46 protein-coding genes and 1 pseudogene (2 of these 47 only partly in view) are annotated in these 57,671 nt (G+C 71.8%); 27 read left to right on the forward strand and 20 right to left on the reverse strand.

Features of this window, described 5'->3' with window-relative positions:
• The 5 genes from ABVB68_RS23705 to ABVB68_RS23725 form a co-directional block, all read left to right on the forward strand.
• Positions 1 to 173 carry the end of an IucA/IucC family protein gene (locus ABVB68_RS23705; protein ID WP_353603118.1) on the forward strand. 1,339 nt of this gene lie to the left of the window's left edge, so only the last 173 of its 1,512 coding nucleotides appear in the window; its start codon lies beyond the left edge, outside the window; it ends in the stop codon at positions 171 to 173.
• 106 nt (positions 174 to 279) lie between these two features.
• On the forward strand, positions 280 to 1,821 hold the full coding sequence (locus tag ABVB68_RS23710) for a hypothetical protein (protein ID WP_353603119.1): 1,542 nt from the start codon (positions 280 to 282) through the stop codon (positions 1,819 to 1,821).
• 41 nt (positions 1,822 to 1,862) lie between these two features.
• On the forward strand, positions 1,863 to 2,606 hold the full coding sequence (locus ABVB68_RS23715) for an NUDIX hydrolase (RefSeq protein ID WP_353603120.1): 744 nt from the start codon (positions 1,863 to 1,865) through the stop codon (positions 2,604 to 2,606).
• Positions 2,607 to 2,682: 76 nt separating this feature from the next.
• On the forward strand, positions 2,683 to 3,942 hold the full coding sequence (locus tag ABVB68_RS23720) for a VWA domain-containing protein (protein WP_353603121.1): 1,260 nt from the start codon (positions 2,683 to 2,685) through the stop codon (positions 3,940 to 3,942).
• Positions 3,942 to 4,754: a hypothetical protein gene (locus tag ABVB68_RS23725; RefSeq protein WP_353603122.1), complete on the forward strand. Its 813-nt coding sequence runs from the start codon at positions 3,942 to 3,944 to the stop codon at positions 4,752 to 4,754. The genes ABVB68_RS23720 and ABVB68_RS23725 overlap by 1 nt, the downstream gene beginning before the upstream one ends.
• Positions 4,755 to 5,038: 284 nt before the next feature.
• Here ABVB68_RS23725 and ABVB68_RS23730 read toward each other — a convergent pair whose 3' ends face one another.
• The gene (locus ABVB68_RS23730; RefSeq protein WP_353603123.1) at positions 5,039 to 5,665 is read right to left on the reverse strand and encodes a winged helix-turn-helix transcriptional regulator; all 627 of its coding nucleotides are present in this window, start codon (positions 5,663 to 5,665) and stop codon (positions 5,039 to 5,041) included.
• Positions 5,666 to 5,752: 87 nt separating this feature from the next.
• Between ABVB68_RS23730 and ABVB68_RS23735 the strand changes: the two genes are divergently transcribed.
• On the forward strand, positions 5,753 to 6,961 hold the full coding sequence (locus ABVB68_RS23735; RefSeq protein WP_353603124.1) for a pyridoxal phosphate-dependent aminotransferase: 1,209 nt from the start codon (positions 5,753 to 5,755) through the stop codon (positions 6,959 to 6,961).
• Positions 6,962 to 7,096: 135 nt separating this feature from the next.
• Here ABVB68_RS23735 and ABVB68_RS23740 read toward each other — a convergent pair whose 3' ends face one another.
• On the reverse strand, positions 7,097 to 8,170 hold the full coding sequence (locus ABVB68_RS23740) for a phage baseplate protein (RefSeq protein WP_353603125.1): 1,074 nt from the start codon (positions 8,168 to 8,170) through the stop codon (positions 7,097 to 7,099).
• 404 nt (positions 8,171 to 8,574) lie between these two features.
• Here ABVB68_RS23740 and ABVB68_RS23745 point away from each other — a divergent pair, with 404 nt between their 5' ends.
• From ABVB68_RS23745 to ABVB68_RS23765, 5 genes are all read left to right on the forward strand, one after another.
• Positions 8,575 to 14,961, forward strand: coding sequence for an RHS repeat domain-containing protein (locus ABVB68_RS23745; RefSeq protein WP_353603172.1), 6,387 nt, complete (start codon positions 8,575 to 8,577; stop codon positions 14,959 to 14,961).
• 25 nt (positions 14,962 to 14,986) lie between these two features.
• Positions 14,987 to 15,823: a DUF4253 domain-containing protein gene (locus tag ABVB68_RS23750; protein WP_353603126.1), complete on the forward strand. Its 837-nt coding sequence runs from the start codon at positions 14,987 to 14,989 to the stop codon at positions 15,821 to 15,823.
• 98 nt (positions 15,824 to 15,921) lie between these two features.
• The gene (locus ABVB68_RS23755) at positions 15,922 to 16,521 is read left to right on the forward strand and encodes a histidine phosphatase family protein (RefSeq protein WP_353603127.1); all 600 of its coding nucleotides are present in this window, start codon (positions 15,922 to 15,924) and stop codon (positions 16,519 to 16,521) included.
• A gap of 451 nt (positions 16,522 to 16,972) precedes the next feature.
• A complete protein-coding gene (locus tag ABVB68_RS23760; RefSeq protein WP_353603128.1) occupies positions 16,973 to 17,599 on the forward strand; it encodes a hypothetical protein in 627 nt (208 codons plus the stop codon).
• Positions 17,600 to 17,734: 135 nt separating this feature from the next.
• The gene (locus ABVB68_RS23765; protein ID WP_353603129.1) at positions 17,735 to 18,157 is read left to right on the forward strand and encodes an acyl-CoA thioesterase; all 423 of its coding nucleotides are present in this window, start codon (positions 17,735 to 17,737) and stop codon (positions 18,155 to 18,157) included.
• Between the two features lie 317 nt (positions 18,158 to 18,474).
• On the opposite strand, the gene ABVB68_RS23770 is transcribed toward ABVB68_RS23765, so the two are convergent.
• The 8 genes and pseudogenes from ABVB68_RS23770 to ABVB68_RS23805 form a co-directional block, all read right to left on the reverse strand.
• Positions 18,475 to 19,842 carry a nucleobase:cation symporter-2 family protein gene (locus ABVB68_RS23770; protein ID WP_353603130.1) on the reverse strand — a complete coding sequence of 456 codons (1,368 nt, stop codon included), beginning with the start codon at positions 19,840 to 19,842 and terminating at the stop codon, positions 18,475 to 18,477.
• Positions 19,843 to 20,111: 269 nt separating this feature from the next.
• Positions 20,112 to 21,497 (reverse strand): 8-oxoguanine deaminase, encoded by a 1,386-nt coding sequence (locus ABVB68_RS23775; RefSeq protein ID WP_353603131.1) that lies wholly within the window; start codon positions 21,495 to 21,497, stop codon positions 20,112 to 20,114.
• Between the two features lie 67 nt (positions 21,498 to 21,564).
• Positions 21,565 to 21,804, reverse strand: a pseudogene (locus ABVB68_RS23780) (purine permease); the annotation flags it as partial.
• An 89-nt stretch (positions 21,805 to 21,893) separates the two neighbouring features.
• The gene (gene pucL / locus ABVB68_RS23785; protein WP_353603132.1) at positions 21,894 to 22,841 is read right to left on the reverse strand and encodes a factor-independent urate hydroxylase; all 948 of its coding nucleotides are present in this window, start codon (positions 22,839 to 22,841) and stop codon (positions 21,894 to 21,896) included.
• A gap of 4 nt (positions 22,842 to 22,845) precedes the next feature.
• Complete coding sequence (gene uraH / locus ABVB68_RS23790) at positions 22,846 to 23,250, reverse strand: hydroxyisourate hydrolase (RefSeq protein WP_353603133.1); 405 nt, start codon at positions 23,248 to 23,250, stop codon at positions 22,846 to 22,848.
• A gap of 4 nt (positions 23,251 to 23,254) precedes the next feature.
• Positions 23,255 to 23,767, reverse strand: a complete 513-nt coding sequence (gene uraD, locus ABVB68_RS23795; RefSeq protein ID WP_353603134.1) for a 2-oxo-4-hydroxy-4-carboxy-5-ureidoimidazoline decarboxylase — start codon at positions 23,765 to 23,767, stop codon at positions 23,255 to 23,257.
• A 128-nt stretch (positions 23,768 to 23,895) separates the two neighbouring features.
• Positions 23,896 to 24,258, reverse strand: coding sequence for a helix-turn-helix domain-containing protein (locus ABVB68_RS23800; protein WP_353603135.1), 363 nt, complete (start codon positions 24,256 to 24,258; stop codon positions 23,896 to 23,898).
• Entirely contained in the window at positions 24,255 to 24,518 is a 264-nt protein-coding gene (locus ABVB68_RS23805) for a YkoF family thiamine-binding protein (RefSeq protein ID WP_353603136.1), read from the reverse strand. The genes ABVB68_RS23800 and ABVB68_RS23805 overlap by 4 nt, the downstream gene beginning before the upstream one ends.
• Positions 24,519 to 24,678: 160 nt before the next feature.
• On the opposite strand from ABVB68_RS23805, the gene ABVB68_RS23810 reads away from it, so the two are divergent.
• The 5 genes from ABVB68_RS23810 (at position 24,679) to ABVB68_RS23830 (ending at position 29,487) form a co-directional block, all read left to right on the forward strand.
• Positions 24,679 to 25,509, forward strand: a complete 831-nt coding sequence (locus tag ABVB68_RS23810) for a TIM barrel protein (protein ID WP_353603137.1) — start codon at positions 24,679 to 24,681, stop codon at positions 25,507 to 25,509.
• 41 nt (positions 25,510 to 25,550) lie between these two features.
• Positions 25,551 to 26,444, forward strand: a complete 894-nt coding sequence (locus tag ABVB68_RS23815) for a 2-hydroxy-3-oxopropionate reductase (protein WP_353603138.1) — start codon at positions 25,551 to 25,553, stop codon at positions 26,442 to 26,444.
• Positions 26,445 to 26,661: 217 nt separating this feature from the next.
• Entirely contained in the window at positions 26,662 to 28,125 is a 1,464-nt protein-coding gene (locus ABVB68_RS23820) for a catalase (protein ID WP_353603139.1), read from the forward strand.
• Between the two features lie 404 nt (positions 28,126 to 28,529).
• The gene (locus ABVB68_RS23825; protein ID WP_353603140.1) at positions 28,530 to 28,763 is read left to right on the forward strand and encodes a hypothetical protein; all 234 of its coding nucleotides are present in this window, start codon (positions 28,530 to 28,532) and stop codon (positions 28,761 to 28,763) included.
• Positions 28,764 to 28,863: 100 nt separating this feature from the next.
• The gene (locus ABVB68_RS23830) at positions 28,864 to 29,487 is read left to right on the forward strand and encodes a TIGR04222 domain-containing membrane protein (protein ID WP_353603173.1); all 624 of its coding nucleotides are present in this window, start codon (positions 28,864 to 28,866) and stop codon (positions 29,485 to 29,487) included.
• A 167-nt stretch (positions 29,488 to 29,654) separates the two neighbouring features.
• On the opposite strand, the gene gcl is transcribed toward ABVB68_RS23830, so the two are convergent.
• The gene (gene gcl, locus ABVB68_RS23835) at positions 29,655 to 31,442 is read right to left on the reverse strand and encodes a glyoxylate carboligase (protein WP_353603141.1); all 1,788 of its coding nucleotides are present in this window, start codon (positions 31,440 to 31,442) and stop codon (positions 29,655 to 29,657) included.
• 264 nt (positions 31,443 to 31,706) lie between these two features.
• Between gcl and ABVB68_RS23840 the strand changes: the two genes are divergently transcribed.
• Positions 31,707 to 32,597 (forward strand): hypothetical protein, encoded by an 891-nt coding sequence (locus ABVB68_RS23840; RefSeq protein ID WP_353603142.1) that lies wholly within the window; start codon positions 31,707 to 31,709, stop codon positions 32,595 to 32,597.
• Between the two features lie 116 nt (positions 32,598 to 32,713).
• Here the strand turns inward: ABVB68_RS23840 and ABVB68_RS23845 are convergent, their stop codons facing one another.
• Positions 32,714 to 34,360, reverse strand: coding sequence for an AMP-binding protein (locus ABVB68_RS23845; protein WP_353603143.1), 1,647 nt, complete (start codon positions 34,358 to 34,360; stop codon positions 32,714 to 32,716).
• The gene (locus ABVB68_RS23850) at positions 34,357 to 36,030 is read right to left on the reverse strand and encodes an AMP-binding protein (RefSeq protein WP_353603144.1); all 1,674 of its coding nucleotides are present in this window, start codon (positions 36,028 to 36,030) and stop codon (positions 34,357 to 34,359) included. The genes ABVB68_RS23845 and ABVB68_RS23850 overlap by 4 nt, the downstream gene beginning before the upstream one ends.
• A gap of 195 nt (positions 36,031 to 36,225) precedes the next feature.
• Here ABVB68_RS23850 and ABVB68_RS23855 point away from each other — a divergent pair, with 195 nt between their 5' ends.
• The 4 genes from ABVB68_RS23855 (at position 36,226) to ABVB68_RS23870 (ending at position 42,519) form a co-directional block, all read left to right on the forward strand.
• The gene (locus ABVB68_RS23855; protein WP_353603145.1) at positions 36,226 to 37,056 is read left to right on the forward strand and encodes a helix-turn-helix transcriptional regulator; all 831 of its coding nucleotides are present in this window, start codon (positions 36,226 to 36,228) and stop codon (positions 37,054 to 37,056) included.
• A gap of 162 nt (positions 37,057 to 37,218) precedes the next feature.
• Positions 37,219 to 40,077, forward strand: coding sequence for an ATP-binding protein (locus ABVB68_RS23860; protein ID WP_353603146.1), 2,859 nt, complete (start codon positions 37,219 to 37,221; stop codon positions 40,075 to 40,077).
• Positions 40,078 to 40,283: 206 nt separating this feature from the next.
• A complete protein-coding gene (locus ABVB68_RS23865; protein ID WP_353603147.1) occupies positions 40,284 to 41,075 on the forward strand; it encodes a S1 family peptidase in 792 nt (263 codons plus the stop codon).
• Positions 41,076 to 41,373: 298 nt separating this feature from the next.
• Entirely contained in the window at positions 41,374 to 42,519 is a 1,146-nt protein-coding gene (locus ABVB68_RS23870) for a magnesium and cobalt transport protein CorA (RefSeq protein WP_353603148.1), read from the forward strand.
• A gap of 52 nt (positions 42,520 to 42,571) precedes the next feature.
• On the opposite strand, the gene ABVB68_RS23875 is transcribed toward ABVB68_RS23870, so the two are convergent.
• On the reverse strand, positions 42,572 to 43,213 hold the full coding sequence (locus ABVB68_RS23875; protein WP_353603149.1) for a phosphoribosyltransferase: 642 nt from the start codon (positions 43,211 to 43,213) through the stop codon (positions 42,572 to 42,574).
• Positions 43,214 to 43,329: 116 nt separating this feature from the next.
• Here ABVB68_RS23875 and ABVB68_RS23880 point away from each other — a divergent pair, with 116 nt between their 5' ends.
• Together ABVB68_RS23880 and ABVB68_RS23885 are read left to right on the forward strand one after the other, a co-directional pair.
• Positions 43,330 to 44,142, forward strand: coding sequence for a polysaccharide deacetylase family protein (locus ABVB68_RS23880; RefSeq protein WP_353603150.1), 813 nt, complete (start codon positions 43,330 to 43,332; stop codon positions 44,140 to 44,142).
• 112 nt (positions 44,143 to 44,254) lie between these two features.
• Positions 44,255 to 44,695: an SRPBCC family protein gene (locus tag ABVB68_RS23885; protein WP_353603151.1), complete on the forward strand. Its 441-nt coding sequence runs from the start codon at positions 44,255 to 44,257 to the stop codon at positions 44,693 to 44,695.
• A gap of 173 nt (positions 44,696 to 44,868) precedes the next feature.
• Here the strand turns inward: ABVB68_RS23885 and ABVB68_RS23890 are convergent, their stop codons facing one another.
• The 5 genes from ABVB68_RS23890 to ABVB68_RS23910 form a co-directional block, all read right to left on the reverse strand.
• Entirely contained in the window at positions 44,869 to 46,020 is a 1,152-nt protein-coding gene (locus tag ABVB68_RS23890; RefSeq protein ID WP_353603152.1) for an XdhC family protein, read from the reverse strand.
• A 218-nt stretch (positions 46,021 to 46,238) separates the two neighbouring features.
• Positions 46,239 to 47,696, reverse strand: coding sequence for an NCS2 family permease (locus ABVB68_RS23895; RefSeq protein WP_353603153.1), 1,458 nt, complete (start codon positions 47,694 to 47,696; stop codon positions 46,239 to 46,241).
• Positions 47,697 to 47,905: 209 nt separating this feature from the next.
• Entirely contained in the window at positions 47,906 to 50,290 is a 2,385-nt protein-coding gene (locus ABVB68_RS23900) for a xanthine dehydrogenase family protein molybdopterin-binding subunit (protein ID WP_353603154.1), read from the reverse strand.
• A gap of 1 nt (position 50,291) precedes the next feature.
• Complete coding sequence (locus ABVB68_RS23905) at positions 50,292 to 50,876, reverse strand: (2Fe-2S)-binding protein (protein WP_353603155.1); 585 nt, start codon at positions 50,874 to 50,876, stop codon at positions 50,292 to 50,294.
• Positions 50,876 to 51,769, reverse strand: a complete 894-nt coding sequence (locus ABVB68_RS23910; RefSeq protein WP_353603156.1) for an FAD binding domain-containing protein — start codon at positions 51,767 to 51,769, stop codon at positions 50,876 to 50,878. The genes ABVB68_RS23905 and ABVB68_RS23910 overlap by 1 nt, the downstream gene beginning before the upstream one ends.
• A 344-nt stretch (positions 51,770 to 52,113) precedes the next feature.
• On the opposite strand from ABVB68_RS23910, the gene ABVB68_RS23915 reads away from it, so the two are divergent.
• Both ABVB68_RS23915 and ABVB68_RS23920 read left to right on the forward strand, forming a co-directional pair.
• Positions 52,114 to 53,775 (forward strand): PucR family transcriptional regulator, encoded by a 1,662-nt coding sequence (locus tag ABVB68_RS23915; RefSeq protein WP_353603157.1) that lies wholly within the window; start codon positions 52,114 to 52,116, stop codon positions 53,773 to 53,775.
• 150 nt (positions 53,776 to 53,925) lie between these two features.
• Complete coding sequence (locus ABVB68_RS23920) at positions 53,926 to 54,708, forward strand: hypothetical protein (protein WP_353603158.1); 783 nt, start codon at positions 53,926 to 53,928, stop codon at positions 54,706 to 54,708.
• A 223-nt stretch (positions 54,709 to 54,931) separates the two neighbouring features.
• Here ABVB68_RS23920 and ABVB68_RS23925 read toward each other — a convergent pair whose 3' ends face one another.
• Positions 54,932 to 55,744, reverse strand: coding sequence for a GntR family transcriptional regulator (locus ABVB68_RS23925; protein WP_353603159.1), 813 nt, complete (start codon positions 55,742 to 55,744; stop codon positions 54,932 to 54,934).
• Positions 55,745 to 55,908: 164 nt separating this feature from the next.
• On the opposite strand from ABVB68_RS23925, the gene ABVB68_RS23930 reads away from it, so the two are divergent.
• Positions 55,909 to 56,751, forward strand: a complete 843-nt coding sequence (locus ABVB68_RS23930; protein WP_353603160.1) for a (2Fe-2S)-binding protein — start codon at positions 55,909 to 55,911, stop codon at positions 56,749 to 56,751.
• Positions 56,752 to 57,068: 317 nt separating this feature from the next.
• Positions 57,069 to 57,671 carry the 5' portion of a DUF2637 domain-containing protein gene (locus ABVB68_RS23935; protein WP_353603161.1) on the forward strand. 438 nt of this gene lie beyond the right edge of the window, so only the first 603 of its 1,041 coding nucleotides appear in the window; it begins with the start codon at positions 57,069 to 57,071; the stop codon falls past the right edge of the window.

Here is a 57,671-nt window from a genome sequence, read left to right on the forward strand (position 1 = left end):
CGCTGCGGGCCGTCCTGCCCGATCTGCCGCACACCGCTGACCTGGCGCCGCTGCGCGAAGGCCCGCTGCCGGCGAAGGCGTTGACCCTGATGCGCCTCTCCCCCGGTCACGCCGGGGACCTCTGGACGGACCTACCGCATCCCCGTTCGGCCCCGCTCCCGGGACAGGGCTGATTTCGCGTCACATTGGGTGTCCGAAAAACGCGTTGTCCGCACCGTCGGCGCCCGACGGTGTACCCCTGAGAAGCCGGACCGGACACGAGACCTTCGAGAGCAGCCGATGAATGACGTCGACCGCAGTGACAGCCTGATGTCGCCGATCCAGCCCGAACAGCTGGAACCGGGGGCCGTGATCGCACAGTCGCTGGACAACCAGTGGGTCCCCGCACAGCTCACCAGGGACATGATCGAACGCGGTCGGTCCCTGGACGAAGTCGAACGGCAGCGCCTCCGGGAGGTGCGGGCCGAGTACTTCCGCAGCCTCATCAACGCCAGCCAGGTCGTGATCAACCGCGCCTACTTCTACAACAACGACGCGATCAACCGCGACCTCATGGAGGAGGGCGAGTCCCGCGCGGCCCACCGCAAGCTCCTCGCCTCGGGCGCGATCGTCCCCTTCCTCCTGCGTGAGCGGCACCCGGCCGAGGAGCCACCCGCCCATCTGCATCTGCGGCGCGAGGGATTCACCGCCTGGCAGGAGACGCTGGCCGGCATGTCCGCCGGTGACCGGGTGCGCTGTGTGCGGATGTCCTGGGACGACTCCCCGGACGACGGGGAGAACCGCGACCGCACCCGGTTACGGCTCTACCAGCCGTTCACCGAGAAGGTCCAGGGCCTCACGGCGAAGGACATCGACGTGCTCGCGGCCCAGGTCGGAGTGGCCCGCGAGGACACGGACCGGTTCGGTGAACGGCTCGGCGAGGTGGTCGGTTTCAGCAACGCCCTCAGCGTCCGCAGGAAGCCGGTCGTGCGCAACACCCTGTACGAGGAGTTCGTGTCCGTCCCGGGGACGAACGTGGCGGAGGGCAGATACGACCGCGACAAGCCCTTCGCGGCGGAGATAAAGCAGCTGCTGGACCTGATCTACAACGTCAACCTGGCCGACGCCCTCGGGCGTTACCCCCTCACCCCGGTCGGCAGCCTGCGGCGGGTGGTGCTGCAGGAGGCCCGCGAGGCCAGGGCCGCAACCGTCGGCGTCGTGCAGGACCCGGAGCAGCTGCTCACGTTCCTGCGGCGGCAGAGCTTCGCCGCCGTGCAGGACCATCTGACGCCCGAGGCGGTGAACGCCCTGAGCCTGCACGACATCTGGCGGCTGCGCCAGACCCCCGTCTGGAACGCCTACATCCACGCGTTCGGCTCGCTGACCGCCGCCCCGGAAGCCTTCCACGACGGCGTCGGGCAGGTCTTCGACTGTTACGTCCGGCTCAACTCGGAGATCCTCAAGCTGGCACGGGAGCGCCGGCAGGCACGGTCGGCCACCTGGCGTCCGGTGGTGGAGGTGGTCGTCACCGTGGGCGCGGCCGTGTTCACGGCGGTCAGCGGCAACAACATATGGGAGGTGGCCGGGTCGGTCCTGCCGCTCACGGTGAGCGGTTCGCTGACCGGTTCGGTGCAGTTGGTGCTGCGCAATCGCATGGCCGGACGGCAGGAACAGCGGTTCGCGCGCGAGATCGCCACCGTACGCCTGGCCAGTGAACGAGAATGGTCGCAGTTCCACGACCTGGTGCGGCGCCTGCCGGGCTACCGGGACACCGCGGGGCCTGCCCCCACGGGCACGGCCTCGGCGACCACCCAGGACAACGAGGACCTGCCCGAATACTGACGAGCCCGGAGTAGCCCCTTGCACAGTCTGCGAAGTTCCCGATGAACCGGTACGAGGCCCTGCGGCGCGACGTTCCGGAGTGGTTTCGCGACGATCCCGAGGGGGTCCGGATCCTGACCGATCCGGCGCGGATCCGCGACGCCAGGCGACGGGCGACCACGGCCCGGCCGAGCGGACGCGGCGGCTCGTTCGCCGCCTTGTGGGCGCGGTTGCGCGCCGCGCTGCGGCCGGTCCCGGCAGGTGTCGTGTCGGCGGACCGGTACCTGTGGTACCTGCGCGATCCGGTGCGCTTCCCCGACGGCCGTCTCGGTCTGTACGACCGGATCCTGCCGCCACCGGGCTCGTCCCCCGGCGTGGTGATCCTGCCGCTGGTCGGCCCCGGGGAGAAGGTGGTGCTGATCGAGCACCACCGGCACGCCACCCGGAGCCGGCACTGGGAGGTGGTACGCGGCTTCGGCGAACCGGGCGCCACGCCCGTCGAGAACGTCACCCGGGAGCTGCGGGAGGAGATCGCCGCGACGCCGACGGAGGTGATCCCCCTGGGCGAAGTGCACCCCGACACCGGGCTGCTGGCCCACAAGGTCGCCCTGTACGCGGCGCGCGTGGACGGCGTCGGCGAGGTCGAGAAGGGCGAGGCGATCCACCGGGCGATCACGGTGACACCGGCCGAGGCGGAGGAGATGGTGGCCGACGGACGGATCACCGACGGCTTCTCCATCGCCGCGCTGTACCGGGCCCGCCTGACCGGGGTGTTCGGGCCGGCGGCGCCGGACGGCGGCACCTGAGCCCCTGACGGCCGCCCAACGCGTACGGGTGCCCGGCGTTTTGGAGTCCGGACCATCTGATCAATAGGATCCGGCGATGATCAGAAGACAACGGTTGGTGGCAGGGGTCTGTGGCCTGCTCGCCGCCCTGACGGCCGGGATCGCGGTCCCCACCGGGGCGGTCGCCGACGAGACCGAGCAGGCCGCGCCCAAGGTCGAACTGGTGCTGGACGTCAGCGGTTCCATGCGGACCCGGGACATCGACGGCGGCACCCGGATGGCCGCGGCGAAGCAGGCGTTCAACGAGGTGCTCGACGCGACCCCGCAGGAGGTCCGGCTCGGCATCCGCACCCTCGGCGCCAACTACCGCGGCAACGACCGCAAGGAGGGCTGCAAGGACACGGCGCGGCTCTACCCGGTCGGCCCGCTGAACCGTACCGACGCGAAGACGGCCGTGGCCACCCTCGCGCCGACCGGCTGGACGCCGATCGGGCCCGCGCTGCTGAAAGCGGCGGACGACCTGAACGGCGGTGCCGGCACCCGCCGTATCGTGCTGATCAGCGACGGCGAGGACACCTGCCAGCCGCTGGATCCGTGCGAGGTGGCGCGGGAGATAGCCGCCAAGGGCATCGGGCTGACCATCGACACCCTCGGCCTGGTGCCGGACGCCAAGACCCGCGACCAGCTCAGCTGCATCGCGGACGCGACCGGCGGCACCTACACCTCCGTGCAGCACAAGGAGGAACTGAGCGACCGCGTCGGGCAGTTGGTCGACCGGGCGGCCGATCCGGTGGTCACGCCGGTGGCGGCCGAGGGCGCGGACCGGTGCGAGCAGGCGCCGTCGCTGAAGTCCGGGCTGTACACCGACCGTGCGGAGTTCGGGCGGCAGCGCTGGTACAAGGTCGCGGTCGAGCCGGGTCAGGAGCTGCGCGCCTCGGTGAGCGTGGCGGACGACCGGGCCGTCGCTCCCCACTACGGCCTGCTGCTGCGGGCGGTGACCGTGCACGGGCGGGAGATCGTACGCGGTGAGGCCGCGGGCACCGGCCGTACGGATGTGCTCTCCACCGGTCTGCGTTACCCGCGGCCGGAGAGCGACGACGACGCGCCCGCCGAGACGGTCTGTCTCCAGGTCACGCATTCGTTCGCGGCGGCCGCCGGGGTGAAGACCACGCCCGGTCTGCCGCTGGAGCTGACCGTGGACGTCGTGGACGGCCCCTCCGGCCATCACGACGTGGCCGCGTTCGGTCTCGGGCGCGGCTGGTGGCTGCTCGGCGCGCTGGTGCTGATCGGCTTCCTGGCCGGTCTGCTGTGGGGCTGGCTGTCACGCTGGCGGGTCGCCGTCTGGAGGACGAACTGATGCGGATCACACGAGTACTGGGCGCCGCGCTGCTGGCTCTGGGACTGGCCGCCGGGCCGGCCGCCGCCGACTCCTCGCCCTCCCCGAGCGGTACCGGCGACGGCTCCGGCGACGGCAAGGCACCCACCCAGGCGGGCACCTCCTTCCGTACGGCCACGGAGATCGAGCAGGGGCAGCAGGCCACCGCGTCCGGCTCCACCGGCGACTACCTCTACTGGTCGTTCCCGGCGGACACCGGACAGCGCCCCACCGTCAAGGCGACGGTGAAGCTTCCGGACACACACGGCTCGCAGACCTGGCAGCTCGACGTGTACGACGGGCTGCGGCGCCGCCAGGCCTGCCAGTACGGTGCCCAGACCCGCACCGCCGGTCAGGGCACCTCCTCGGTCGAACTGGCCTGTGTGATGCGCACCGTGCGCGGCTGGTCGGAGCCGTGGGCCGACGATCCGCTGCCGGGCACGTACTACGTCCGGCTGACCGTGGTGGCTCTCGGTGACGCCGACCTGGGTCTGCCGGTCGGCACCGAAGTACGCGTGGACTCCAAGGACATCGGCGGCGCGGCGGCGGTGGACGGCTCGCTGGGCAAGCCGCTCGTTCCGGGAATCGCGGTCGACTCCGGTGAGGAGAAGGGCGGTTCCAGGGCCGCGGTGCTCTCCAGCTTCGGTTCGGACGACGGCTGGTCATCCGGCTGGTGGTCCGACCGCTGGGTGTGGACGGCCATCGGCGGCATCCTGGCCGCGCTCGCCGGCATCGGCGGGTACGCGCTGACCCGGGGTCCGGGGCGGCCCTCCCGAGTCCCGCCGGCCGCCTGAGCGGACGGGACGAACTCACACGAAGGCCCGCCCGCGGACGGGACCCGGTCGAAGGCCCACCTGTGGAGGGGCTGCGGACGGGCCGTCCCTGGCGGGCCTTTCGCCTGCCGTCAGCCCGGCGACCTGCCTTCGCCTCGCCTGCCGTCAGACCTCCCGCAGCGCCTTCGCGAGTATGCCGTCACCGGTCACGGTGACCCGGCCGGTCCGGACGGCGTCGGACGGGCCGTCCCCGGCGGGCCTTTGGCCTGCCGTCGCCCGGCGACCTGCCTTCGCCTCGCCTGCCGTCAGACCTCCCGCAGCGCCTTCGCGAGTGTGCCGTCACCGGTCACGGTGACCCGGCCGGTCCGGACGGCGTCGGTCAGGGTCAGTTCGCCGCGGGAGATCGCCGCACAGGTCACGGTGTCCAGGTCGAGGCGCGCGTCGGCCTCGCCGGGCGCCGGCCCGTCGCCGTACACCGGACCCTCCTCGGCACCGACGCGCAGATGGAACTCGCCTTCCTCCAGCCCGACTTCGACCAGTCCCTCCCCTTCCAGGCCCCGCAGCAGCGGCAACGCGAACCAGTGTGCGCGTACCGCGTCGGTGGGCCGCCGTTCCCCCAGCTCGCTCTCGCCCCAGGTCCCGAGGGCCTGCAGCACGGGCAGCAACCCGCGCCCCCGGGGGGTGACTTCGTACACGTAGGCGGCGCCCGGCGGGGGGAGCCGGCGGCGGGTGGTGAGTCCGTCGCGTTCCATGTCCTTCAGTCGCGAGGCGAGGACGTCCGTGCTCACGCCGGGCAGATCCGCGTGCAGGTCGGTGTAGCGGCGGGGGCCGGCGAGCAGTTCGCGGACGATCAGCAGGGTCCAGCGGTCGCCGACCAGGTCGAGGGCGCGGGCGGCGGAGCAGTACTGGTCGTAGCTTCGGCGAGGTGGCATGCGACGCAGTCTAGACATGTTGTTGGACTTTCCAAGCTCCCACTTGGTAAAACCAAGTAACACCAGATACCGGAGGGGAAGCCGCGCATGGAGTTCCGGCAGTCGAACAAACTCAGCGAGGTCTGCTACGAGATCCGCGGCCCGGTGATCGAGCACGCCGACGCACTGGAGGAGGCGGGGCACAGCGTGCTGCGCCTGAACACCGGCAATCCCGCGGCCTTCGGCTTCGAGGCGCCGGCGGAGATCCTCCAGGACATGATCCGGATGCTGCCGCAGGCCCACGGCTACACGGACTCCCGCGGCGTCCTGTCCGCCCGCCGCGCGGTCGCCCAGCGGTACCAGAACCTGGGCCTCGACGTCGACGTCGACGACGTCTACCTGGGCAACGGCGTCTCGGAGCTGGTCTCCATGGCCGTACAGGCCCTGGTCGAGGACGGCGACGAAATCCTCGTCCCCGCACCGGACTTCCCCCTGTGGACGGCCGTGACGACCCTGGCGGGCGGCAAGGCGGTCCACTACCTGTGCGACGAACAGTCCGACTGGAACCCGGACCTGGCCGACATGGCGTCGAAGATCACGGACCGCACGAAGGCCCTGGTCATCATCAACCCCAACAACCCGACGGGCGCGGTGTATCCGAAGGAGGTCGTCGAGGGCATCCTGGACCTCGCCCGCCGGCACGGCCTGATGGTGTTCGCCGACGAGATCTACGACCAGATCCTGTACGACGACGCGGTCCACCACTCGGCCTCCGCGCTCGCGCCGGACCTGGTGGTGCTCACCTTCTGCGGCCTGTCGAAGACGTACCGGGTGGCGGGCTTCCGCTCCGGCTGGCTGGTCGTGACGGGCCCCAAGCAGCACGCGAAGGACTACCTGGAGGGCCTGAACATGCTGGCCTCCATGCGCCTGTGCGCCAACGCGCCCGCCCAGTACGCCATCCAGGCCGCGCTCGGCGGCCGCCAGTCCATCCGCGAACTCACGGTGCCCGGCGGCCGGTTGTACGAGCAGCGGAACACCGCCTGGGAGAAGCTGAACGAGATCCCCGGCGTGTCCTGCGTGAAGCCCAGGGGCGCGCTGTACGCCTTCCCGCGCATCGACCCCAAGGTCCACCCGATCCACGACGACGAGAAGTTCGTCCTCGACCTGCTGCTGCGCGAGAAGATCCAGGTGGTCCAGGGCACGGGGTTCAACTGGCCCTCGCCCGACCACTTCCGCATCCTCACCCTGCCGTACGCGGACGACCTGGAGGCCGCGATCGGGCGGATCGGACGGTTCCTCAGCGGATACCGGCAGTAGCCGGCGGTCTCGCGCACCCGCGCGGCACGACCTCGAAGGGGACGCGCCGGGCGGGGACCTTCATCGGTTCCGGGGACGTTCCCCGGTTCCGGCACGCCTCGATCCCGGCACCCGCCCGTCGGAGGTGCCGGTCAGTCAGACGAGGAGGTCCTTGTAGTAGAAGCTGGCCTTCTTGTCCGTCTGCGAGAGGCTCTCCTCGGAGCCGAAGCCGAGGTGGAGGCGGGCGACGGTCGGGGTGCTCATGTCGGGGATCTGGATGGCCAGGCCCTCCGGTTCGCGGTAGAAGAGGCTCTGCCCGGCGTTGCTCAGCCGCCGCTCGACGACGCTGCCGGTGTTCCAGTCGATCGAGGTGACGTAGGTGTTGCTGGTGCTGGTCTGCTTGCCGTCGGTGTCGTAGGTGTAGGCGGTGCCGTCAAGGGTGTACAGGTACCGGCCCATGCTGGTGTAGCCCTGGAAGGTCACTCCGTCGGTGACGGCGGCAGGCTGGGTGATGGTGGCCAGCGGGGTGAAGGTGCCGGCCTTGAAGGTTGCCAGGTCGTACAGGCTGAGCTTCCAGGTGGTGCCGTTGATCCGGTGGCGGTGGACGATCCGGCTGGTGACGGGGTCGACGGCGACGGTGTTGTGATCCGAGCCCGGGACCGGGGTGTACCGGGTGACCTGGAACGAATCAGGCCGCAGGACGGCACCGTTGGCGAACTTGAATCGGGCGATCTTCGTGCCGTAGCCGTTGTTCTGGCTGTCGGGCACCGAGTCGCTCTCGGTCCACAGGTAGGCGCTGTTACCGGAGGGCTCCACGCCGATGGACACCCCGTGCCCGAAGCCCTTGAGGTACATCCGGCCGATGACGTAGCCCTGCCAGTCCAGGCGGGTGATGCACAGGTCACCGTTCTTGGCCCGGTCGGTCCCGGTGTACGCCTGCGTCTCGCCGGGCAGGATCCGCCCGGCCTGCACCAACTGCGCCGTGTACAGGTGCTTGTTGGTGTTGTCGAACGCGAACGACTGCAGGATCCGGGTCTCGTTGAGCAGGATCTCACGGAACCACTCGTCGGAGCCGTCGGTGAGATCGAAGCGCTTCGAGGCGGCCACGGTCGCGGACGCCGTACCCGCCTGCGTGAGCGCCGCGGACCCGACCAGGGCTGCCGCCGTCAGCCCGCCGGCGCGCCGCAGAAACCGGCGCCGGCTCAGGTGGCCGGGCGTCTCGCGCTTCATATGTCTTCCGGGACCTTTCCTCGGCCTGTACTGCACGTGTGCGATGTGTGTGCGCCGCAGGATTGAATCACTTACCTTCCCCTTACGCCAGGGCTGTTTCCCAAGCTCACAGCCCCGATCCGCAACACGTTCACCGGCGTGACGCACATCACTCGCGTAAAGGTCATGTGAAGGCACGGTTCTTATGGATCAGTCCGATTTGAGGGACTGTCCGCGGAACGGGCGTTCCGCTTAGCGTGCGGTTTTGACCTGGCCTTTGCCCGGCTTTCACTTCACCGTGAGCCCGAAGCCCCGGTCGCTTTGCTTTTCACGTGTGCCGGGAGGGGTCCCGGCCTTCTTCGGGTTGGGGATGGTCCGTGCGACGTGCGCGCAGACAGGGGAGGAACGCCTCATGGGCGTTGACCGTGGCACTGGCGGCGTCGCTGCTGGCCGCGCCGGCCGCCGAGGCCGCCGGTACGGCCAAGGCCGTGGCTGCGGGGCGCGAGCACCCGGTGAACGTGCCCGCGCAGGCGGCGGGCGGTGTGCCGCGTGACCACGCGGAGCCCACACAGACCAAGCCCGTCCGCCCGGTGTGGCCCAGGGCGGCCCATGCCCGCCTCACTCTGTCCGGCCTGAAGCCGGGCAAGAAGCTGCCGGTCGCCCCGGCCGCGGATCCGGGCGAGGCCACCGTCCAGGTGGGACCGGCTCCCGCGTCGGCGCTTGCCCGGCAGCGGTCCGCCATCGCGGCGCCGGCCCCCAGCGACGTCGACGTCAAGGTCCTGGACCGCACGCAGTTGAAGCGGACCAACGGCATCGGCATGGGCGTGCAGGTCACCCGCCGCGACGGCCGGGGCACGCCCGGCCCGGTGGACGTCTCCTTCGACTACTCCACGTTCAAGTACGCCTACGGCGGCAACTTCGCCTCCCGCCTGCGGCTGGTCGCGCTGCCCGCCTGCGCCCTGACGACACCGAAGGCGAAGGGCTGCTCGACGGCCAGCCCCCGTCCCGTCCCGGTCACGAACAACGTGGCCCGGGGCACCCTCACCGCGACCGTCCAGGCCGACGGTGACCCCAAGACCGTGATCTCGGTCATCCAGCCCGGCCCGCAAGCCAAGTCCGCCTTCCAGTCACCCGCGACGACCGCCGCCGCGACGACCGGCGGGACCGTCTACGCCCTGGCCTCCACCTCCTCCTCGGACGCCGGCGACTACCGGGCGTCGTCGCTGAAGCCCTCCGGGTCGTGGAACGTCTCCGTGGGCTCGGGGGCCTTCTCCTACGACCTGCCCATCCAGGCGCCCAAGCCGCCGGCGGGTGGTGCGCCGTCGCTGTCCCTGTCGTACAACTCGCAGTCCGTCGACGCGCTCACCTCGGCCCAGAACACCCAGGCCAACTGGGCGGGTCTGGGCTGGGAGCTGGGCGGTATCGGCTTCATCGAGCGCCGCTACCGGAGCTGCCAGGACGACGGCACGGGCACCGGCTGGGTCGGTGACCTGTGCTGGGACTCGCCCAACTCCGACAAGGAGCCGGACGGCGCCGTCTACGTCATCAACTTCAACGGCATCAGCTCCACCCTCGTCCAGGACAACAACGGCACCGGCTCCTACCACGTCCAGGACGACCCCGGCTGGCGCGTGCAGCACCTGACCGGCGGCCACGGCTCGGACGACGAGTACTGGGTGATCTCCGCCCAGGACGGCATGCGCTACTACTTCGGCTGGGGCCGATCCGAGCGCACCAATGCCGCCACGGACTCGGTGCTGACGGTCCCCGTCTTCGGCAACAACCCCGGCGAGCCCGGTTACAACGGTGGCATCGGCGTCAGCACCCAGGCCTACCGCTGGGGCCTGGACAGGGTTGTGGACGCCGACGAGGTGGAGACCTCGTACTTCTACGACAAGGAGCAGAACCACTACCGCTCGGTGCTGCTGAGCGACCAGGCCCGCTCCTACGACGCGGCCGCCTACCCGGTGCGCATCGAGTACGGCTGGGCCTCACAGATATCCGGCGCGCAACTGCCCGCGAAGGTCGACCTGCGCTACGTCGGCCGTTGCGTGGAGCGGATGTCGGACAAGGATCCCCTGGCCAAGGAGCCCGATCCGTGCCCGTCGATCTCCGATCACCCGGACTCGTATCCGGATGTCCCCACGGACCTGATGTGCGACGGCACGTCCGCCGACGACGGCTGCAAGACGATCAAGGGTGAGACGTACTCCCCGACGTTCTTCGCCACGAAGATGCTGTGGGACGTCAAGACCTTCGTCCGGGACGACGACAGCTCGCCGTGGGACCCGGCGATGCAGTACCAGATGAAGTACGGGCTGCCCAACCCCGAAGGAACGATCGACAACACCCTGTGGCTGGACTACGTCCAGCGCCGGGGCTACGGCGACGGTACCGACATCACCCTGCCCACGATCAACATCAACGGTGAGTGGCGGGACAACCAGCTCGGCGGCGGCACCCTCAACTTCCGCCGGGTCACGCAGATCCACAACGACCTGGGCTCGTTCGTCAACGTCACCTACCGCAACTACGACGACCAGGACACCTGCGACATCGACCACCCGCCCTCGGAGTCGAACAACACCCAGGCCTGCTTCAAGCAGCGGTGGGTGCCCGAAGGGGCGACGGCCGAGAAGACGGGCTGGTTCAAGAAGTACGTCGTCTCCAAGGTCAGCGTCGACCCGGGCCCGGGTGCGGGTGCGAACAACGACGGCGACCCGGTGATGACCACCACCTACGACTACGTCGGCAAGCCCGCGTGGGCGTATCCCGACGACCCGCTGACCAAGGACAAGGACGAGTCCTGGACCGAGTGGCGCGGTTACCAGCAGGTCGAGGTCCATACCGGCACCAAGTCCAACGCGGCCTCCACCTACTACTGGCTGTACCGCGGCATGGACGGCGACCGCACGAGCAAGGACGACCCGTCCGCCACCCGTTCCGTGACCGTCGACGACGGGGACAGCGGCAGCGCGGCGGTGCCCGACTCCGCCTGGCTGGGCGGGAAGGTCCTGGAATCCAGCGAACGCGACGGCTCCGGCCAGTCGCACAAGCGGACCTGGCACAAGTACTGGGTCTACGACACCGCCCAGTACGAGGGCCTGCCCGACGCCCGGTTCGTCCGTGACTCCCAGACCACCACCGACGAGCTGACCTCCAGCGGCTGGCGCGAGCACACCGTCAAGGACGAGTACGACACCGCCGAGCCGGCCAGCACCAAGTACGGCCTGCCGATGCGCACCAACGACTGGGGCCTGTCGGCGACCGACGACAACCGGTGCACCACCTACGGCCGGGCGTACAACACGGACTACTTCACCGGCTCCCCGGTCCAGCGCTGGATGGTGCTGCCCGACGAGACCCGGCACTACGCCGCCGACTGTGCGGCCAGGTCCTCGGCCAACCAGGACTCGTACGAGGTCACCCTGTACGACCACGCCACCTCGGTCGACACCGACAAGCCGTCCGACGGCCACCCGACCACCGTGCGCAAGTACACGGACGCCACCGACTACCGTGAGGCGACCGCCGAGTTCGACCAGGCCGGGCGGCAGACCTCCGTGACCGACGGCAGGCAGCACACCACGACGACGGCGTACCAGCCCGCCACCTCGTGGCCTGTCGACGGCGTCAAGGTCACCACGCCGGACCCGGACGACAACGGGCCGGCCACCGCGCAGTCCACCACCACCAGGTACTCCCGTCTGTGGGGAAGCCCGGTCCAGGTACAGGACGCCAACAACCGGACGACCCGGATCGTCCTGGACGCCGTGGGCCGCGTCTCGCAGGTCTTCAAGCCGGGCCAGGCCTCCGGCTCCACCCCCACCATCGCCTTCACGTACGACGTCACCACGTCGGACAACAGCGAAGGCGTACCCGACCTGGTCTCCTCCGTCCCTCCGAAGATCACCACGACGACACTGCAGTCCGGGTCGACGAGCCTCGTCAACTACACCTACCTGGACGGCCTCGGCCGCACCCGCGAGACCCAGACCGCGTCCCCCGGAGGCAGCGGACGCACGGTGACCAGCACCCGGTACGACACCTCGGGCAACGTCACCGGAACCAGCTCCGCCTTCTACAACTCCGGGGATCCGAAGACGGGCGGCATGGTGCTGCCGACCGTGGACAGCCTGCCCTCCTACACCGACCTGGTCATCGACTACGCCGGCCGCACCACCGAGTCCCGGATCATGGTGAAGGGCGAGCCGCAGGTCCAGGGCCAGACACGCACCAACTACCACGGCGACTACACCACCACCCTGCCCGCCACCGGCGAGCGCACCAACACCTACACCGACGTGTTCGGGCAGGTGAGCAAGGTCGTCGAGTTCGGTCCTTCGACCTACACGACGTCCTACGACTACACCCGCAACGGACTGCTCTCACAGATCACGGACGCCAAGGGCAACGTCACCAGCTACACCTACAACTGGCTCGGCGAGCGCACCGGCGGCAAGGAGCCCGACTCCGACCCCAAGGGACTCTCCGCGGTCACCTATGATGCCAACGGCAATGTCGCGACGGCCAAGAACGGCAACGGCGTCACGCTCAGCTACACCTACGACAACCTCAACCGTCCGCTGACCGTGCAGAACGGCAGCACCGTGCTCACCCGGACGTCTTACGACACGGCGACGAACGGGAAGGGGCTGCCGGCGGCGACCACCTCGTACGCACGCGGCTACGCGTACACCACGCGGATCGACGGCTACGACGTCAACGGCCGTGTCTCCGGCTCCACCGTCACGATCCCGGCCGACGGCTCCGGGCTCGAGGGTACCTACCCGGCGACGATGGAGTACGACGCCGCCGGGCACCAGACCTCGGTCAGCTACCAGCCCACCGCCGGGCTGCCCGCGGAGAAGGTGACCACCACCTACGACGTGTACGGCCTCCCCGAGAAGGTCACCAGTGCGCTGGCCACCTACGTGGACGCCACCGACTACGACAGCCTCGGCCGGCTCAGCGGCCGCACCTACGGCACGACGGCGACCACGACCACCACGGCCCGGCGGACCTACGGCTACGAGGACGCCACCGGCACCGGCTGGCTGAAGAGCATCACCACGACCACCAGCACCAAGGGCACCGTCCAGAACGACGACTACCTGCGCGACGCCGGCGGCCGGATCACCGATCTGACCGACAAGCTCAGCGGCCAGCACCAGTGCTTCACCTATGACGAGCTGAGCCGCCTGTCCCGGGCCTGGACCACCCAGAGCGCCGGTGCCTGCGCCGGACCCTTCGCCCCCGACCTGGCCACCGGGCAGGACCCGTACCAGCTCGACTACACCTACGACGGCATCGGCAACCTCCAGAAGGTCACCAGCACCACCGCCGCCGGCGCCCAGGCCGACGACTACGTCTACCCCGGCTACTCCGCCGACCAGTCGACCTACACCGCGGGCGCCGACCACCCGCACGCCGTCAGCACGGTGAAGACCCCGGGGGGCACCGACAGCTACTTCTACGACGACGCGGGCCAGCTCCGCTCACGCACGGTCGGCGGCGTCACCACCGGCTTCACCCGGGACGAACTGGGCCATGTCGTCGCCACGACGGGAGCGGCGAGCAGCAGCTACGTCTACGACGCCCTCGGGAACCTGCTGATCCGCAAGGGCAAGGACGAGAACGTCCTCTACCTGGGCGGTCAGGAGATCCACAAGGCGACCGGCAAGTCCGCCACGGCCACCCGGTACTACGGCAACGTCGCCATGCGTGTGGCGAACGGCGGGAACGGCACGCTCACCTGGCTCATGTCGGACCAGCAGGCTTCGACCCAGCTGTCGGTCGACACCGCCACGGGCACCGCCACCCGGCGCAAGTACTACCCCTTCGGCGCCCGGCGCGGCAGCACCGCACTTCCCTCCGGCACCGACCACGGTTTCCTCGGCAAGAGCGAGGACACCGACACGGGCCTTTCGGTCCTCGGGGCGCGGATGTACGACGCGGACCTGGGCCGGTTCCTCAGCCCGGACCCGCTGAGCACGCCGTACGAGCCACAGAACCTGAACTCGTACAGCTACTCCGACAACGACCCGGTCGACTACAGCGACCCGAGCGGCCTGTGCAAGCAGTGCACCCCCGACGGGGGCGAATGGGCACTCGTGGACACGGGGGAGCTGAGCTCCGGCAAGAACTCCAAGACCAAGGCCAACAGCGGGCAGGACGCCGCGGACCGAGCGGCCAACACCGACGCACAGCGAGCCGAGGAACTGCGCAAGAAGCGGCTCGAGCAGATTCTCGCCGGCAGGACCTTCTTCGGTAAGTACATCGACGACATCGACGAGCTCAACAAGCGGTCCTGCAAGGCGCTGCCCGGAAGCGAGCGCGCGGCCTGCCGGTTCAACGCCGCCTGGACCCACGAGGGGCTCGAAGACATGGCCAAGAAGGCGCTGGACCGGATCGACGAGTCCTGGGAGTCGGACGACAAGGACGGCTTCGGGTTCGACGACAAGGAGTTCGAGATGGCGTTCAAGCTGGCGCTCGACGGGCACAAGGTCGTGGCGCGCGGCTCCAACACGGGCAAGTACACCCAGGACGGCGATACCAACGCGAAGTCCTTCGACGGCTGGGTGGACGGGGTACGGTCGGAGTTCAAGCAGACGGGCAAGCGGAACATCAAGAACCATCTGCGCAAGGCTGCCGACCAGGGCGCCGACGCCGTGTACCTGAGCGTGCCGGGCGTCAGCTCCGAGGCCGCGCACAAGGAGGTGTGGACCGCGGTGATCCGCAACCCCACCACCCTTTCCACGGTGTACGTGTACGACGTCGACAAGCACCTGTTCACGATGAATGTGCGGTGACGCAAGGTGCGGACGTCATCCGGTCATGCCGACGTTCGAGAATGAGGAATCCGACACCATGAAGGACGCCGAGGCCATCGGCCACATCATGGCGACCGAGGGCCTGGCGTCCCCGGGGGCGACCGTGCATTCCGCGCGGTTGCCCCGCGGGGCCGTGGTGCACGGCGTGGCCGTCGAGCCGGAGCAGGCCGAGCGGGCCTGGCGTTTCTGGCGGGGGCGGGCGGAGGGGCTGGTGCCCTTCCTCACCACGCGCGTGACGTCGGAGGAGCAGCTGCGCTCGCTCGCGGCGGCCGCGGCCGGGGAGCCCGTGCCGGAGATGACGGCGGAGGCGGCGGACCGCGCCGTGGCCGACATCGTCGGCCGGGTGGGCGCACGCAGCGTCGCCGAGGCCTACCCGGAGGACCTGGCCGAGGAGGAAGAACTCCGCGACGCCGCCCGGCTGGCGGACCTGCTCGACGAACCGTCCGGGACGCCGCTTCCCGGGGACCCGCTCGCCTTCCGGGAACGGTGGGGAAGCCGCCCTCTGTGGCTGCTGCTCGTCGAGACCACCGGCAGTCACCGGCTGCCGCTGCTGCTGCCCGGATTCCTGCGCAACGGCGCCACGGCCTACCCCGACCTCACCCCGCTCACCCCCGGCGATCACGCGGCGTTCCTCCGGCACTGGCAGGACCGGTACGGGGCGAACGTGTTCTTCATGAACGGAGCCGAGATCCAGCTCCAGGTCGAGCACCCGCCTCTCGACGGCCGCACGATCGCCGAGCTGGCCCTCGAACACAACGCCTACTGTGACGACCTCGCCGACGTCGTGGACACCGCCAACGGTCAGGCCAGGTCCACGGTGTGGTCGTTCTGGTGGGACTGACCGAACCCCGTGGGCGAAGGCCGTCTGGCCGAGTCCGGCCTGCGGGCCGCGGCCGTTTCGTGGCACCGTACTGACAGGCGAGTGGGAAGGGCGCTGACGTGGGTGACCTCTTTCTCGTCCGGCACGGTGAGACCGAGTGGTCGCGTTCCGGACGGCACACCGGCGCTACCGACGTGCCCCTCACCGAGCGGGGGCGCGAGGAGGCTCGGCGGCTGATGCCGCTGATCCGCTCGCACCGGATCGGCGCCACCTTCGTCAGCCCCCTGCAGCGGGCCCGGGAGACCGCCGAGCTCATCGGGATCCAGGACGCCCGGGTCGACGCCGACCTGCGCGAATGGGACTACGGCGGGTACGAGGGCGTGACCACCGTGGAGATCCAGCGGACCCGGCCCGACTGGTTCCTGTTCTCGGACGGGGTCGCGCCCGGACCACCGGACCATCCGGGCGAGACCCCGGAGCAGGTCGGCGAGCGCGCCGACCGGATGCTGAGCAAGGTCGACGCCGCCCTCGCCAACACCGAGGGCGTCGTCGTCCTGGTCGCCCATGGTCACTTCCTGCGCGTCCTCGCCGCCCGCCGCCTGGGACTCCCTCCGGCGCAGGGTGCCCTCTTCCAGCTGGCCACGGGCACCTTGTCCCGGCTCGGCACGGAGCACGGGCGGCCGGTGGTGGCGGGCTGGAACATCCGGGCGCCGCAGTAGGCCAGGCGACCGCCCGCGTCCCCGCTGGCGCCACGGGGGCGGCTCGGTGCGGCGGGGGGCCTCGGTCGCGGGGGGCCGCTCGGTGAGGCGGGGCTCTCGGTCGCGGAGGCCTCGGTGGCGAGGGCCGCTCGGTGCGCCGGGGCCTCGGTCACGGGTACCGCTCGGTGTGGCGAGGTCCCGGTCACGGGTACCGCTCGGCGAGGCGAGGTCCCGGTCGCGGGTTCCGCTTAGTGCGGCGGGGGTCCCGGTCGCGGGCGTCTCGGTGGCGGGGCCGCTCGGTGTCCCCCCGGCGTTGTCGGACCCGGGCCGTACGCTGCGAAGGAGCCGTCCGACGGGTGGCTGCGCGCATTGACGGGACGGCGGCTCGTGCACACGATCCGGCCGTGCGGGCGGTGCCGGAGCCGTCGGTGCGGGCGGTGCCGGCGACAAGTCCGAGCGGAAGGAACGCGCCGTGACACGAGAGCCGACCGCCGCGCAGCGGCGCCTCATCGAAGCCGCCGATCCGGTCACCGGCCGGCTGCGGGGCGGTACGCAGGCGCAGCTCGCGGCGCTGGTGAAGCGGGGGCTCGCCTTCCGGCATCCGCGGCCGCCGCACGATCACTTCCTGACCCCCGCCGGGCACCGGGCGGGCGAGGCGGTGCCCGAGGCGGTGAAGCCCCCCGCGCCGCCGTCCACCGGGGTGTTCGCGGCCCGGGTCGGCGGCGAGGACGAGCCCCCGCCGACGGGACCGGCCCGGCTGCGCGAGGTGCGCAGTGCCTGGGAGGGGCTGCTGGAACTGCGCCGGATGACCAATCCCGACGGTTCCGTGGACCGGCCGTGCGGCTGGGAGCGCGCGCACCTGGTGCGGGCGGCGGCGCTGGCGCTGGAGGCGGCCGGGCACCGCCCCGCGGGGGGCGACGAGGAGGGGTACCGGGTGCGGGCCACTCCCCAGCCGGAGGCGGTCGCGGTGCACACCCCGGATCCGGAGACTCTCCGGGCCTGCGCGGCCACGCTGGAGCGTGCGGGGTGGCAGGCGGGCGAGTACACCGAACCGCGGACCAGGGCCCGTTATCTGCTGGCCTCGCCGCGCCGGGCGTGACGTCCATGCCAAGATCGGTGGACCCGAGCACCGAACCGCGGACCAGGGCCCGTTATCTGCTGGCCTCGCCGCGCCGGGCGTGACGTCCATGCCAGGATCGGTGGACCGGAGCTTCGAACGCGAGGGGGACAGGCAGTGGCCGAACCGTTTTCCGTCCGTGTGACCGTACGCGGCTACGAGACCGACACACAGGGGCATCTCAACCAGGCGGTCTACCTCAATTACGCGGAGCACGCCCGCTGGTCGCTGCTCCAGGCGGCCGGGATCAGCCAGGCCCGGCTCGTGGGCCGCCGGGTCGGCCCGGTGGCGCTCGAGACGACGATTCGCTACCGGCGTGAGCTGCTGGCAGGTGACGAGGTCGATGTGACCTGTGAGTTCGAGTGGAGCGGCGGAAAGAGCTTCCGGATCCGCCAGGAGGTGCGCAAGACCGACGGCACCCTGGCGGCCGAGATCACCGCCGTGGCCGGTCTGCTGGACCTCGAGGAGCGCAAGCTGATCGGCGATCCCCGCGAGGTCTTCAGGGAACTGGCGACGGACCTCGGCCTGTTCGGTCTGTAGGCGCATCGCGCGGGGGGCCCCGGTAGGTGGCGGCCTCGATGCCGCGCTTCCACTCCGCGACGGGAGGCGCCGGCGCGCGTGGGCCCGTCCGGTCGGCGCCGGACCCGGGTGCGCGAGCACGGAGGTCATGGGCCCGTACGCAGGGCCGGTTCGGCGCCCCCGGCCGGAGTGCGCGAGCACGGTGATCACGGGCCCGCGCGCAGGGCCGGTTCGGCGGCGCCCGGCCGGGGGTGCGCGAGCACGGAGGTCACGGCTCCGCGCGCACGGCCGGTTCGGCGGCGCCGGGGTGCGCGAGCGCGTACCCCGGCCCGGGTCGTTCAGTGTGCGGCGGCGATCTCCGTGCCCGCCTCCATCGGATGGGTGACGTCCTGGGCCTCCTGCCCCTTGCCCAGGTGGTTGAAGAGCAGGTTGAGCACCACGGCCGTCAGGCAGCCCGTGGAGATGCCCGAGTCCAGGACGATCTTCGCGGTCTCGGGGAACGCGTGGTAGAAGCGCGGCGCGGTGATCGGGATGATCCCGACGGCGAGGGACACGGCCACGATCAGCACGTTGTTGTCCCTGTCGAGTCCGGCCCGGACGAGGGTCTGGATGCCGCTGGCGGCGACCGAGCCGAACAGGACGACGCCCGCGCCGCCGAGGACCGGGCGGGGTACGACCGCGATCAGTGAGGCGGCCATCGGGCACAGGCCCATCAGGACCAGGAAGCCGCCACCGGTCGCGACGACGTAGCGGCTGCGGATCCGGGTCATCGCGACCAGGCCGATGTTCTGGGCGAAGGCGCTGCACATGAAGCCGTTGAACAGCGGGCTGAGCGCCGAGCCGAGGGTGTCGGCGCGCAGGCCGGCCGCGATGGTCCTCTCGTCGGCGGGGCGCTCGACGATCTCGCCCAGTGCCAGCATGTCGGCGGTCGACTCGGTCATCGAGACCACCATCACCACGCACAGGGACAGGATGGCGGCGAGCTGAAATTGCGGGGCGCCGAAGTGGAACGGGGTGGGGAAGCCGACCACGTTCGCGTCGGCCACGGGCCCGAAGTCCGTGACCCCGAACGGTATCGCGACGAGCGTGCCGATGATCAGGCCGAGCAGGACGGCGATCTGCTTGACGAAGCCCCGCGTGAAGCGGCGCAGCAGCAGCACGATGAGCAGGGTGATGCCGGCGAGGGACAGGTAGGTCGTCGAACCGTAGTCGTGCGCCGCCGGATCGGGCCCCTGGGCCCAGCCGAAGGCGACCGGCAGCAGGGAGACGCCGATCAGGGTGATGACGCTGCCGGTGACCACCGGCGGGAAGAAGCGGATCGCCTTGCTGAAGAACGGCGCCGCGAGGAAGCCCAGGAGGCCGGCGACGACGACCGCGCCGAAGATGATCGGCAGGGCGTCGGACTTGTCGTGGGTGGAGGCGACCACCGCGGTCATGGGGGCGACACCGGCGAAGGTGACGCCGTTGACGAAGGGCAGCCGGGCACCGATCTTCCAGATGCCCAGCGTCTGCAGGAAGGTGGCGAGGCCCGCGGTGAACAGGCAGGCACCGGTGAGGAAGGTCAGGTCGGTCGCGGAGAGGCCCACGGCCGCACCGACGATCAGGGGTGGGGCGACGACACCGGCGTACATGGCGGCCACGTGCTGCAGGCCGCTGGTCGCCATTTTGAGTGGGGGCAGTTTCTCGTCAACAGGATGGGCGGCCACGGCGGCTCCTCCGGGCGGTTAACACGTCGTCGACGACGTGGGTGTCAGGGAGGTGGTGCGTGTGATCGTGCGGGACCGTGACGGAGACGTGCGTGAGCGGTGGGGTGGTGCGGGAGGCACCGTTCCGGGGCGCGCGCGTGCGCACGCCCCGGAGACGGCTTGCCGTGGATCCCGCTCGGATCCACGGCTCCGGCCGTGAGCCGTCCCTCTCGGCCGGAGTCCGCCGGCGCTCGGGTCTGTGTGCCGAGCACCGGAGTTCGGGGGGCGGATCAGCCCTGGGCGGCGATCCGGGCGAGGCGCTGGGCCTCCTCGCGGGTGGAGCGGGCGACGGCGTCCTCGTCGACGGTGAGCAGGCGGCCGTTCTCGACGATCTGCCGGCCGTTGACGAAGGAGGCGGTGACCGGGGCCGCGGCGCCGAAGACGAGCGCGGTCACCGGGTCGGCGATGGAGGCGTGGGCGAGCGTGTCCATCTTCCACAGCACGACGTCGGCCAGCTTGCCCGGCTCCAGCGAGCCGATCTGCTGGGCCCGGCCGAGGACCTGGGCGCCGCCGTGGGTGCCGAGCCGCAGCGCCTGGCGGGCGTTGAGCGCGGCCTCGCGGTGTGCGCCGAGCCGGTTGATCAGCAGGGCGTTGCGCAGTTCGGTGTGGAGTTCGCCGGACTCGTTGGAGGCGGTGCCGTCGACGCCGAGGCCGACCGGGACGCCCGCGGCGAGCATGTCGGGGACGCGGGCGATGCCGGCCGCGAGGCGGGCGTTGGAGGAGGGGCAGTGCGCCACACCGGTCCTGGTGCGGGCGAAGGCGGCGATGTCGGAGTCGTTCATGTGGACGCAGTGCGCCATCCACACGTCCTCACCGAGCCAGCCCGTGGACTCGAAGTAGTCGGTCGGGCCCATGCCGAACAGCTCGTGGCAGAACTTCTCCTCCTCCACGGTCTCCGAACCGTGGGTGTGCAGCCGTACGCCCAGCCGGCGGGCCAGGTCGGCGCCCTCGCGCATGAGTTCGGTGGAGACGGAGAACGGCGAGCAGGGGGCGACCGCCACCTGGGTCATCGCGTCGAAGGAGGTGTCATGGTGCTTCTTGACGGTCTCCTCGGTCGCGGCGAGGGCACCCTCCAGCGTCTCGACGGCGAAGTCCGGCGGCAGGCCGCCGTCCTTCTCGCTGCGGTCCATGGAGCCGCGGGCCAGAGTGAAGCGGACGCCCATCTCGGCGGCGGCCCTGATGATCGAGCCGGACAGGTCGCCGGAGCCCTGCGGGAAGACGTAGTGGTGGTCCATGGCGGTGGTGACACCGCCGCGGGCCATCGTGGCGAGGGAGCCCTGGGCAGCCGCGTACGTCATCCGCTCGTCGATGCGCGCCCAGGTGGGGTAGAGGGCGACGAGCCAGTCGAACAGGTTGTGGTCGGTGGCCAGGCCGCGGGTGATCCACTGGTAGAAGTGGTGGTGGGTGTTGACCAGACCGGGCGTGGCCAGGTGGCCGGTCGCGTCGATCCGGCGGACCACGTTCTCGAGCCCCTCGGGGGCCTTGCCCGCGCCGACCGACTCGATCCGGTTGCCGGCGAGGACCAGGTGCCCGGAGGCGTACTCCGTGTCGCCCGCGTCGACGGTCGCGATCGCGCAGTTCTCGATGACGACGCGCTGGACTGCCGATGCTGCCATGGTGCTTCCTTGTCTTCAGTGGCGGCCCGGGGACGGGGGTCGTCCACGGGGAGGGCACGGCAGGACCCTAGGGGGATTTGAGTGCCGGAGCGGGCTGAGCAGGGCCGTTCCGGGTGCCGAGGTGGTGGAGGAACAGATTGGGCAGGACTGCGGCGAGCGCGCCTGCGCCGATACCGGAGCCGAGCACGGTCTGCGCCCAGGCCGGGAAGCCGGCGGAGAAGGTCGGTGCCGCCGGCGGGACGATGCCGGCGCCGAGCGCCACGGCCACCGGGACGATGTGGGAGCTGTCGTCCAGCCCCGGCTGTGACGGGCCCCTTCGCAGGCTGTGCCATTTCGTTCCCTCCGGTGTGGCGGGCCCCCGGCCCGGGTGGCGGGGCCGGGGGCCCGCATCCCGCGTCAGAGGTTGGTCATGTCGACCGGGATCAGGGCCTCGCAGCCGTCCCGCAGGACGGTGGCCTCGATGAGGCCGTAGGGACGGTCGGCGGCGTAGTAGACCTCGTTGTCGTTCTTCAGCCCGAACGGCTCCAGGTCCACCAGGAAGTGGTGCTTGTTCGGCAGCGAGAAGCGGACCTCGTCGATCTCGCCGCGGTTGTTGATGATGCGCGCGCCCATCTGGTACAGCGTCTGCTGCAGCGAGAGGGAGTAGGTCTCGGCGAAGGCCTGGAGCATGTGCTTCCTGACCTGCTCGTAGGACTTCTCCCAGTGGGGCATCCTCTGCTCGTCGTCGGTCCAGTTGAACCGCCAGCGGCCGGAGACCTGGGTGGCCAGGATGCGGTCGTACGACTCCGGCAGGGTGGTGTACTTGTCCTTGACGTAGCCCCAGAACTCGGAGTTGGTCGAGTTCATCACCACGAGGTCCTTCAGGCCCGAGACGACCTCCCACTTCGCACCGTCGTAGGTGATCTGGGTGACCCGGGTCTCCTGGCCCTTGCGCACGAAGGAGTGCTTGACCTCGTCGGCGCCGATGAACTGGGAGTTGGCGTCGGAGGTCGCGATCCGCTCCCAGGCGTACTCCTCGATGCGGATCCGGGCCTGGCGGATCGGCTCCTGCGAGGTGACGAAGTGGCGGGCGAGGTGGATGCCGAACTGCTCGGCGGACTCGATGCCGTACTCCTTGGCGAACGCGTACACCGTGTTCTTGGTGGTGTCGGTCGGCAGGACGTTGGCGTTGGAGCCGGAGTAGTGGACCTCTTCCATGTCGCCGCTCAGCGCCACGGACACGTTGAGGTCCTTGATGTGGTGGGTGGCGCCGTCCCGCGTGATCTTGACGACTCGGTTCTCGGCCTTGCCGTACTGGTTCTGTCCCAGGACGACCGGGCGGGCAGGGCGGGGATTGACGGTCATTTAGCTAGCTCCCTCGGTAAACGGAGTAGCCGAACGGGTTGAGCAGCAGCGGCACGTGGTAGTGCTCCCCCGGTACGACGGCGAACGTGATCGCCACCTCGGGGAAGAACACGCCAGGTCCGCTGTCCCGATTCGCGGGGGCGTCCTGCTGCGCATCGGCTTGCTTCTTCGCGGAGTTCTCGAAGTACGGCTCGACGGCGAAGTCCAGCCGTACGTGGGTGGTCCCCTCCGGCAGGGCCGGCAGGTCCTTGCACCGGCCGTCGGCGTCGGTCGCGGAGCCGCCGAGTGCCTGCCAGCCGGTGTCCCGCCCGGCGCGGGCGGAGAGCTGGACGGTGACGCCCTCGGCGGGGCGGCCGACGGAGGTGTCCAGGATGTGCGTGGACACGGAGGCGGTGGTGCTGGTGCTCATGGTGTCAGGCGTCCTCTTCGACGAGTCGGGCCAGTCGGATGCGGTTGATCTTGCCCAGCTCGGTGCGGACGATCTCCCGCTCCTGCCCGGGCGCGTTGCCGATCCGCTCCCTGACCGCGTCGCGCATCTGCTCGGCGGTCCTCCCGGTGGCGCAGATGAGGAACACGTGGCCGAACCTCTCCTGGTAGGCGAGGTTGAGGTCGAGCATCTCGGCCCTGAGTTCCCCGGAGGCGCCGGCCATGCCGCGCTGTTCGCGGGCGGAGGTCGGGTCGCCGGGCTTGGGACGCCCGATCGGCGGGTGCCCGGCCATCGCCTCTTCGAGGTCCGCGGTGGTCAGCTCGGCCATGGCGGCGTCGCTGGCGGTGCAGAGGTCCTCCACGGTGGCGTACGGGCGGGCGGCGAGCAGTCGCCGGGCCCACTCGGTGGAGGCGCACGCCTCGCGGAGGGCCGCCAGGGCCGCGTGCTCCTCCAGGTCGTTGAACCGGGCCAGGCCCGGGGGCGTGGAAGTCGAAGTCACGGGAGCCTCCGTGGCCGGAAACGGCCGTCGTGCTGAACGGGCTGCCGATAGCTAACGCCCTCGGAAACACCACGTCAACACTTTGTTGAAAAATCCGCGTAACAAGCCGCGGAGTCACCAGCGGCCGCTCAGAGGCCCTTCTCCCGGTTGAGGTAGTTGTAGACGGTGAAGCGGCTGACGCCCAGCGCGCCCGCCACGGTCTCCACCCCGTGCCGTACGGCGAAGGCTCCCCGCGCCTCCAGTATGCGCACGACCTCCTGCTTGGCCTTGCGGTCCAGGTCGGCCAGCGGCCGGCCCTTCCTGCGCTCCATGGCGGCCAGGATGTGATCGAGGGAGTCGGCCAGCTGGGGCAGGCGTACGGCGACGACGTCGACGCCCTCCCAGGCGAGGACGACGTCCTCGACGCCGGCCTCGTCGGGCGGCAGCAGCTCCCCGCCGATGGCGTCGACCAGCGGCTTCACGGCCGCGATGAAGGGCTCGTCCACGCTCACCTGTCACCCTCCGCGATCCCGTCCTCGATCACGCTGACCTGGAGCGAGATCCGGTTGGCACCGGCCTCCAGGGACCTGCGCAGCAGCGCGCCGACGGCCGAGAGCACGCCGTCCGCGCTCCCCTCGGCGGTGTTGCCGAACGGGCCGACGTCCACGGCGTCCAGCTCGGCCGTCTCGACGACCTCGCGCGCCACCAGGGCGTGCGCGGGCGCCTCGTCCAGGTCGAAGGGCTCGGTCGTGAACTCCACTCTCAATCGCACGCGCTCAACCTAACGCGAGGCACGGGTTTTCGGGCAGGCCGGCGGGGAACGGCCGCCGGCCCCCCTTGACAAGCGTCGACACACGACGGCAATCTTCCATTACGCAGAAACGAACTTCCGCAATACGGAATTCAGACCAACGGAAGGGAGCGCGGCCCGAATGGGATTCGCAGACCAGCGCTTCAACGTCAACCTGTCGATCCTCTTCACGGAACTCCCGCTCCTGGAGCGCCCCGCGGCCGCCGCCGCGGCGGGCTTCCCGGCGGTCGAGCTGTGGTGGCCCTGGGTCGACTCCCCCACTCCCGAGCAGTTGGAACTGGACGCCCTGAGGAAGGCGATCGAGGACGCGGGCGTCCAGCTCACGGGGCTGAACTTCTACGCCGGCCGGCTGCCGGGCCCGGACCGCGGCGCCCTGTCGGTCCCCGGCGAGGAGTCCGAGAGGTTCCGCGCCAACATCGACGTGGCGGCGGACTTCGCGGCCTCCCTCGGCTGCAAGGCGCTGAACGCGCTGTACGGCAACCGCGTCGACGGCGTGGACCCCGCGGAGCAGGACGCGCTCGCCCTGGAGAACCTGGCACTCGCGGCCCGCGCGGCCGACCGGATCGGGGCGATCGTGCTGGTCGAGGCGCTGAACGGGCCCGAGTCCCCGAAGTGCCCGATCGTGAGCGCGCCCAAGGCCGTCGAGATCGTGGACAAGGTCAACGCGGCGACCGGACTCGGGAACGCGAAGTTCCTGATGGACCTGTACCACCTGTCGATGAACGGCGAGGACCTGCCCGCGGTCATCGAGCAGTACGCGGCGAAGTCCGGGCACGTGCAGATCGCCGACAACCCCGGCCGCGGCGCCCCGGGGACGGGTTCGCTCCCGCTGGAGGGGCTGCTCGACCAGCTGAGGAAGGCCGGCTACGACGGCTGGGTCGGCCTGGAGTACAAGCCGGGCGACCGCCCGAGCGCCGAGGCCTTCGAGTGGCTCCCGCGCGCCGCGCGCTGAACCCCCGACTTTCGCAGAGCAGTCAGAGAGGCACCCCCATCATGAGCAACGCCCTTCCCAAGATCGCCTGGATCGGCCTCGGCATCATGGGCTCCCCCATGTCCGAGAACCTGATCAAGGCGGGCCACGACGTCACCGGCTTCACGCTGGAGCAGGACAAGCTGGACCGCCTGGCCGCCGCCGGCGGCACCGCGGCCGGCTCGATCGCCGAGGCGGTCCGCGACGCCGACGTGGTGATCACCATGGTGCCCGCCTCCCCGCAGGTCGAGGCCATCGCCTACGGCCCGGACGGCATCCTGGAGAACGCCAGGCCGGGCACCCTGCTGATCGACATGTCCTCGATCACCCCGCAGACCTCCGTCGACCTGGCCGCCGCCGCCAAGGACAAGGGCATCCGGGTGCTGGACGCCCCGGTCTCCGGTGGTGAGGCCGGCGCCGTCGAGGCCGTGCTGTCGATCATGGTCGGCGGCGAGCAGGCCGACTTCGACCAGGCCAAGCCGATCTTCGACGCCCTCGGCAGGACCATCGTGCTGTGCGGCCCGCACGGCTCCGGTCAGACCGTGAAGGCCGCCAACCAGCTGATCGTCGCCGTGAACATCCAGGCGTGCGCCGAGGCCGTGGTCTTCCTGGAGAAGTCCGGCGTGGACCTGGGGGCCGCGCTCGACGTACTCAACGGCGGTCTCGCCGGCTCCACCGTGCTGACGCGCAAGAAGGACAACTTCCTCAACCGCGACTTCAAGCCGGGCTTCCGCATCGACCTGCACCACAAGGACATGGGCATCGTCACCGACGCCGCCCGCTCCGTCGGCGCCGCGCTGCCGGTGGGTGCCGTGGTGGCCCAGCTGGTCGCCTCCCTGCGCGCCCAGGGTGACGGCGGCCTGGACCACTCGGCCCTGCTGCGGGCCGTGGAGCGCCTGTCCGGCGCCCAGGTCTGACGCTCCCTCGCAGACTTCCGGGCCGCGGCGCCGCTGACACCTGTCCTGTCGCGCCCAGGCGGCGCCGCGGCCCGGAATCACATTCAACAAACTGTTGACGCCTCGTTCACCCCTACCTAGGCTCACGCCAGCGGAAGCTCCACGAAGCGGAAGTCTGTTTCCGAAGGTCACGAAGATTCCGCAGATTCCCGCTGCCCCCTCGCACGGAAGGTCCACGATGTCGAAGCGCGTGCTCACGACAGAGTCCGGCGCACCGGTCGCCGACAACCAGAACTCCGCCTCCGCCGGCGTCGGCGGCCCGCTCCTGATCCAGGACCAGCACCTCCTGGAGAAGCTCGCGCGCTTCAACCGCGAGCGGATCCCGGAGCGTGTCGTGCACGCCCGCGGCTCCGGCGCGTACGGCCACTTCGAGGTGACGGACGACGTCACCGGCTACACCCACGCCGCCTTCCTCGGCGAGATCGGCAGGCGCACCGAGGTCTTCGTGCGCTTCTCGACGGTCGCCGACTCCCTCGGCGGCGCGGACGCGGTCCGTGACCCGCGCGGTTTCGCGGTGAAGTTCTACACCGAGGAGGGCAACTACGACCTCGTCGGCAACAACACCCCGGTGTTCTTCATCAAGGATCCGATCAAGTTCCCCGACTTCATCCACTCGCAGAAGCGCGACCCGTTCACCGGCAGGCAGGAGCCGGACAACGTCTGGGACTTCTGGGCCCACGCCCCCGAGGCCACGCACCAGGTGACGTGGCTGATGGGCGACCGCGGCATCCCGGCGTCGTACCGCCACATGAACGGCTACGGCTCGCACACCTACCAGTGGACGAACGCCGCCGGCGAGGCCTTCTTCGTCAAGTACCACTTCAAGACGAACCAGGGTGTCCGCTCCCTGAGCAGCGAGCAGGCCGCTCAGATCGCGGGCAAGGACGCCAACTCCCACCAGACGGACCTGCTACAGGCCATCGAGCGGGGTGTGCACCCGTCCTGGACCCTCTACGTCCAGATCATGCCGGCGGCCGAGGCGGCCGACTACCGCTTCAACCCGTTCGACCTGACGAAGGTGTGGCCGCACAGGGACTACCCGCTGCAGCGGGTGGGCCGCCTGGTGCTGGACCGCAACCCGGACAACGTCTTCGCCGAGGTCGAGCAGGCCGCGTTCTCGCCGAACAACTTCGTGCCCGGCATCGGCCCGTCCCCGGACAAGATGCTCCAGGGCCGGCTGTTCGCCTACGCGGACGCCCACCGCTACCGGCTCGGCGTCAACCACACGCTGCTCGCCGTGAACGCCCCGAAGGCGGTCCCGGGCGGTGCCCGGAACTACGGCCGCGACGGCCTCATGGCGTCCAACGCCCAGGGCCGCCACGCCAAGAACTACGAGCCGAACTCCTACGACGGCCCGGTGGAGACCGGCCGCCCGCTGGCGGCCCCCCTGGCGGTCGCCGGCCACACCGGCAACCACGAGGCTCCGCTGCACACCAAGGACGACCACTTCTTCCAGGCGGGCGAGCTGTACCGCCTGATGACGCGGGAGGAGAAGTCCCGGCTGGTCGCGAACATCGCCGGCGGCCTCTCGCAGGTCTCCCGCGACGACGTGATCGAGAAGAACCTGGCCCACTTCCACGCCGCCGACCCGGACTACGGCAAGCGCGTGGAGGAGGCGGTCCGCGCCCTGCGCGAGGACTGAGACCGACGAAACCACAAGCAGCGTGCGGGGTCTGACGGGAGGTCATGACGTCCGCACGCGGCCCGCACGGCACGCCGGACGACCCGGATGAGGGGTGGTCGTAGGGCGACTGTGCGGGCAGGGCGAGGACCGCGGCGGCATGCGAGCCAGTGCGGTGGTGAAGGAACGGCGTGCCCTTCTCGACCTGAGGGAAGGATGCCCGGCTCCGTCGCATCCGCCGCGGTCCCACCCAGTCCCCCGTACGGGGGCCACCCGCCCCGTCCGGCGGCGCGAACGACCTGTCGCGCCCAGCCTCGCGCCGTCGGACGGCCATCACGGTACCGAAGCGCCCCCTGCTCCAGGGGGCGCTTCGCGCGTTGCGGGCCCGGCGTGCGCGTGCGCCGCTTCCGCAGCACGCTGAAGCCATGGGCAATCCGACGCAGTACCCGCACATCGTGGTCCACTCCCCCGCCCTGGACGGCTCCCGCCGGGTCACCGAGGGTGACGTGACCCTGGGGATCGCCTCACACCTGGACGACGTCGTGGAGATCCTCCGGATGGCCGATCTGGACCGGATCGAGGTGGAGGTGAGCGACCTCATCGAGTGGCAGGGCGGCGGCCCGGACGACTGGCCGGGGCTGTCCGAGCACGAGGTGTAGCGACGGCGCGTACGGCAGCGGCCGTAGCCGTTCCGCGCAATCCTCAGATCAACCTCTGAACATCGCTGTACAGGCTTCAACCACCCCCGCGCCGGGGCAGATTACCGGCACACGGGGCCCGTCGGCACGGGGGCGGCGGGCCCCGTACGGGGGGTGTCTCATGCGGGGCAGGACGACGATCCCGGACGACCCGTACGCGATCGCGCTGCTGCGCGGCGGCGCCAGGGCCGCGGTGACGGTGGCGGTGCTGGGGCTGCACCTGCGGGGCGCGGTGGAGGCGGGCCGGCCCGGGACGATGAGGACGTGCGGACCCGCCGCCGGGGCACCCCTGCCTCCGCTGGCCAGGGCCGTACACGCCGCGCTCTACCGGGCCGCCGGGTTGCGGCAGTTGCCGGAGCGGCGGGGGGTGCGCGAGGCGCTCGGCGAGCTGCGCGCCGAGCTGGCCACGGCGGGACTGCTGCGGAAGGTCCTGCCGGGGCCCACCGTGCGGGCCCGCCGGGCTCTGCGAGACCTGCGCGGCGGCCATCCGCTGCCCGGCCACCGCTCGGGCCTGTCCGTGGACGACAAGCTGCTCCTGGTGGCCCTGCACGGCGACAGGGCGCTGACCGCCCTGGCCCCGCGCTTCACCCGCGAGGCGGGCCTCACCGGCCAGGGCGGCAGCACGGATCGCGAACCGCCCGGGTCGTGGGGCGGCGGAGGCGGCTTCGGCTGCGGGGCGGTGTGAGGGGGAGGAAGGGGCGGCATCGGCTCGGGGCGGCGCGAGGGGGACGAAGGCTCGGGGCGGTGTGAGGGGCAGTACGAACGGCGACTCCGGCCGCGGCACGATGTGAGCGGACAGCAGGAAGGGCGGCCCGTCCGCGAGGACGGGCCGCCCCGGGGCGTGCGGAGGTGTCAGACCTTCAGCGGCTTGATCGACGTCGGCGCGTGGCCCGGCTCGGTGGCCAGGTCCTCGAACTCGGAGATGTCGCTGATGTCCATGGTGCGGCTCATCGAGATGTTGGTGATCCGCTCCAGGATCGCCTCGACGACGACCGGCACCCGGTACTCGGCGGCCAGCTTCTTGGCCTGTTCGAAGGCCGCCCCCAGTTGGTCCGGCTCGGTGACCCGGATCGCCTTGCAGCCCAGGCCCTCGGCGACCTTGACGTGGTCCACGCCGTAGACGCCGAGCTCGGGCGCGTTGATGTTCTCGAACTCCAGGTTGACCTGGAAGTCGATGTCCAGGCCGATCTGCGCCTGGCGGATCAGGCCCAGGTAGGCGTTGTTCACCAGGACGTGGACGTAGGGGATCCGGTGCTGGGCGGCCACCGCCAGCTCCTCGATCAGGAACTGGAAGTCGTAGTCACCGGAGAGCGCGACGACCGGGGAGTCCGGGTCGGCCTTGGCGACGCCGATCGCGGCCGGGATCGTCCAGCCGAGCGGGCCGGCCTGACCGCAGTTGATCCAGTGGCGCGGCTTGTAGACGTGCAGCATCTGCGCGCCGGCGATCTGGGAGAGGCCGATGGTGGTGACGTACCGGGTGTCCGGGCCGAAGGCCTTGTTCATCTCCTCGTACACGCGCTGCGGCTTCATCGGCACGTTGTCGAAGTGCGTGCGGCGCAGCAGGGCGGCCTTGCGCTCCTGGGTGCCGGCGACCCACTCGGTGCGGTCGGGCAGTGCGCCCCGCGCCTTCAGCTCCCTGGCGACCTCGACGAACAGCTCCAGCGCGGCCTTGGCGTCGGAGACGACACCGTAGTCCGGCGGGAAGATCTTGCCGATCTGGGTGGGCTCGATGTCGACGTGGACGAACGTGCGGCCGCCGCGGTAGACGTCGAGTTTGTAGCCGGTGTGGCGGTTGGCCCAGCGGTTGCCGATGCCGAGGACGCAGTCCGACTCCAGGAAGTTGGCGTTGCCGTAGCGGTGCGAGGTCTGCACCCCGACCATGCCCGCGTTCAGCTCGTGGTCGTCGGGCAGCGCGCCCCAGCCCATCAGCGTCGGGATGACCGGGGTCTGGGTCAGCTCGGCGAACTCGGTCAGCAGGTCGGAGGCGTCGGCGCCGATGATGCCGCCGCCCGCGACGATGACGGGGCGCTCGGCGGCGAGCAGGAAGGAGATCGCCTTCTCGATCTGGGCCCGACTCGCGGCCGGCTTGTAGACCGGCAGCGGCTGGTACGTCTCGGGGTCGAACTCGATCTCGGTGAGCTGGACGTCGATCGGCAGGTCGATCAGGACCGGTCCGGGACGGCCGGAGCGCATCAGGTGGAAGGCCTGCTGGAAGACACCGGGGACCTGCGCGGCCTCCAGGACGGTGACCGCCATCTTGGTGACCGGCTTGGCGATCGAGGCGATGTCGACGGCCTGGAAGTCCTCCTTGTGGATCACGTTCGTGGGCGCCTGGCCCGTGATGCACAGGATCGGGACGGAGTCGCCGATGGCCGAGTACAGGCCGGTGATCATGTCGGTGCCGGCCGGGCCCGAAGTGCCGATGCACACGCCGATGTTGCCCGGCTTGGTGCGGGTGTAGCCCTCGGCCATGTGCGAGGCGCCCTCGACGTGGCGGGCGAGGGTGTGGTTGATGCCGCCACCCTGCTGGAGGGCCTTGTAGAACGGGTTGATCGCCGCGCCCGGCACACCGAAGGCGTCGGTGACGCCCTCGAGCTTGAGGATCTCAACTGCCGCGCGGGCAGCGGTCATACGGGCCATCGAGTACTCCTGCTTCGGCTGTCGGATGCGTACTCCCGTCGCGCCCCGCGGTGAGCACAGTCTCCACATGGTCATAATTCCGCATTACGGAATTTAACTTCTACTATCTGGAAGCAAGGTACGGGGGGCGGGTGAACGTCGTCAAGGGAGACGAGAGATGCCAAGCGCCGGACAAGCGGGGTGCGGCAGGAGGACGATGGGAACCGCCGTCCCGGGACCACCTTTCAGGGAGGGCTGTCCCGACGCGACGCCGTGGAGTGAGCCATGCCCGAGAGCGTGCCGGTGCGCTGTCCGGCCTGCCGGCGCGAGCACGTCTACACCGCGCCGGTCTACCCGTGCGTGTGCGGCGCGCCCGTCGCCCCGCGGCCGGATCCGGCCGCGGAGCCGCTCGTGGCGGCGCACCGCGCCTGGGACGACGAGTGGCTCACCCTGCCGTGCGCCGCCTGCGGGCGCCGCGGCCAGTGGCCGCACCCGGAACTGGGCTGCCCGTGCGGCACGGTCCTGCGCATCCAGGTGATCGCGGCGACCGGCGGGCCCGCCCAGGCCCCCGGGGCGGCGGACGCGAACGCACGACCACCGGCCGGGACGCCGGTTCAGGCGGGGACACCGGAACCGCCACAGGCGCCGGCGGGTGCCGAGGCCGAGGCGCAGGCGGCAGTGCCGGGGGTGCCCGACCGGCGGGCGGACGCGGAGGCCGAAGCCGAGGCGCAGGCGGTTGTGCCGGGGGTGCCCGACCGGCGGGCGGCCTTCGCCCCGCACCCCATCCGTACCGCCCGCGACGCGGTGACCGCCGCCGCGCTCTATCTGCGCCGGCTCGGCTACCAGGACATCCGCCGGGCCGACCAGCGGCCGCCGAGCGGCGTCGGGCTCGCCGCCCGCGGGCTGCTCGCGCAGGTGGACCCGACCGTGCGCCCCGCCTCGCCGCGTGACGTGGAGTGTCTGTGGCTGACGGCGATGACCGAGTCGGCGGACTGCGTGTACTTCTCGCTCGCCGGTTACTCGGACGACGCCCGCGCCGGCGCGGCCGCGCTGGGGGTGGCGCTGTTCGTCCTGGACCTCACGGGCGTCCCGCGGCCGGTGAACGACGCGGCCGGCACGCTCGACGCCGAGGGCGCGCCGCACCCGCGGACCCGGACCCGGGACGGGCGGACCTGAGCACCCCGCGCAGCCGCCTCACCGACGGACCCCGGGGCCGAGTGCGCCGCCGACAGCGCGCTCGTGCGCCCGGGGCCCGCCGTCGAGCAGTGAGCGGATGCTCGATCCCGGTCGTCTCACACCTGGTATTTCTCGCGCAGCTCCACCTTGCGCACCTTTCCGGACACCGTCATCGGGAAGGAGTCGAGGATCTGGAGTCTGGTGGGGATCTTGAAGTGCGCGAGCCGGCCCTCGCAGAAGGCGCGCAGTTCCTCCAGGGTGAGCGGGTCGGCCGCCTCGGACGGGATGACGCAGGCCAGGACCTCCTCGCCGTACCTCGCGTGCGGCACCCCGACGACCTGGACGTCCCGGATCCCGGGGTGGGCGTAGAGGAACTCCTCGATCTCGCGCGGGTAGATGTTCTCGCCGCCGCGGATGATCATGTCCTTGATGCGGCCGACGATCTCGACGTACCCGTCCTCGCGCATCACGGCGAGGTCCCCGGTGTGCATCCAGCGGCCCGCGTCGACGGCCTCGGCGGTCTTCTCCGGCTCGTCCCAGTAGCCGAGCATCACGCTGTAGCCGCGGGTGCACAACTCGCCCGCCGTGCCGCGGGGCAGGGTCACACCGTCGACCGGGTCGACGACCTTGACCTCCAGGTGCGGCAGGACGCGGCCGACGGTGGCGGTGCGGTGCTCCAGGTCGTCGTCGATGCGGGTCTGCAGGGACACCGGTGACGTCTCCGTCATGCCGTAGCAGATGGAGACCTCCGCCATGTGCATCTCCGCGACCACCCGCTTCATCACCTCCACCGGGCAGGGTGAGCCCGCCATGATGCCGGTGCGCAGGGTGGACAGGTCGTAGGAGGCGAAGTCGGGGAGGTTCAGCTCGGCGATGAACATCGTCGGGACGCCGTACAGGGACGTGCAGCGCTCCCGCTGCACGGCCTCCAGGGTGGCCTTCGGTTCGAAGGCGGGTGCCGGGATGACCATGCAGGCGCCGTGCGAGGTGGCGGCGAGATTGCCCATCACCATGCCGAAGCAGTGGTAGAAGGGCACCGGGATGCAGATCCGGTCCTGCTCGGTGTAGGCGACCGACTCCCCCACGAAGTAGCCGTTGTTCAGGATGTTGTGGTGGGAGAGGGTGGCGCCCTTGGGGAAGCCGGTGGTGCCGGAGGTGTACTGGATGTTGATGGGGTCGTCGCAGGACAGCCGGCTCGTGCGGGCGGCGAACTCCTCGGCCAGGTCGGGCGTGCCGCGCCGGAGCAGCTCCTGCCAGCTGGGGTCGCCGATGTACACCACCTGCCGCAACCGCGGGCAGCCGCCGCGTACTTCCTCCACCATCGCCCGGTAGTCGCTGCCGCGGTGGCTGAGGGAGGCGAACAGCAGGGAGACGCCGGCCTGGTTCAGGACGTACTCGACCTCGTGGGTGCGGTAGGCCGGGTTGATGTTGACCATGACGGCACCGACCCGTGCGGTGGCGTACTGCACGAGCACCCACTCGGCGCAGTTGACCGCCCAGATGCCCACCCGGTCGCCCTTGTCGACGCCGCTCGCGAGCAGCGCGTACGCCAACCGGTCGACGTCGGCGACGAATTCGGCGTAGGTCCAGCGCCGTCCGGAGGGAACGTCGACCAAGGCCTCACGGTCCGGCCAGGCGGCGACGGCCCGGTCGAGGCTGGCCCCGATGGTGTCACCCAGCAGTGCGGTGGTTCCCGTCCCGTGCGCGTACGACGGCTGTGCGGTGGTTCCCGTCCCGTGCGTGTACGACGGCTGCGTGGTCACCGGAAGTCCTCCTCGCGGTACTCGTCGTCGGAGCCCTGGGCCGTGGCCTCGCGCAGCTCGATCCGGCGGATCTTGCCGGAGACCGTCTTGGGCAGCGCGCCGAACTCCAGGCGGCGGATGCGCTTGTAGGGGGCGAGCACCTCGCGGGAGTGCTCGAAGAGGGCCTTGGCGGTGCCGGGTCCGGGATCGAAGCCCTCGGCGAGCACGACGTACGCCTTGGGCACGGCGAGCCGCAGCTCGTCCGGGGCGGGCACGACGGCGGCCTCGGCGACCGCCGGGTGCTCCAGCAGCGCGCTCTCCAGCTCGAACGGGCTGATCTTGTAGTCGGAGGCCTTGAAGACGTCGTCGGCACGGCCGATGTAGGTCAGGTAGCCGTCCTCGTCGCGGGAGGCGATGTCACCGGTGCGGTAGTAACCGCCGGCCATGGCCTCGGCCGTGCGGTCGGGGTCGCCGTGGTAGCCGGTCATCAGGCCGACGGGGCGCTCGGAGAGGTCGAGGCAGATCTCTCCCTCGGCGGCGCCGGGCGCGCCGGAGACCGGGTCGAGGAGTTCGACGCGGTAGCCGGGGCTGGGGCGGCCCATGGAGCCGGTCTTCAGCACCTGGCCGGGGCTGTTGGAGACCTGGACCGCCGTCTCGGTCTGCCCGAAGCCGTCCCGGACGGTCATGCCCCAGGCCTGCCGCACCCGTTCGATGACCTCGGGGTTGAGCGGCTCGCCCGCGGCCACGACCTCGCGGGGCGGGGTGGCGAGCCGGCCGAGGTCGGCCTGGATGAGCATGCGCCACACGGTCGGCGGGGCGCAGAAGGTGGTGACCTGGGCCCGGTCCATCTCGGCCATCAGCCGCTCCGGGTCGAAGCGCGTGTAGTTGTGGATGAAGACGGTCGCCTCTGCGTTCCACGGCGCGAACAGGTTGGACCAGGCGTGCTTGGCCCAGCCGGGCGAGGAGATGTTCAGGTGCACGTCGCCGGGCCGGAGGCCGATCCAGTACATGGTGGCCAGGTGCCCGACGGGGTAGGAGACGTGGGTGTGCTCGACCAGCTTGGGGTGGGCGGTCGTGCCCGAGGTGAAGTAGAGCATCAGCGGGTCGTCGGCGAGGGTGGGTCCGTCGGGGAGGAACTCGGCGGGAGCCGCGTACGCGTCCTCGTACGGCTCCCAGCCCTCCTCGGGCAGGCCGCCGACGGAGATCCTGGTGTAGGTGCCGGGTACCTCGGCGAACTTGGCGGTGTCGCCGGCCCGCACGATCACGTGCTTCACGCGGCCCCGCTCGACGCGGTCGCTCAGGTCGGCGGGGCCGAGCAGCGGCGTGGCCGGGATGACGACCGCGCGCAGCTTCATCGCGGCCAGCGCGGTCTCCCACAGCTCGGCCTGGTTGCCGAGCATGACGAGGATGCGGTCCTCGGCGGCGACGCCCCGCTCGCGCAGCCAGTGGGCGATCCGGTTGGAGCGCTCGGCCAGTTCGGCGAAGGACAGCCGGGTCTCGGTGCCGTCCTCCTCCACGATGTGCAGGGCGGTGCGGTCGTTGCCGGCGGCGATCACGTCGAACCAGTCCAGGGCCCAGTTGAACTGCTCGGGCCGCGGCCAGCGGAAGCCCGCGTAGGCGGTGGGGTAGTCCTCCCGGTGTTCCAGCAGGAAGTCCCGGGCGCTCCGGAAGACCTCGGTCGCCGTCGTCATCTGCGTCCTCCATGCTTTCGTGGTCGTTCACCTCCGGGCACTCTCCGCCGGTGTCGGGTGCTCCCTCCGGTTCACTCCCGTGTATCCGGACCATTGCCGGGCGGCTCTCTGGCATCGTCTAATCCGTGATGCAGGTCTCACTACCCCCGAACGGGGGTGCAGTGCACAGGTGAGCCGTGCCGAAGGAGCGATGAGGTGGCAGCAGAGGCCGTCGCGGCGGCGGAGATTCGCGGTGGGCTGGTCCGGCTGCGTCGTGCCACGGGACTTCCGGTGGCGTTCGGCGGGCTGGTCGAGTCCGGCCGGCCGCGGATCCGGATCAGCGAGCTGAGCGGCACGGCCACGGCCGCCCTGCGCTCGCTCGCGGTGACCTCGGGCAACGGGCTCGGCGGCAAGGCGGTGGCGCTCGCCCGGCCGTGCGCGGTGACGGACTACTCCAGTTCCCGGCAGATCAGCCACGAGTACGACGTCCCGGTGGCCGCCGAGGGCATCCGCTCGGTGCTGGCGGTGCCGGTCGTCGTACGGCGGCGGGTGCGCGGGGTGCTGTACGGCGCGCTGCGCTCGGCCCAGCCGCTCGGCGACCGCGCGCTGGGCTCGGCGATGGCGGTGGCACGGGATGTGGAGCAGGCGCTGGTGGTCCGGGACGAGGCCCGGGAGTTGCTGGCGGCGGCCCGGCCCGAACCGGTGGACGCGCGGCCCGGTTCCGCGTGGGAGCAGGTGCGCGAGGCGCACGCGGCGCTGCGGGCCCTGGCGCCGCGGATCACCGAACCCGGGCTGCGGGCCGAACTGCTGGCCGCCTGCGGGCTCCTGACCGCGCCTCGGCCGGGCACGGGCGCGAGCCTGGCGCCGCGCGAACTGGACGTGCTCTCCTGGGTGGCGGAGGGTGCCACCAACGCGGCCGTGGCCGAGCGGCTGGGGCTGCGCCCGGAGACGGTCAAGGGCTATCTGCGCTCGGCGATGCGGAAACTGGGCGCGCACACCCGAGGGGAGGCGGTGACGGCGGCCCGCAGGGCGGGGCTGCTGCCGTAGGACGGCCGGGCAGGCTCCGGCGTCGAAACCTGCCCATTCATGCCACGATGCGTTGAATTTCCCTATGCTTGACCGTTTGTTATTTCCCTCACCACGGCTTGCGTCCGGATTTCAAGGATCGTTGCCTAGTATTTGGCCCGAACACGACACACGAGGGGAGCGGTGACCGTGCGACGGGACTTCCAGGAGTCTGCCAGGTGCCGCCCCGACCTGGTCATCGGCCGCGAGGAGTTGTTCACGGCCGCCCGCGACCAACTCGCCTCGGGGGGCAGCGTGCTGCTCCACGGCCCCGCCGGAATTGGGAAATCCACCGTCCTGCGGGCATTGGCCGAGGAATACGCGGCCACCGCGCGCACCGTCCTGCGCTGCTCGGCGACGGAGTCCGAATCCCACCTCCCGTTCCTCGCGCTCGCCGACCTGCTCGGTCTCGTCCTCGACGACGTCGCCCCCCGGCTGCCCGCCGCCCAGCGCACCGCCCTGGAGTCGGCGCTCACCGGGCGCGGCGAGTCCAGCCTCCAGCGCGACGGTCTCGCGCTGCGCCTCGCGGTGCTCTCCGCGCTGCGCGCCCTCGCCGCCCGGGGCCCCGTCCTGCTCGTCGCGGACGACCTGCAGTGGCTGGACCCGGCCAGCGCCGAACTGCTCGGCTTCGCCGCCCGGCGCCTCGGGGGCACCCCCGTGCAACTGCTGTGCGCGGTGCGCACGGAGGGCCAGGAGAGCCAGGAGTACGACCGTCACCTGCGGGCCTGCCCGCCGGACACGCACGCCGTCCGGCTCGGCCCGCTCACCCGCACCCAGGTCGCCCATCTCCTCGACCACCGCGGGCACGGCGACCTGCCCCGCTCCACGGTCCGCGAGATCCACCGCACCAGCGGCGGCAACCCGCTCTTCGCGCTGGAACTCGGCCGCGCCCTCGCCGAAAGCCCCACCCCGCCCCGGCCGGGCGAGCCGCTGCCCGTGCCCACCTCGCTGCGCGCCCTGGTGCTCAGCCGCCTGGACATGCTGTCCGTCGAGGCCCGTCGCACCCTGCTGGTGGCCAGCGCCGGCGCCCGCCCCACCCCGGCCCTGCTGCACGCGGCCGGCCGGGAGCACGCCGAGGCCGAGTGCGCCCAGGCGGCCGAACTCGGGCTGCTGGCCACCGAGCCCGACGCGCCGGCCGTACGGTTCGCGCACCCGCTGATCTCCGCCGCGCTGTACGCGGAGGCCCCCGCCCACGAGCGGCGGGCCGCACACGCGGCGCTGTCCACCGCCGCCTCCGACCCGATCGAGCGGGCCCGGCATCTGGCGCTGGCCACCACCGGCACCGATCCGGAGGTCGCCGCCCGGCTCGCCGAGGCCGCGTCCCTGGCCCGGGACCGCGGGGCGCCCTCGGTCGCCGCCCATCTGGGGCTGCTCGCCGCCCGGCACACCCCCTGCTGCGGCGTGCCGAGCCAGGAGGAGCGCCGGCTGCAGGCCGCCGAGGACGCGATCACGGCCGGCGAGGTCGACCTGGCCCGGGACATCGCCCGGGAGGTGCTGACCCGGGCGAGCGTGCCCGCGGACCGGGTGCGGGCCTGGATGATCGTCATCGACACCGCGGGCCACACCATGGCGGAGGTCGACGCCGTCTTCCCGCAGGCCCTCGCCGACGCCGGCGACGACCCCCGGCTGCTGGCCCTCGTCCACTACCAGCTGGCCTGGCGGGCGCTGATCGTGGAGGGCGACTTCACCGAGGCGCGGCAGGCCGCCGCGCACGCGGCCGAGCTGGCCGCGCGCGGCAAGGACCGGCGCACCGAACTGCTCGCCCTCGCCTTCCAGGCGCAGACGGAGACCCTGATGGGCCATCCGGAGGCACCCCGCACCATCAAGCGCGCGCTGCGCGAGCCCCAGGACCCCAGGGTGGCCTGTCATCACAACGGGGCGGGCAGCGCCCGGTTCCGCTGGCTGGTCATGGGCGACCAGCTGGCCGAGGCCCGGGCCACGGTCACCGCGCTGCTGCGCGAGGTGCGCCGGCGCGGCTCGGTGGAGAGCGAGGTGCACTTCCTGCGCGGGCTCGCCGAAACCGAACTGCGCGCCGGGCACTGCGGCCGCGCTCTGGAGCTGGCCCGCGAGAGCCTGCGGCTCGCCCGGGACTCGGGGATCGGCGAGACCGCCTCGGCGATGCTCACCTCGCTCGCGGAGGCGTCCGGCGGAGACGTGGACCGGGCACTGGCCCTCGCCCGGGAGGCCGTGGAGCACGCCGAGCAGGACGGCGACCAGATGTACCTCTCCCGGGCCCTGGGCGCGCTCGGACACGCCCAGTTGGTGGCCGGGGACCCGGCGGGCACCGTCCGCTCGCTGCGCCGGGTGCGCAGCCTGGAGCTGGACCTCGGCATCACCGACCCGGCCCGGGGCCGCTGGCAGGGGGATCTCGCCGAGGCGCTGGTCCGGATCGGTGAACCGGCCGAGGCGCAGGACGTCATCGACGTGAGCCGGGAGCACGCACTCCGGCTCGGGCGGGAGAGCGTCCTCGCCGTCCTCGACCGCGCCGAGGCCCTGGTGCGCGCCGCCCGGGGCGACGTGGAGGCGGCGATAGCCCAGCTGACGTCCGCTCAGGACCGGCTCGGCAAACTCGGCTACGGTCTGGAGGAGGCGCGGGCCGCCTTCGCGCTGTCCCGGCTGCCGGCTCTGCGCCCGGGGCGGGCGCCGGGCCCGGGCGGCGCGGAGGCGGCCCGGGTGGGCGCGGCCGCCGACGAGGCCGCCCGGATGTTCCGCCGCTGCCGGGCGCTGCCCTGGCTCCGCCAGCTGGACGAAGCCCGTGCCACCCGGGAGCCGGAACCCGCGAGGGCCGTGCCGGGTGCCCTGGACGCGCTGGACATCCTGGCCGCGATGGAGCGTCAGGTCGCCGCGCTCGTGATGGAGGGCGCCACCAACAGGGAGATCGCCGCCCGGCTGTTCATCAGCGTGAAGACGGTGGAGGCGACCCTGACCCGGGTCTACCGCAAGCTGGGGATCCGATCGCGCGTGGACATCGTCCGATTGGCGGCAGGTCGGCGCGCGAACTGAGCACCGCCCTTGTTAACTGAACCGGACCGAGGGTTTTCCCTCACCCAACCCCCTAGGGGGTTCCCTCATTGGGAGCCAAGGGTTCCGGGTCCTAGCGTAATGGGCGTGCCGCTCGCCCGGGCACATGGGGGTCGGTCCCGCGACCCCCATGCTCTACCCCCACACCCGCGCGAACCCCACCGGTGCAACCCCCACTGAGGAGACTCATGTTCGGGACCCCACGTGCCAGAAAGACCGCCGCGACCCTGGTGGCCACCGCCGCCGCCGCGGCGACCGCGCTGCTCGCCTCCCCCACGGCGAGCGCCGCCCCCCAGCCCATCGTCGGCGGGACGACCACCACGACGACCGCGTACCCCTTCGTGATGCAGATCACGGACGCGTCCCAGAACCAGTTCTGCGGCGGCACCCTGGTGGCGTCCAACAAGGTCGTCACGGCCGCGCACTGCATGGCCGGCGAGACCACGAGCAGCGTCCGCGTGGTCGGTGGCCGGACCTACCTGAACGGCACCAACGGCACGGTGAGCCGGGTCAGCAAGATCTGGGTCAACCCGGACTACACGGACGCCACCAACGGCGACGACGTGGCCGTGCTGACCCTGTCGACGTCGATGCCGTACACACCGGCCTCGTACGTCTCCTCCTCCCAGACGGGCGTGTACGCGGCCGGCACCACGGCCCGCATCCTCGGCTGGGGCACCACCTCGGAGAACGGCAGCTCCTCCAACCAGCTGCGGACCGCGACCGTGCCGATCGCGTCCGACTCCAGCTGCCGTTCCTCCTACGGTTCGGACTTCGTCCAGTCCGACATGGTGTGCGCCGGATACTCCTCCGGCGGCGTAGACACCTGCCAGGGCGACAGCGGCGGTCCCCTGCTCATCGGGGGCGTCCTGGCAGGGATCACTTCTTGGGGCGAGGGGTGCGCGGAGGCGGGCTACCCGGGTGTCTACACCCGGCTGACCACCTTCTCGAACCTGGTGACCGCGCAGGTCAACTCGTAACCGGAAGACCGCCCCCCGAGCCTCGCTCGGGCAGATGCCAGGGGGGCGTTGCGAGCCACCACGAGCGGCCCGCAACGCCTCCCTATCCACGTGCGCCCCAGTGGCACGCGGCGGCTGCGTGCCGGCGGTGGGTCCAGTCCGTCGTCGCCCGGTGGCTCCCGCCGCGGGGCCGACCTCCGCCCGGCCGACGCCCGCACGCGCGGCCGGGTCCGGCGTGGGGCCGGGTGCCGCCGATATCCTGCTCGTACGCCCGCCGCGGTCCGCACGCCCGCACACGGGCGCTACGGAGAGGCGGACGATGGCCGAGCGATCGGACGGCAGGAACGGCGGCCGCAGGCCGGTCTGGCGCCGTGCCGGCACCGCGCCCCAGCCGGCCGCCGGGGCGCCCCCGCAGGAGCCGAGCCGGGCGGAGCCCGCAGAGCCGGCGGGCATCCTCCGGGCGGCGCTGTACCGCGACGGCGTCCGCGTCTCCTCCCCCGGCACGCTCGCCGAGACCTACCGCGAGCTGCGTGAGCAGCCCCGGGGCATGGCCTGGATCGGCCTCGCCCGCCCCACCGGAGCGGAACTGCAGTCGCTGGCCGCCGAGTTCGGCCTGCACCCGCTCGCCGTCGAGGACGCGATGGAGGCGCACCAGCGGCCGAAGCTGGAGCGGTACGGTGACACGCTGTTCGTCGTCCTGCGTGCGGCCCGCTACCTGGACGCGCCGGAGGAGGTCGACTTCGCGGAGCTGCACGTGTTCGTCGGCCCCGACTTCGTCCTCACGGTCCGGCACGGCGCTGCGCCCGACCTGTCGGCGGTCCGACGCCGTATGGAGGACTCCCCCGAGCTGCTGGCACTCGGCCCGGAGGCGGTCCTGTACGCGATCCTCGACGCGGTGGTGGACGGTTACGCCCCGGTGGTCCAGGGGGTCCAGACCGACATCGACGAGATCGAGACCGAGGTGTTCCGCGGCGACCCCGAGGTCTCCCGCCGCATCTACGAGCTCTCCCGGGAGATGGTGGAGTTCCAGCGCGCGACGCGCCCGCTGGTCGGCATGCTGCACGGCCTGATGGCCGGTTTCGCCAAGTACGAGACCGACGAGGAGCTGCAGCGCTACCTGCGCGACGTGGCCGACCACGTCACCCACATCAGTGAACGCGTCGACGGTTTCCGCCAGGCCCTCACCGAGATCCTCACGGTCAACGCGACCCTCGTCACCCAGCAGCAGAACGCGGAGATGCGGGCGCTGGCGCAGGCGGGCTTCGAACAGAACGAGGAGGTCAAGAAGATCTCGTCGTGGGCGGCGATCCTGTTCGCCCCCACGTTGGTGGGGACGATCTACGGGATGAACTTCGACCACATGCCGGAGCTGCACTGGACGGGCGGGTACCCCTTCGCGATCGCCCTGATGGCGGTCGTGTGCAGCGGTCTGTACGTCGTCTTCAAGCGGCGGGACTGGCTCTGAGCGGCCGCCGGGGCGGGAGGCCGGCCCGCGGCGCGCTTGCGGTCCCGGCGCCTCAGTGCCCGTGCAGGGCCGCGAGCACCTGCGCGTCGGTGAGTTGCTCGAAGTCCTCGTACCACTGCCCGACGGCGGAGAATCCGGCCGGGCGGTGCGGGCACAGGACGCTGTCCGCCTCGGCGGCGAGCAGGTCCACGGCGCCGGGGGCGCCGACGGGTACGGCCAGCAGGAGCCGCGCGGGGCGCCGGCGCCGGGCGTGGCGCAGGGCCGCGCGGGCGGTGGCGCCGGTGGCCAGGCCGTCGTCGACCACGATCACCGTGCGGCCGGCCAGGTCCGGGAGCGGGCGGTCGCCGCGGTAGCGCTCCTCGCGGCGGCGCAGTTCCCGCCGCTCGCGCTCCACCGCGGGAGCGAGGGACTCCTCGGTGAGCCCCAGCCGGTCGAGGGTGTCCGCGTCGAACAGGGGCGGGTCGTCGCCGGCCAGCGCGCCGACGGCGAACTCCTGATGGTGCGGGGCGCCGATCTTGCGCACGACGAGGACGTCCAGCGGTGCGCCCAGGGCGCGGGCGATCGGCTCGGCGACGGCGATGCCGCCGCGGGGCAGGGCCAGGACCACGGGGTCGGGGAGGTCGCCGCGCGCGTGGGCGGCGCTCAGCAGTCCGGCGAGTTCCCGTCCGGCCTCCGCACGGTCCCGGAAGCGCATGGTCGTCCTCCTCCGCGGAGCGTCTCCTTCCATGGTGCAACGGCGGTGAGGCACCGGGAGGATCGCGACCTGGGGGCTCGAACATGTGAGCTATACGCTGAGTGTATAGTCCCGGCATGCCTCTTTCGATCGACACGATCCGGACCCACGCGACCAGGAAGACGAGCGGACGGCGTCGCGGGTTGCGTCCCGCCGCGCTCACTTCGGCCGCGGTCGCTCTGGCGCTGGCGCTGTCCGGCTGCGCCCAGGTCGACACGACCTCGCCGAGCACCGCGCGTGCCGAGGCGGCACACGGCGCGCCGGCGGGGTTCGGGACCGTCGACTGCCGCAAGGCCAGGTGCATCGCGCTGACCTTCGACGCGGGACCCAGCGAGCACTCGGCGCGGCTGCTCGACGTCCTGGCGGAGAAGAAGGTCCCGGCCACCTTCTTCCTGCTCGGCAAGGGGCACATCGAGAAGTACCCGGAACTGGTCAAGCGGATGGCGGCCGAGGGCCACGAGGTCGCGAGCCACACCTGGGACCACAAGATCCTCACCAAGATATCGGACAAGGAGATACGTGCGGAGCTGAAGCGCCCGGACGACGAGATCGAGCGGCTCACCGGGCGCAGGCCCACCCTGATGCGCCCGCCGCAGGGCCGTACGGACACCGACGTGCACGAGATCGCCAAGGAGGAGGGTCTGGCGGAGGTGCTGTGGAGCGTGACCGCCAAGGACTACGCGACCACCGACTCCGCGCTCATCACCAAGCGGGTCCTCGCGCAGGCCTCCCGGGACGGGATCATCCTGCTGCACGACCTCTACGACGGCACCGTACCGGCCGTCCCCGGCATCATCGACGCGCTGAAGAAGCGCGGCTACGTCTTCGTGACGGTTCCTCAGCTGCTGGCGCCCGGCAAGGCCGAGCCCGGCGAGGTGTACCGCCCCTGAGCCTGCCGGCCGGCCCCGAACCCGCCTGCCGCGGATACCCTTTCGGGCGACGCGGGAGCGGGCCGCGAGGCGAACGCGCAGGCTACCGGCGGTCACTGCCTACGATCGTGCCGTGCCCACCTTCTGCTTGGAACGTACGGCCCCGCTCCCCCTCGACGAGGCGTGGCGCCGGCTCACGGACTGGCCGCGTCACGCCGGCGCGGTCCCGCTGACCCGGGTCAGAGTGCTCACGCCCCCGCCGACCCGGGAGGGCAGCCGCTTCGTGGCCCGTTCGGGCATCGGCCCGCTGGCCGTCGACGACGTGATGGAGGTGACCGTCTGGCGGCCGCCCGCCGACGGCGAGCCGGGCCTGTGCCGCCTGGAGAAACGCGGCAGGGTGGTCCTCGGCTGGGCGGAGATCGAGGTACGGCCGGGACCGGGGGGCCGTAGCCGGGTGGTCTGGCGGGAGGACCTGCGCGTCCGCTTCCTGCCCCGCGCCTTCGACGGCGCCCTGGAACAGACGGCCCGCGTCCTGTTCGGCCGCACGGCGAACCACTTGCTCAGACGGCCCTGACCGCCACCGGCGCCCTGCCGGCGGTTCAGGCCACGGAGCCGGTGCGGGCCGTCGGCTCAGGCGGCGGAGGCCGTCCGGGCCGTGGGCCGGCGGCGGCCGGGCCGTCGGCTCAGGCGGCGGAGGCCGATCCGTGCCCTCGGCTCGGGCCACGGAGGCCGGGCCGGGCCGGCGGTTCAGGCCACGGAGTCGATGCGGACCGGCGGGCGGGATGCCGGGTCGTGGTGGATGGGCGTGTGGGCGCCGGTCAGGGCGGCCCCGCTGCCGCCCCGCCGGTTGGCGACGATCTCCGCGCCGATGGACAGGGCCGTCTCCTCGGGCGTACGGGCGCCGAGGTCCAGGCCGATCGGGGAGCGCAGGCGGGCCAGTTCCCGCTCGGTGACGCCCACCTCGCGCAGCCGTTGGTTGCGGTCGAGGTGGGTACGGCGTGAGCCCATCGCGCCGACGTAGGCGACCGGCAGCCGCAGGGCCAGTTCGAGCAGCGGTACGTCGAACTTGGCGTCGTGGGTGAGGACGCACAGGACGGTCCGGCCGTCGACCTCGGTGCGCTCCAGGTACCTGTGCGGCCACTCGACGACGATCTCGTCGGCCTCCGGGAAGCGGGCGCGGGTGGCGAACACCGGGCGGGCGTCGCACACCGTGACGCGGTAGCCCAGGAACGTGCCGACCCGGACGAGAGCCGAGGCGAAGTCGATCGCGCCGAAGACGATCATCCGGGGCGCGGGGACGGAGGACTCGACCAGGACGGTGAGCGGGGCGCCGCAGCGCGAGCCCCGCTCGCCGATCTCCAGGGTGCCGGTACGGCCCGCGTCCAGGAAGGCGCCGGTCTCGGCGGCGACCGTGCGGTCCAGCTCGGGGTGGGCGCCGAAGCCCCCCTGCCAGGATCCGTCGGAGCGGACCAGGAGGGCCCGGCCCCGCAGCTCGGCCGGGCCGTCCACGATCCGCGCGACCGCCGCCGCATCCCCACGCGCGGCGGCGGCCAGGGCGGCCGCGAGCACCGGCCGGGCGGGACCGTCCGCCCGGACCGGCGTGACGAGGATGTCGATGACGCCGCCGCACGTCAGGCCGACGGCGAAGGCGTCCTCGTCGCTGTAGCCGAAGCGTTCGAGGACGGTTTCCCCGTCCTCGAGCGCCTGCCGGCACAACTCGTACACGGCGCCCTCCACGCAGCCGCCGGAGACCGATCCGATGGCCGTGCCCTCGGCGTCCACCGCGAGAGCGGCGCCGGGCTGGCGCGGGGCGCTGCCCCCGACGGCCACCACGGTGGCGACGGCGAAGTCACGGCCCTGCTCGACCCACCGGTTCAGCTCCTCGGCGATGTCCAGCATCTGTCGGTCTCCTCACGGGTTGCGGGGGCTCCGGGCGGGGCGGCCAGGTCCTGTCTGACGATTCGCGTCGTCGCCCGGAGGGCGGCCGCGCGGCGTCAGGTGCGTGCTCTCGGCGTGCCGGCCCCAGGCGCTCGTACCGGACGTACTCGGGTCCGGGGCCGGTGCGGCGAGAGTGCGTGCAGGGCGTCGCGCGGCAGACGCGAATGGTCAGACAGGGCCTAGTGCACGCCCAGCCAGCTCTCGATGGGATGAAGGGCGAAGTAGACCAGGAAGATGACCGCCAGACCCCACATGAAGGCGCCGATCTCACGTGCCTTGCCCTGGGCGGTCTTGATGGCCACGTAGGAGATGACGCCCGCGGCGACACCGCTGGTGATGGTGTACGTGAACGGCATGAGGACGACGGTCAGGAAGACCGGGATGGCGGTCGCGCGGTCGGCCCAGTCCACGTGCCGGGCGTTCATCAGCATCATGGCGCCGATGACGACCAGGGCGGCGGAGGCGACCTCCTGCGGGACGATCGCGGTGACCGGGGTGAAGAACAGGCAGGCGGCGAAGAACAGTCCGGTGACGACGGAGGCCAGGCCGGTGCGGGCACCCTCGCCGACGCCGGTGGCCGACTCGATGAACACCGTCTGCCCGGAACCGCCCGCCACACCGCCGACGGCGCCGCCGGCGCCGTCGATGAACAGCGCCTTGGACAGGCCCGGCATACGGCCCTTGTCGTCGGCGAGGTTGGCCTCGGTGCCGACGCCGATGATGGTGGCCATCGCGTCGAAGAAGCCGGCGAGCACGAGCGTGAAGACGATCATGCCGACCGTCATCGCGCCGACCTTGCCCCAGCCGCCGAACTCCACGTGTCCGAAGAGCGAGAAGTCGGGCATCGAGACCGCGGTGCCGTGCAGTTCGGGGGCCCCGTTGGCCCACTGCCCGGGGTCGATGACGCCGAGTCCGTTCAGGACGGCGGCCACGACGGTGCCGGAGACGATGCCGATGAGGATGGCACCGGGGACGTTCCGGGCCTGCAGCATGAAGATCAGCAGCAGGGTGCCGGCGAAGAGCAGGACCGGCCAGCCGGCGAGTTCACCGGCCGGGCCGAGGGCGAGCGGGGTCGCCTTGCCCTGGTGCACGAAGCCGGACTTGTAGAAGCCGATGAGCGCGATGAACAGGCCGATGCCCATCGTGATGCCGTGCTTGAGCGCGAGCGGGATCGCGTTCATGATCATCTCGCGCAGACCGGTGACGACCAGCAGCATGATGACGACGCCGTACATCACGCACATGCCCATGGCCTGCGGCCAGGTCATCGCCGGGGCGACCTGCGAGGACAGCACGCCGGAGACGGACAGCCCGGCGGCGAGCGCCAGCGGCACCTTGCCGACGAAACCCATCAGCAGCGTGGTGAAGGCCGCCGCGAACGCGGTCGCGGTGATCAGCGCCTTCTGGCCGAGCGTGTCCCCCGCCGCGTCCTTGCCGGACAGGATGAGGGGGTTGAGCAGGAGGATGTACGCCATCGCCATGAAGGTGGTGATGCCGCCGCGCACCTCACGCGCGACCGTGGATCCTCTTCTGGATATGTGGAAGTACCGGTCGAGCCAGGACCGCCCTGCCGGGACGCGACTGCCATCGGCGGCGTCGTCGGCTGCGGTCCTGGGCTCCACTGACTGCTGGGTCATGGTGCCATCTCCCAAGGTTCACAGGGGCACCCGTCCGACCGCCTCGGCGGTCACGGGATTTGGGAATGGACGACCCGGGGGACGGCCCGAGGCGAACGAGATTCCGGGTACTTCAAGGACCGCGAGCGGAGCGGAACTCGAAGAGGGTTCCTCCGGGCGGCGCGGCGGAGTGTGTGACGTTCCCTGCGCCGCCCGGAGAGCTGCGGGTGTTACGCGGTTCCCGTGAGGTGCTCGGGCCGTACCGGAGTGCGGTTGAGCTCCAGCCCGGTCGCGTTCCGGATCGCCGCGAGGACGGCCGGGGTGGACGACAGGGTCGGGGCCTCGCCGATGCCGCGCAGCCCGTACGGGGCGTGGTCGTCGGCGAGTTCGAGGACGTCGACCGGGATGGTCGGCGTGTCGAGGATCGTCGGGATCAGGTAGTCCGTGAAGGAGGGGTTCCTGACCTTCGCGGTCTTGGGGTCGACGATGATCTCCTCCATCACGGCGACGCCCAGGCCCTGGGTCGTACCGCCCTGGATCTGGCCGATGACGGAGAGCGGGTTGAGCGCCTTGCCGACGTCCTGGGCGCAGGCCAGTTCGATGACCTTGACCAGGCCGAGTTCGGTGTCGACCTCGACGACCGCCCGGTGCGCGGCGAAGGAGTACTGGACGTGTCCGTGGCCCTGCCCGGTGCGCAGGTCGAAGGCCTCGGTCGGCCGGTGCCGCCACTCCGCCTCGATCTCGACGGCCTCGCCCTCCAGGACCTCGACGAGGTCGGCGAGGACCTCGCGGCCGTCGGTGACGACCTTGCCGCCCTCCAGCAGGAGTTCGGCGGTCGCCCAGGCCGGGTGGTAGGAGCCGAACTTGCGCCGGCCGAGGTCGAGGACCTTCTCGCGGACCAGCTCGCAGGCGTTCTTCACGGCGCCACCGGTGACGTACGTCTGCCGGGAGGCCGAGGTCGAACCCGCCGAACCCACCTGGGTGTCGGCCGGGTGGATGGTCACCTGGGCGACCCCCAGCTCGGTGCGGGCGATCTGCGCGTGGACGGTGACACCGCCCTGGCCGACCTCCGCCATCGCGGTGTGCACGGTCGCGACCGGCTCGCCGCCCACGACCTCCATGCGCACCTTGGCGGTGGAGTAGTCGTCGAAGCCCTCGGAGAAGCCGACGTTCTTGATGCCCACCGCGAAACCGACCCCGCGTACGACGCCCTCGCCGTGCGTGGTGTTGGACAGGCCGCCGGGCAGCTGCCGTACGTCGGCGCCCTCGCTGGACTCCCACTGGCGCTCGGGCGGCATCGGCATCGCCTTGACGCGGCGCAGCAGTTCGGCGACCGGGGCGGGCGAGTCGACGGGCTGGCCCGTCGGCATGACGGTGCCCTGCTCCATCGCGTTCAGCCGGCGGAACTCCACCGGGTCCATGCCGAGCTTCGCCGCCAGCTTGTCCATCTGCGCCTCGTAGGCGAAGCACGCCTGGACCGCGCCGAAGCCGCGCATGGCGCCGCAGGGCGGGTTGTTGGTGTAGAGGGCGATGGCCTCGATGTCGACGTCGTCGACCACGTACGGGCCGACGCTCAGCGAGGAGGCGTTGCCGACGACCGCCGGGGAGGCGGAGGCGTAGGCGCCGCCGTCCAGGACGATCCGGCACTTCATGTGCGTGAGCTTGCCGTCCTTGGTCGCCCCGTGCTCGTAGGAGAGCTTGGCCGGGTGGCGGTGGACGTGCCCGAAGAAGGACTCGAACCGGTTGTAGACGATCTTGACCGGCTTGCCGGTGCGCAGCGCCAGCAGGCAGGCGTGGATCTGCATCGACAGGTCCTCGCGGCCGCCGAACGCGCCGCCGACGCCGGACAGCGTCATGCGCACCTTGTCCTCGGGCAGGCCGAGCACGGGCGCGATCTGCCTGAGGTCCGAGTGCAGCCACTGGGTGGCGATGTAGAGGTGGACGCCACCGTCCTCCTCGGGCACGGCGAGGCCGGACTCGGGGCCGAGGAAGGCCTGGTCCTGCATGCCGAAGGTGTACTCGCCCCTGACGATCACGTCCGCCCTCTTGGCGGCCTCGTCGGCGTCGCCCCGGATGATCGGCTGGCGGTGGACGATGTTCGGGTGCGGCACGTGGCCGGAGTGGTGGTCGTCGCGGCCCTCGTGGACGAGGATCGCGTCCGGCGCGGTCGCGGAGGCCTCGTCGGTGATGACGGGCAGCTCCCTGTACTCCACCTTGATCTTGGCGGCGGCGCGGCGGGCCGTCTCCGGGTGGTCGGCGGCGACGAGCGCGACCGGCTCGCCGTGGTGGCGTACCTTGCCGTGCGCGAGGACCGGGGTGTCCTGGATCTCCAGGCCGTAGTTCTTCACCTCGGTGGGCAGGTCGTCGTAGGTCAGGACGGCGTAGACACCGGGCATGGCCAGGGCCTCGCCGGTGTCGATCGACAGGATCTCGGCGTGGGCGACGGTGGAGCGCAGGATCTGGCCCCACAGCATGTCCTCGTGCCACATGTCGGACGAGTACGCGAACTCGCCGGTGACCTTCAGGGTGCCGTCGGGGCGGAGCGTGGACTCACCGATGCCGCCCTTGGTCTTCGAGCCCTGCGTGATCTTCGTAGGGGCGCCGTTCGTCGGCATGTCAGACCCCCTCGGACTGACGTGCGGCCGCAAGACGGACCGCGTCCATGATCTTCTCGTAGCCCGTGCAGCGGCACAGGTTGCCCGACAGCGCCTCGCGGATGTCCGCGTCGGTCGGGTTGGGGTTGTGCTCCAGCATCTCGTCGGCGGCGACGAGCAGGCCCGGGGTGCAGAAGCCGCACTGGACGGCGCCGGCGTCGATGAACGCCTGCTGGACGGCGGAGAGTTCGGTGCCCTCGCCGGTCTGCGAGTCGGTGCCGCCCTTGGCCTGCCACTGCTGGGCGTCCTGCAGCGTCGTGCCGCAGGCGCCGCTCGCGCAGGCGCCCTCGGCGCGCTGCCTGGCGTAGTCGGCGAGGCCCTCGACGGTCACGACCTCGCGGCCCTCGACCTGGCCGGCCGCGACCAGGCAGGAACACACGGGCACGCCGTCCAGACGGACCGTGCAGGAGCCGCACTCACCCTGCTCGCAGGCGTTCTTCGAACCCGGCAGGCCGAGGCGCTCGCGCAGGACGTACAGCAGGGACTCGCCCTCCCAGACGTCGTCGGCCTCCTGCGGGCGTCCGTTCACGGTGAAATTGACGCGCATTACGCAGCTCCCTCAGATGCGCGGCGGGTACCGCGGTACGACTCCCAGGTCCAGGTGAGCGTCCGGCGGGCCATGACGCCGACCGCGTGGCGGCGGTAGCTGGCGGTGCCCCGGACGTCGTCGATCGGGTTGCAGGCGCCGGAGCACAGGTCCGCGAACTGCTTGGCGACCGACGGGGTGATGATCTTTCCGTTGTCCCAGAAGCCGCCCTCTTCCAGGGCCGCGTTCAGGAACTCCTCGGCGGCCTTGGCGCGCACCGGGGTCGGGGCGGCGGAGCCGATGCCGGTCCGGACGGTGCGGGTCTCGGGGTGCAGGGCGAGACCGAAGGCGCACACGGCGATGACCATCGCGTTGCGGGTGCCGACCTTCGAGTACTGCTGCGGGCCGTCCGCCTTCTTCACGTGGACGGCGCGGATCAGCTCGTCGGGCTGGAGGGCGTTGCGCTTGACGCCGGTGTAGAACTCGTCGATCGGGATCAACCGGGTGCCCCGGGCGGCCGACTCGACCTCGACCTGGGCGCCGGCCGCGAGGAGGGCGGGGTGGGCGTCACCGGCGGGCGAGGCCGTGCCCAGGTTGCCGCCGACGCCGCCGCGGTTGCGGATCTGCGGGGAGGCGACCGTGTGCGAGGCGAGCGCGAGGCCCGGCAGCTCGGCACGGAGACTCTCCATGATCCTGGTGTACGGGACGGAGGCACCCAGCCGCACGGTGTCCTCGCCGACCTCCCACTCGAGGAGGTCGCCGATGCGGTTGAGGTCGAGCAGGTACTCGGGCCGGCGGTGGTCGAAGTTGATCTCGACCATCACGTCGGTGCCACCCGCAATCGGCACAGCGGTGGGGTGCTCGGCCTTCGCGGCGAGCGCCTCCTCCCAGCTGGCGGGGCGAAGGAAGTCCATGACCGGCTCTCTTCTTCGTCTCGTGGGTCGTCCAGATTGAGCCAATCCGTGTGCGGCGGGCCCGGCTCGTTCATGTCCTGTTAACGCGGAGTGGACTCAGTACACCGCCCACTGCTCCAGCGGGGTCAGTCACCGAAACCATGAAGGAGTTCGCTGGCCAAGGTGAGCATCTTGTAGATTCGTATGAACGGAGGTCCCCGGCAACCTCCCGGTTTCTCTGGGGAAACGCAGGAAACGGCACGGAGGCCCCGGAGTGCGTCCCCGCGCGTCCGGTTCCGGGTGGCTCCTCCGTCACCCTCCAAGATCCATCGTAGGTTTCGAGACAAAAGAACGGCGGCGACGAGATGCGGCTGCGCGCACTGCTGGACACCGACGCGCTGGGCCTGCGGCTGCTCGGCGGCGAGGACGAGCTGAACCGCTCGGTCCGCGGCGTCATGACCACCGACCTGCGCGACCCCACCCGCTACCTCTCCGGCGGTGAACTGGTGCTCACCGGCCTGGCCTGGCGCCGGGACGCCCACGACTCCGAACCCTTCGTCCGCATCCTCGTGCAGGCCGGTGTGGCGGCTCTCGCGGCGGGCGAGGCCGAGTTGGGCGATGTGCCGGACGACCTGGTGCTGGCCTGCGCGCGGCACCGGCTGCCGCTGTTCGCGGTGCACGAGTCGGTGGCGTTCGCGACGATCACCGAGCACGTCGTACGGCAGGTCTCCAGCGAGCGGGCCGGCGACCTGGCGGCCGTGGTGGACCGGCACCGCCGGATGATGACCTCGGGTCCGGCGGGCGGCGGGCCGGACGTGGTGCTGGACCTGCTCGGCTCCGACCTGGACCTGCAGGCCTGGGTGCTCTCGCCGACCGGCCGGCTGATCGCGGGCTCGAAGGAGGCGGGTCCGGCGCTGCCCGCCGAGACCTGCGCGAAGCTCGCCGCCGAGCACCTGGCCGCCGTCCGCACCGGCCGGCGCGGCCCGCACCGGTTCCTGCTGGGCGGTGCGACGTACTCGCTGTTCCCGATCCGCTCCTCCGGCCGTTCCCGGGACGTGCGCGAGACGGTCCTGTCGGACTGGCTGCTGGCCGTCGAGGCGGACGCCGGCGACTGGCCCGAGGAGCGCATGGACCTCCTCCAGGGCGTCACCCAGCTGATCGCGGTCGAGCGCGACCGCCGGGACGCGGCCCGTACGGTGCGGCGCCGGCTCGCCCAGGAGGTGCTGGAGCTGGTCCAGACGGGCGCCGCGCCCGCCGAGATCGCGGCCCGGCTGCGGGTGGCCGCGCCGGTGCTGCTGCCGGGCCTGGGGGCGGCCCCGCACTGGCAGGTCGTCGTGGCCCGGGTGGAGTGGGAGGGCGAGGAGATCGAGGGCGGTCCGGTCGCCCAGTCCCTCTTGGAGGAAGTGCTGGCCGACCCGCTGGCGACCGGCCCCGAGCCGTCCGACCGCATCGCGGTCGCGCACACCGGCGACGAGGCGATCGCCCTGGTCCCGCTGCCCGCCGTCTCCTCCGAGCACGACGGCTCGGAATCCGGTCTGCTGGCCGATTCACTGCTGCAGTCGGTGCGCGAACCGCTGTCGGCGGGCCTGAACGACGACGGGCGGCTCACCCTCGGGGTCAGCGCGGCCGTGCACTCCGCGGAGGGGCTGCGCGGGGCGCTGGAGGAGGCCCGGCACGCCCGCCGGGTGGCCGCCGCCCGCCCCGGCCGGGTCTGCGCCGCCGGCCACCAGGAGCTGGCCTCGCACGTCCTGCTGCTCCCGTTCGTCCCCGACGACGTGCGCCGCGCGTTCACGGCGCGCCTGCTGGACCCCCTGAAGGACTACGACCGCCGGCACCGGGCGGAGCTGATCCCGACCCTGGAGGCGTTCCTCGACTGCGACGGCTCCTGGACCCGCTGCGCCACCCGTCTCCACCTGCACGTCAACACACTGCGTTACCGGGTCGGGCGGATCGAGCAGTTGACGGGACGGGATCTTTCCCGGCTGGAGGACAAGCTCGACTTCTTCCTCGCTCTGCGCATGAGCTGAGGTCAGCGGGGTCGCGGAGCGGCCGAACCCGGTCACTCCCGCGGCCGCCACTTTGTGAAATCTTTCACCCACCCTCTTGGCCCGGCCCGCGATAGGTGCTGGAATGCCGCCACCACTCAACAGCTCGACGGCGTGCTCGGGGAGGGCAACGTGGCGCATACCGCCATGTCTGGTAACGGAACGACCGCCGGTGACGATCCTCTCCAGACCGCGGTATGGCGGCTGCGCTCGCGGGCCTGCTGGGCCGACGCGGCGGCCCTGCTGCCGCCCGACACCCCGGCGACGGCGTTGCAGCGGGCCACCCTGCTGGTCGAACGGTGCCTGTACACCGAGCGGGGCTGGGCGGAGGCGGAGGACGCCCTGCGGACGGCGGAGGCGCTCGCGCACGGCGACGAGGAGCGGGGTGCCGCGGCCTGCGAACGCGGCCAGCTCGCCTACGCGTCGACGCTGCACGGGGTGCGCGACCGGGCCGACGAGGCGCGGGCCGCGCTGGGGCGGGCGGCGGCGCTGATCCCTCCGGGGGCGGCCGGGCGGCCCCTGCTGGACTTCCGCCGGGGGCTGCTGGCCGAGAACCTGACACGCTCCCCGCAGGCGGCCCGGGCCGCGTACCGCCGGGCGCACGCGGGTGCCGCGGCCCACGCCGACCAGCTGCTGCTGTCCTTCACCTGGCGCCACCTCGCCGGACTCGCCCTGCGCGAGGGGGAGTTGGCCGAGGCGCGGCACGGTTTCGCCGAGTCGCTGCGGATCCGGGAGGAGCTGGGCTACCTGGTGGGTACGGCACCCGCGCTGGCCTCGCTCGCCGACGCGGAGTCAGAACCGGAGGCGTCCCGGCTCCGCGAGGAGGCCGGCCGCCTCTTCCGCCTCCTCGGCGGCGTACCCACCTGGCTCTCCCGCCAGCTCCTCCCACCCACCCCGGGCGCGGCCACGGCCTAAGCGGGCGGGGCCAGCGGAAGGGGCGCGAGGAACCGGGCGACCGGCCACCACGGGCCCACGGCCGGAGGACGGCGTACACGAGGCCACGGCGAAGGCCCGGCAGCGGGCGGCCGGCCGCGCGGCGGGCGGGGCCAGCGGAAGGGGCGCGGGGAGCCGGGCGGGTGGGCACGACGGTCCGCGGCCGGGGAGGGCGGGAAGGGGTACGGCGAGGATCCGGCGGCGCTCAGCTCGCGCCCGCGAAGTGCTCCCCCACCAGACGCCGCACCACGTCCGGCTCCCCAGCGATCAACGCCTCCAGCATTGCGACGTGCTCCGCCGCGTCCGCGACGAGGTCGGCCCGCCGGTGCCGTACCGGCCCACCGACCAGCGGCCACTGGGAGCGCCGGTGGAGGTCCTCGGTGATCCGGACCAGCTGCACGTTGCCCGACAGACCGAGCAGCGCCACGTGGAAGGCGCGGTCGGACTCCGCGTACGCGGCGGGGCAGCCGGACGCGGCCGCCCGCACCGTCGCCTCCGCGAGCGGACGCAGCTCGGCCCACCGCTCCGCGGCCACGCTCCGGGCGAGCCGCAGCATCACCGGCACCTCGATCAGCGCCCGCACCTCCGCCAGCTCGGCCAGTTCCCGCGCCCCCCGCTCGATCACCCGGAAGCCGCGGTTGGGCACGACCTCGACGGCGCCCTCCAGCGCGAGCTGCTGCATGGCCTCCCGCACGGGCGTGGCGGAGACACCGAAGCGATCGCCGAGGACCGGGGCCGAGTACACCTCGCCCGGCTTCAGCTCGCCGGCCACCAGCGCCGTGCGCAGCGCGTCCAGGATCTGCCCGCGCACCGAGCTGCGCTGCACGGGCGGCCGCGCCCCGGGAAGGGGCCGCTCGGCGTGCGTGTGCTCGCCCCGCACCCCGTGCGTCGGGGTGTCGCGCTCGCGCACCCCGTCCAGGGCGTCCGCGGCGCGCTGCTGGGCCGGCACCCGGGCCATGCCCGCCGCACCGGCCCGCGGTATGCCCGGGCCGGCGGAGTCCTGCACGCCCTGCTTCACGGGTCCTCCTGGCGGCTTGTCGGTACTTGGGGTCATTAACGACGTGTTGTCACCTGTCCGTCAAGCACCTTAGAGGTACCGGGCGGTAGGTCAAATTCCCGAGCGGTGGATAAGGTAAGCCTTGCCTGTGCAGCCCGGCCGTGACCCGGAGGAGTGGTTCCGCCATGCCCGCTGCGGCCTCGCCGCTCGCCGCCGCCTACGCCCGCCTCGGCGAGGCCTGCTCCGGGTTCCTCGACGTGTCCCTCCTGGACCCTGCGCAGCCGCTGCCGCACGGCGGCGGCTGGGTCGGCGCCGCCGGGCTCGCGGCGGGCGGCGCCGACCTCGACGCCTTCCTCGCCTGGGACGACGCGCAGGTGCTGCGGGACCACGGACGACCCGCCCGCCCGGACGTCCTCGCGGGTTTCGGCCTGCACCGCTACGCCTGGCCGGCCTGTCTGACGATCACCGTGCCGTGGTTCCTGCACCGCCGGGTCCCCCGGCTGCCCGTGGTCGACGTCTCGTACGACCGCGCCGCCGGCCGCATGGCGGTGCGCCCCCGCGCCTTCGCCTGCCTGCCGGACGACCCCGCGGCGGCGCTGCCCGGCGCCGTCGTCGTAGCCGGCGAGGAAGCCCTGCGCGGCGAGGTGCGGGCGGCCGTCGCCGAACACCTGGCACCCGTGCTGGCCGCCTTCGGGCCCCGCATGCGGCGGCGCGGGCGGGCCCTGTGGGGCATGGCGACCGACGAGGTCGTGGAGGGGCTCTGGTACGTCGCCGGCGTCCTCGGCGGCACCGAGGAGGCGCGGGCCGTACGGGAACTGGAGCTGCTGCTGCCCGGCGCCACCGAACCGTACGCGGGCTCCGCCGCCTTCCGGGAGCTGACCGGTCCGGACGGCCGGCCGCTGCCCACCCGGGACCGGGTCAGCTGCTGCATGTTCTACACCGTGGCCCCCGAGGACACCTGCGCCACCTGCCCGCGCACCTGCGACAGCGACCGGATCGTCAAGCTCGCGGCTGCCGCGGCCGCTTGAGTGGCCGTCAGGGACGGAGCACGGCTCCGCGTCCACTAAGATCATCGCGATCGGACCACCCGCCCGCAGGACGGGACCTCGGACTGCGGATTCACAACTTCCTCACTTGTCGCAGGAACTTTCCGAGGAACCACCCGTACGGGTAGTCTTATTCGAACTCAACTCCCGCCCCTCACGCGGCAGTTCGAGCAGAAAGCCGCCCTGGGCATCTCCCTTGCACCTTATTGGCGGCCTCTTGCCCCGAAACCCCCTGAGGGCCGTCGGGAGTGGGCCACTATGGCGGGCGTTACGCCCCATCCCAATGCAAGGGACCCGTGATGAGACTGACCGACATATCGCTGAACTGGCTGCTTCCGGGCGCCGTGCTGCTCCTGGGCGTGCTGGCGGCGGTGGCGGTGCTCGCGCGCGGCAAGCGCCCCTCCGGGGAGAACGCGAGCGCGGACGACTCGTGGGAGCGCAGCGAGGAGCGCCGCAGGCGCAAGGAGGCCATCTACGGCACGGCCTCCTACGTGCTCCTGTTCTGCTGTGCGGCGGTGGCGGCAGCCCTGTCCTTCCACGGCCTGGTCGGCTTCGGCGAGCAGAACCTCGGACTGACCGGCGGCTGGCAGTACCTGGTGCCGTTCGGCCTGGACGGTGCGGCGATGTTCTGCTCCGTGCTCGCGGTGCGTGAGGCCAGCCACGGCGACGCGGCCCTCGGCTCCCGGATACTGGTGTGGTTGTTCGCCGCGGCGGCGGCCTGGTTCAACTGGGTGCACGCCCCCCGGGGCGCGGGGCACGACGGCGCACCGCAGTTCTTCTCCGGCATGTCCCTGTCGGCGGCCGTCCTGTTCGACCGGGCGCTGAAGCAGACCCGCCGGGCCGCGCTCCGCGAGCAGGGCCTGGTCCCGCGTCCGCTGCCGCAGATCCGCATCGTCCGCTGG

The organism is Streptomyces sp. NPDC096012, assembly GCF_040426375.1.
In the GTDB taxonomy this organism is placed as follows: Bacteria; Actinomycetota; Actinomycetes; order Streptomycetales; family Streptomycetaceae; genus Streptomyces.

What these genes read in the sequence shown, in the direction of transcription:
- ABVB68_RS23710 (WP_353603119.1), top strand. Translation starts at nt 280, where the DNA reads ATGAATGACGTCGACCGCAGTGACAGCCTGATGTCGCCGATCCAGCCC.
- ABVB68_RS23715 (WP_353603120.1), top strand. Translation starts at nt 1,863, where the DNA reads ATGAACCGGTACGAGGCCCTGCGGCGCGACGTTCCGGAGTGGTTTCGC.
- ABVB68_RS23720 (WP_353603121.1), top strand. Translation starts at nt 2,683, where the DNA reads ATGATCAGAAGACAACGGTTGGTGGCAGGGGTCTGTGGCCTGCTCGCC.
- ABVB68_RS23725 (WP_353603122.1), top strand. Translation starts at nt 3,942, where the DNA reads ATGCGGATCACACGAGTACTGGGCGCCGCGCTGCTGGCTCTGGGACTG.
- ABVB68_RS23730 (WP_353603123.1), bottom strand. Translation starts at nt 5,665, where the DNA reads ATGCCACCTCGCCGAAGCTACGACCAGTACTGCTCCGCCGCCCGCGCC.
- ABVB68_RS23735 (WP_353603124.1), top strand. Translation starts at nt 5,753, where the DNA reads ATGGAGTTCCGGCAGTCGAACAAACTCAGCGAGGTCTGCTACGAGATC.
- ABVB68_RS23740 (WP_353603125.1), bottom strand. Translation starts at nt 8,170, where the DNA reads ATGAAGCGCGAGACGCCCGGCCACCTGAGCCGGCGCCGGTTTCTGCGG.
- ABVB68_RS23750 (WP_353603126.1), top strand. Translation starts at nt 14,987, where the DNA reads ATGCCGACGTTCGAGAATGAGGAATCCGACACCATGAAGGACGCCGAG.
- ABVB68_RS23775 (WP_353603131.1), bottom strand. Translation starts at nt 21,497, where the DNA reads ATGGCAGCATCGGCAGTCCAGCGCGTCGTCATCGAGAACTGCGCGATC.
- pucL (WP_353603132.1), bottom strand. Translation starts at nt 22,841, where the DNA reads ATGACCGTCAATCCCCGCCCTGCCCGCCCGGTCGTCCTGGGACAGAAC.
- uraH (WP_353603133.1), bottom strand. Translation starts at nt 23,250, where the DNA reads ATGAGCACCAGCACCACCGCCTCCGTGTCCACGCACATCCTGGACACC.
- ABVB68_RS23810 (WP_353603137.1), top strand. Translation starts at nt 24,679, where the DNA reads ATGGGATTCGCAGACCAGCGCTTCAACGTCAACCTGTCGATCCTCTTC.
- ABVB68_RS23815 (WP_353603138.1), top strand. Translation starts at nt 25,551, where the DNA reads ATGAGCAACGCCCTTCCCAAGATCGCCTGGATCGGCCTCGGCATCATG.
- ABVB68_RS23820 (WP_353603139.1), top strand. Translation starts at nt 26,662, where the DNA reads ATGTCGAAGCGCGTGCTCACGACAGAGTCCGGCGCACCGGTCGCCGAC.
- ABVB68_RS23825 (WP_353603140.1), top strand. Translation starts at nt 28,530, where the DNA reads ATGGGCAATCCGACGCAGTACCCGCACATCGTGGTCCACTCCCCCGCC.
- gcl (WP_353603141.1), bottom strand. Translation starts at nt 31,442, where the DNA reads ATGGCCCGTATGACCGCTGCCCGCGCGGCAGTTGAGATCCTCAAGCTC.
- ABVB68_RS23840 (WP_353603142.1), top strand. Translation starts at nt 31,707, where the DNA reads ATGCCCGAGAGCGTGCCGGTGCGCTGTCCGGCCTGCCGGCGCGAGCAC.
- ABVB68_RS23850 (WP_353603144.1), bottom strand. Translation starts at nt 36,030, where the DNA reads ATGACGACGGCGACCGAGGTCTTCCGGAGCGCCCGGGACTTCCTGCTG.
- ABVB68_RS23865 (WP_353603147.1), top strand. Translation starts at nt 40,284, where the DNA reads ATGTTCGGGACCCCACGTGCCAGAAAGACCGCCGCGACCCTGGTGGCC.
- ABVB68_RS23870 (WP_353603148.1), top strand. Translation starts at nt 41,374, where the DNA reads ATGGCCGAGCGATCGGACGGCAGGAACGGCGGCCGCAGGCCGGTCTGG.
- ABVB68_RS23875 (WP_353603149.1), bottom strand. Translation starts at nt 43,213, where the DNA reads ATGCGCTTCCGGGACCGTGCGGAGGCCGGACGGGAACTCGCCGGACTG.
- ABVB68_RS23880 (WP_353603150.1), top strand. Translation starts at nt 43,330, where the DNA reads ATGCCTCTTTCGATCGACACGATCCGGACCCACGCGACCAGGAAGACG.
- ABVB68_RS23890 (WP_353603152.1), bottom strand. Translation starts at nt 46,020, where the DNA reads ATGCTGGACATCGCCGAGGAGCTGAACCGGTGGGTCGAGCAGGGCCGT.
- ABVB68_RS23895 (WP_353603153.1), bottom strand. Translation starts at nt 47,696, where the DNA reads ATGACCCAGCAGTCAGTGGAGCCCAGGACCGCAGCCGACGACGCCGCC.
- ABVB68_RS23900 (WP_353603154.1), bottom strand. Translation starts at nt 50,290, where the DNA reads ATGCCGACGAACGGCGCCCCTACGAAGATCACGCAGGGCTCGAAGACC.
- ABVB68_RS23905 (WP_353603155.1), bottom strand. Translation starts at nt 50,876, where the DNA reads ATGCGCGTCAATTTCACCGTGAACGGACGCCCGCAGGAGGCCGACGAC.
- ABVB68_RS23910 (WP_353603156.1), bottom strand. Translation starts at nt 51,769, where the DNA reads ATGGACTTCCTTCGCCCCGCCAGCTGGGAGGAGGCGCTCGCCGCGAAG.
- ABVB68_RS23915 (WP_353603157.1), top strand. Translation starts at nt 52,114, where the DNA reads ATGCGGCTGCGCGCACTGCTGGACACCGACGCGCTGGGCCTGCGGCTG.
- ABVB68_RS23930 (WP_353603160.1), top strand. Translation starts at nt 55,909, where the DNA reads ATGCCCGCTGCGGCCTCGCCGCTCGCCGCCGCCTACGCCCGCCTCGGC.